Genomic DNA, 57,671 nt, shown 5'->3' on the forward strand with positions numbered 1-57,671 from the left:
GGGGCGCTGCGACACCGGGACAGTATGGGGTATGTGCAGGAGTTGCGGCCGGGCGGGATACAGGTGATGTCGGCCGGTACGGGAATCACGCACAGCGAATTCAACGCCAGCGACACCGAGCCGGTGAAGTTCCTGCAAATATGGGTGCTGCCCGATGCCCGCGGGCACAGGCCCCGGTACGATCAACTGACGCTGGCCCCCGCCGTGCGCAATGAGCTGCGGCTGATCGTGGCGCCCGAGGGTTTCGGGAACGAGCATGTGGGATGGATTCACCAGCGGGCCTGGTTTCATACGCTCGACCTCGATGCGGGACGCGGGGCGGATTATCGCCTGCGGCTCTTCGGCGACGGCGTTTACCTGTTCGTGCTGGAGGGGTGCGTCGAAACGGCCGGAGAGACCCTGTCGCGGCGCGACGGGCTCGGGATCTGCGGCGCGGGGGAACTGCGCATTGACGCTGCGGCCGATGCCTCCGTGCTGCTGATCGAAGTGCCGATGTGATTCGTCCCGGCCGGTTCCGGCCGATTCGTCCGGGTTCTACCGCATGCCGTTTCCCGGTGGGGAGGGTGTATTCGATCGGGAAGGCGGTTTTCCGTAGTGCCGGAGAGGCGGACGCATCGCACCGCTTTTGTTCCGGGACCGGCCTTCATGTCAGACGAATGGGCTTTTCATCGGATCAGAACTCCGAGGTGAAGTGGAAGCGGATCTCCTTGAAATTCTCCTGCGCCAGGGCGAGCGCATAGCTCGTGTCGGCGAGGAAGACGTCGCGGCCGTGCTTGTCCACGGCCATGTTGGTGTGCTTGCGGCGTTTGAAGTCGGCCAGTTGCGCGGCGTTGTCGCTCTCGATCCAGCAGGCTTTGTAGATCGAGATCGGCTCCCAGCGGCAGGAGGCGTTGTATTCGTGCTCGAGGCGGTACTGGATCACCTCGAACTGTAGCGCGCCCACCGTGCCGATGATCTTGCGGCCGTTGAGCGACGAGGTGAAGAGCTGCGCCACGCCCTCGTCCATGAGTTGGTCGATGCCCTTGGCCAGTTGCTTGAACTTCAGCGGGTCGGCGTTCTCGATGTAGCGGAACTGTTCGGGGGCGAACGACGGGATGCCCGTGAAGCGGAGCTTTTCGCCTTCGGTGAACGTGTCGCCGATCTTGAAGTTGCCCGTGTCGTGCAGGCCCACGATGTCGCCTGGGTAGGCGAAGTCGATCACCGACTTCTTTTCGGCCATGAAGGCCGTCGGCGAGGAGAATTTCATCTGCTTGCCGCTGCGGACGTGCAGGTAGTTCCGGTTGCGTTCGAACGTGCCCGAGCAGATTTTCAGGAAGGCGATGCGGTCGCGGTGGTTGGGGTCCATGTTGGCGTGTATCTTGAATACGAAGCCGGTCATTTTCGGCTCCCCGGGCTCCACCGTGCGCGTCTCGGTTGGGGCCGGACGCGGCGAGGGGGCGATGCGCACGAAGCATTCGAGCAGTTCGCGGACGCCGAAGTTGTTCACGGCCGATCCGAAGAATACGGGCGCCAGCTCGCCCCGGAGGTAGGCGTCGCGGTCGAATGCGTCGTAAACCCCTTCGACCAGCTCGACGTCCTGCCGCAACTGGTCGGCGAATTTCGCGCCGATGCGCTCGTCGAGTTCCGCCGATGCGAGGTCTTCGATCTCGACCGTCGAGGCGTCGGCCGTCAGTTTCTCGTCCGAGGTGAAGAGCGACAGTCGCCGTTCGTAGAGGTTATAGACTCCCTTGAACGTCGGGCCGTTCGAAATGGGGAAGGCCAGCGGACGCACGCGGATGTGCAGCTCCTTCTCCACCTCGTCCAGCAGGTCGAACGGCTCCTTCGAGGGGCGGTCCAGCTTGTTGATGAAGACGATCACGGGCGTCTGCCGCATCCGGCAGACCTCCATCAGCTTGCGCGTCTGCGCCTCGACGCCCTTCGCTCCGTCGATGACGATGATGACCGAATCGACGGCCGTGAGCGTGCGGTAGGTGTCCTCTGCAAAGTCCTCGTGGCCGGGGGTGTCGAGAATATTGATCTTGCATCCCGCGTATTCGAAGCCCATCACGGCCGTGGCCACCGAAATGCCTCGCTGGCGCTCGATCTCCATGAAGTCGGACGTGGCGCCCTTCTTGATCTTGTTGCTCTTGACGGCTCCGGCCACGTGGATCGCGCCGCCGAAGAGCAGCAGTTTCTCCGTGAGGGTGGTCTTGCCCGCGTCGGGGTGGGCGATGACGGCGAAGGTTCGCCGGCGTGTGATCTCTTCCTGTTGTGTCATAGTCGTATGGCGAATTGGCTCCGGGACCGATCCCGGATTGCGGGACGCTGTTTCGCGGCGGGCCGCCGCACCTGCGGGGCCCTTTCGTCCGGCCCTTTCGGCAAGGACCCGCCGCATTGCGTCCGGGATGCGGGCGGGGGCGTTCCGGGCGGGGCTACTCCTTGGGGTAGTCCATGTTGTAGTGGCAGCCCACCGACTCCTTGATCTCGCGCCCCTGCTTGATTACGAGGTACGCCACGGCGATCATGTTCCGCAGCTCGCACAGCTCGCGGTTGGGCTTGGTCTTGCCGTAGAGCTCTTCGGTCTCTTCGAAGAGGATCGACAGCCGCCGCATGGCGCGTTTGAGCGAGAGGTTCGAGCGCACGATGCCCACGTAGTTGGACATGATCTGCTGCACCTCGCGTTTGGACTGGATGAGCATGAGCATCTCCTCGGTGTGCTGCGTGCCTTCGAAATCCCAGTCGGGAATGCCCTCCTGGAAATCGACCGTGCCGACGAGCGACGCCGTGCGGCGTGCGGCCTGGTCGGCATAGACGACCGCCTCGATGAGCGAGTTCGAAGCCAGCCGGTTCGCGCCGTGCAGCCCCGTGCAGGAGGTTTCGCCCAGCGCGTAGAGGCGGCGGATGGAGGTTTCGCCGTTGGTGTCCACCTTCACGCCGCCGCAGCAGTAGTGCGCCGCGGGGGTCACGGGAATCCAGTCCTTCGTGATGTCGATGCCGATCGAGCGGCACTTCTCGTAGATGTTGGGGAAGTGGCTGCGCACGGCCGCGGGATCCTTGTGCGTCACGTCGAGGTAAACGAAATCCTCGCCCCGGCGGGTCATTTCGCGGTAGATGGCGCGGGCCACGACGTCGCGCGGCGCCAGCGAGCGCATCGGATGGTACTTGTCCATGAACTCCTCGCCCGACTGCAGGCGCAGGATGGCCCCGAAGCCGCGCATGGCCTCGGTGATGAGAAAGTTGGGCTTCTCGCCCGGGTTGTAGAGCGTCGTGGGGTGGAACTGGATGAACTCCATGTTCTCGGTGATGGCCTTGGCGCGGTGGCACATGGCGATTCCGTCGCCCGTGGCCACGACCGGATTGGAGGTCGAGGAGTAAATGTTGCCGCAGCCGCCCGTGGCGACGACGGTGAATTTCGAAAGCATGGTCTCGATCTCGTTGGTCCGCTCGTTGAGCACGTAGGCGCCGAAACACGTCAGCCCCCGCGTGTGGCGCGTGACGAACTCGCCCAGGTGGTGCTGCGTCAGCAGGTCGATGGCGAAGTGCCTCTCGAGCACCGTGATGTTCGGGTGGCGGCGCACCGACTCGACGAGGGCCCGTTCGATCTCGGCGCCCGTGAGGTCCTCGTGGTGGAGGATGCGGTGCTCCGAGTGGCCGCCCTCGCGGTTGAGCTCGAAGCGTCCGTCGGGGGTCGTGTCGAAGCGCGTGCCCCAGGCGATCAGGTCGCCGATCAGCTCGGGAGCGCGCCGCACGACCAGCTCCACGGCCTTCCCGTCGCATTTGCCCGCGCCGCATACGAGCGTGTCGGCGATGTGCTTCTCGAAGGTGTCGGGGGCGTAGGTGACCGAGCAGATGCCGCCTTGTGCGTAATTGGTGTTGCACTCCGCGATCTCGCCCTTGGTCACGACCGTGACATGGCCGTGGGCGGCGGCCTTCAGCGCGAACGAGAGGCCCGCCGCGCCGGAACCGATAACCAGAAAGTCGGTTTTCATTGTTTTCTGACCATTAAGCGCCGCAAAGTTACAAAAAATAGTAACTTTGCCGCACAAATTCCGGCAAATATGGAGCGACATATAGACATAAACAGTTTCGACTACGCGCTTCCGGACGAGCGGATCGCCCGGTTCCCGCTCGCCGAGCGCAGCGCCTCGAGGCTGCTCGTCTGGCGCCGTGGACGGATCGCCGAGACGCGTTTTTCCGACATCGGCGACGTGCTGCCCGCGGGCGAGCTGCTCGTGTTCAACAACACGAAGGTCATCCGCGCGCGGATCATCATGCACAAGCCCTCGGGGGCGCGCATCGAGGTGTTCTGCCTCGAACCGCACGCACCGGCCGACTACGAGCGGGCGTTCGCCGTGCGGGGCGCGTGCGAGTGGTCGTGCATCGTGGGCAACCGCAAGAAGTGGAAGGAGGGGTATGTCGCCGTCGGCTTCGACTGCGCGGGGCGGGCCGAGCACCTTCGGGCGCGGATGGTCGAGGACCGCGGGCGCGAATGCGTCGTGCGCTTCGAATGGACGGCCCCGATGACTTTCGGGCAGTTGCTCGAGCACCTGGGGCGGATTCCGATTCCGCCCTACCTGAACCGCGAGAGCGAGGAGATCGACAACACGCGCTACCAGACCGTCTATTCGAAAGTGGAGGGGTCGGTGGCGGCCCCTACGGCGGGGCTGCATTTCACGCCGGAGCTGATCGGGGCGATGGAAGCCCGCGGATTCGGTTTCGAGGAGGTGACGCTCCACGTCGGGGCGGGCACGTTCCTGCCCGTGAAGGACGAGGACGCCGCGAAGCATCCGATGCACACCGAGCATTTCGAGGTGCGGCGCGCGACGGTGGCCCGCCTGCTGGAGCGGTGGGGGCATATCACCGCCGTCGGGACCACCTCGGTGCGCACGCTCGAATCGCTCGCGGCCCTGGCGTGGCGCATCCGCACGGGCGGAACGCCCGACGCGGAGCGGGTGATCGGGCAGTGGGAGCCGTACGACATTCCTTCCGGTTATACGGGGCGCGAGGCGCTGGAGGAGCTGCTCGCGTGGATGGATGCGCACGGCTGCGACCGGCTGAAGGCCGCTACGCGGATCATGATTACGCCGCTCGGTTACGAGTTCCGCATCGTAAGGAATATCGTCACGAATTTCCACCAGCCCAAATCGACCCTGCTGCTGCTCGTCTCGGCCTTCGTGGGCGAGGAGTGGCGGAACATCTACGACTATGCGCTGGACCACGGGTTCCGCTTCCTGAGCTACGGCGATTCGTCGGTGCTGCTGCGGGAGTAGCGGCCGGATGGCCTGCCGGACCGGCAAAACGAAAGGACGCCCCGCGGGGCGTCCTTTCGTCTTTCCGCAGCGGTTCAGAAGCGGTAGCCGATGCCGACGGAAAGGTTGCGGCTGCGGAATCCGTCGAATCGGAACTTCGTCAGGTCCCCGTCGGGGTCGGAGGGAAGGGTGTACTCTTCGGAAAGGGTGTTCAGACATCCCACGTCGCAGCCTGCGCGGAGCTGGATCCGCCGCCACTCCACGCCGAGAGCCAGCCGGATGCCGAAATCCGACCGGCGGAGCGCGCCGTGCGGCCCGAACAGGTCGTACCATGCCCCGCTGCTGCGGATCTTGCCGCCCAGCCCCACGGCATACCACGCTCCGGCCGCCGGGATGAGATCGAGCCGCCGCCCGAGGCGGATGCGGACGTTCAGCAGCAGGGGAACCTGCAGATACATGGGACGTATGGCGAGCCCCCGGTATGCGCCGCCGGCGCTCGTGAAACCGATGCCCGTTTCGACGTAGAGGGGCAGACTGCGGTGGAGCAGCACCTCGTCCGCCACTTCGATATGGTAACCCGTGCGTGTTTCCGTGGCGGCCCGAAGCGAGCCGAGCGTGACCTGCAGGTGGGCGAAGGTCGCGCCGCCGCGCACGGACAGCATGTTCTTCGCGCGTTCCTGCGCCGCGGCAGGCGCGATCAGCAGCACGGCGGCGACGAGCGGCAGCAGACGTCTCATACGGTTTTTCCGTTGGCCGTCTCCGGCGTGTAACTTTTGAGCGCCAGTTGCTTGACCCATACGACGAAGCCGCCCGTGAGCACCAGATTCAGCACCAGCGTCAGCACCGAGACGACGAGCGCCGGGCCGCCCAGGTTGTACCCCAGGGCGATGAAGATGACCCCGGCCCCCACTTCGCCGCGGGTGAACATGCCCACCGAGAGGGCCAGCCGTTCGCTCAGTTTCCGGTCGCGGTAGAAGAACAGGGGGACGAGTTTGCCGAGGTTCGAAAGCAGCGATACGGCCACCACGTGCAGGGCCACGACGCCCCACGGCATCATCGGCTGCGACGCCGTGACGGAGGAGGCCGCGGCTGCGGCGTCGGCGGCTCCGGAGCCGGTCATCAGCGGCATGCTTATTCCCACGAGCAGCATGAAGAGGAACGAGATGCCCGTGGCGATGCGGCGTTCGGCGGGCGTGTCGATATGCCGGTGGCGCATCAGCATCCCGACGACGAAGGCCGGGAGCAGCACCTCGATATGGATGCTGTTCTCGGGGCCGTACCAGTGTTTCGTGGCGAGGTAGATCGCCTGCGTCAGCGCGCAGACCGCGACCGAGAGCCCGAGGATGCGTTTCCAGTCCTGCCGCACGTCCCACGTGCCCTGCCGGCGCCAGCCGACGGCGAGCAGCACGACGACGATGGCCACGATGGCGAACATCTGCCACCGCAGGCCGATCATCAGGATCTGCAGGGGGATCATCAGCAGGATGGTGTCCAGGTCGTCGAAGATGGCGAGCACCTGGATTTTGCGGTAGATCCAGCTCTCCTTGAGCTTCAGCGCCGCCAGCATCGTGAAGAGGATGCCCGCCGAGGTCGGGGCGGCGAAGCGGCTCAGCAGCAGGTTCTCCTTCCAGGCTGCCGGGTCGCTCCAGAGATCGGAGGGAAGCAGCACGAAGACGTAGTAGAGTACGATGAGCAGCCAGGGCAGCGCCGCCGTGGCCATGGCGATGAAGTAGTCGGCCGTGTAGGAGCGCCAGCGCGTCTTGTCGATTTCGAACTCGCGGCCCACGTTGATCATGATGAATCCCAGGCAGACGTACAGCAGCGTGTCGGCCGCGGCCTTGAACGGGCCGTAACCCGCGCCGAGCGCGCCGGGAAGCAGTTGGGAGGCCACGAGTCCCGCCATGAGGAAGAGAGAGAAGGAGAGTACTTTGCGCATGGAAGCGAATCTTTGTTTGGACGGTCCTATTCCTTCGGGCGCATCCGGCCGCGGGGGCGCCGGTGCATTCGAAAGTATATGAACGCGTTCGGTTGTCGTGTGCGGACGCCGTTCCGCGGAACGGCGTCCGGGTTCACGGGACAAAGATACGATTTTGCGGCGGATTCCCAAACCGGCGGGGAAGCTGTCGCGGCCTTCGGCGGGGGATTCCGCGGCGTGAAAAAAATAACAGCCGGCGAATCCGCAATTCACAATTATTTTGTAACTTTGCGGTGCAAAACGGACAGAAAGTTTTAAGACCGTATAATTCAAATTATTACAACTATGCAGATTGTAGAGATTCACGCAAGGGAGATCCTCGATTCGAGAGGCAATCCGACCGTCGAGGTCGAAGTTCGTACCGTATCCGGCGCATTCGGCCGTGCCGCCGTTCCGAGCGGCGCATCGACGGGTGAGCACGAGGCCCTCGAGCTTCGTGACGGCGACAAGAGCCGTTATCTGGGCAAGGGTGTGCTGAACGCCGTGAAGAACGTCAACGAGGTGATCGCTCCGGCCATTATCGGCATGAACGTGGCCGATCAGGTGGGCATCGACAAGGCGATGATCGCCCTCGACGGCACGCCTACGAAGTCGAAGCTGGGCGCCAACGCCATTCTCGGCGTGTCGCTGGCCGTGGCCCGCGCCGCCGCCGACTACTTCGGCATGCCGCTCTATCGCTATATCGGCGGTTCGAACGCCAAGACGCTGCCCGTGCCGATGATGAACATCATCAACGGCGGTTCGCACTCGGACGCTCCGATCGCGTTCCAGGAGTTCATGATCCGTCCCGTGGGCGCTCCGTCGCTCAAGGAGGGTCTGCGCATGGGCGCCGAGGTGTTCCACAACCTGAAGAAGGTGCTCCACGAGCGCGGCCTCTCGACCGCCGTGGGCGACGAGGGCGGTTTCGCTCCCGCGCTGAACGGTACGGAGGATGCGCTGGATTCGATCATCAAGGCCATCGAGAAGGCCGGCTACGTTCCCGGAAAGGACGTGATGATCGGCATGGACTGCGCTTCGTCGGAATTCTATAAGGACGGCGTGTACGACTATACGATCTTCGAGGGCGAGAAGGGCGCCAAGCGCACTTCGAAGGAGCAGGTGGAGTACCTGAAGGGCCTCGTGGAGAAGTACCCGATCGACTCGATCGAGGACGGTATGTCGGAGAACGACTGGGAAGGCTGGCAGATGCTGACCGCCGAGATCGGCGGCAAGTGCCAGCTCGTCGGCGACGACCTGTTCGTCACCAACGTCGAGTTCCTGAAGAAGGGCATCGAGATGGGCTGCGCCAACTCGATCCTCATCAAGGTGAACCAGATCGGCTCGCTGACGGAGACGCTCGACGCGATCGAAATGGCGCACCGCGCCGGCTATACGTCGGTTACGTCGCACCGCTCGGGCGAGACCGAGGATTCGACGATCGCCGATATCGCCGTGGCTACGAACTCGGGTCAGATCAAGACCGGTTCGATGTCGCGTTCGGACCGTATGGCCAAATACAACCAGTTGCTCCGCATCGAGGAAGAGCTGGGCGACGAGGCCATCTACGGCTATAAGAAGGTTTACCGCAAGTAAAATTTCCGGCGGCTTCGGCTGCGGATATTCCGAGGGTCCGGCCTGTGAAGGCCGGGCCTTTTTTCGTATCCGGATTTTTGCATCCGGGTTCCGTGCGGGCGGGGGCGTGGTCAGGGATAGGCCGGAGAGTATGCGTCGGCCGGACGTATCCGGCTGAACCGGGGTCCGGGGATTCTGCCTCCCCGGGGTTTCCGGCTCCTCCGGTTTCCGCCTGTTTTTGTTCGGGCTTTTTCCGGTGCGTCTTCCGGACGGACGGGCCGGAGATGCGGAAGAAGGGGGGCTGCGATCCGGAACGATCGCAGCCCCCCCCCTTCTTCGGTCTGTCCGTCCGGTTGGTTCCGCGGACGCTGCGGGCGCCTGACAGGCAGAAATATATTTCGAAAGTTTCGAATGCGGCCGGTTACGGATGCACTTCGGCCGCGTAGACTTTGATCTGCATGGACCGTAGCTGGTTCCGGATATTGGCCGGCAGGTTGCTGTCCGACACCACGACGTCTATTTTGTCCACCGGGGCGATGAAGGCGAAACTGCGCTTGTTGCACTTGCTCGAGTCGAACACCGCGATCACCCGTTTCGACATCGAGAGCATCATCTGGTTGATATTCGCCTCTTCGATATTCGGGGTGGACAGTCCGCATTCGATATTGAAGCTGTCCACGCCCAAAAACAGTTTGTCGCAATAGAAAACCTTGAGGTTCATTTCGGCGATGGGTCCCACCGTGGACTGCGACGCTCCGCGCAGATTGCCTCCCAGCAGAATGATATTGAACCGTTTGTAGCCCAGCAGCTCGGCCGCGATGTTGATTGAGTTGGTGATGATCGTGAGCCGCTGGAACTTGTGGAGGTTGCGCGCTATTTCGAGTGTCGTGGTGCCCGAGTCCAGCAGGATCGTGTCGTTTTCCTCGATCAGCGTGGCCGCGACGCGGCCGATCGCCTGTTTTTCGCGCGTGTTGAAAAACCGCTTGTTGTGGATCGGCGTGTCCTCCTTGCTCTCGGCCTCGGTGTTGGGGAGGCCGATCGCTCCGCCGCGGGTCCGAATCAGCAGATTCCGTTCGTCGAGTGCGTTGAGGTCTTTGCGGATCGTAACTTCCGATACGCCGAATTCCCGGTGGAGTTCTTCGACCGAGATCGCCGACTGGCTTTTCAGTCGTTGCAGAATCATTGATCTTCTGCCTTTTGTCGTTTTTAGCGTGTTGTCCATCGTACTGCCCGGTGTAAGATTGGGTTAGAGGTCGTGTTACGGATGCAAAGATATGAAAAATTTCCGTCATAAACTGAAATGTGAGTTTCGAAACTTTGTGAAATTAAATTTCGGGCCGGATTGTTGAGGGCTATTTCATTGTTTTATAGTTTATTATGCGCTATTTTCCTCTCTGCGTCGGTCGTGGTGTCTGAAAAAATATCGTATTCGAAACATTGCGAAATTTTCGGTTTGCGTATTTTTGCCTTCGTCGAATTAAAAGTCCTGATTATGCAAAGTAAAGGCCAATATACCTATGCCGAGATCATGCAGCAACCCCGTGTCTGGAAACAGCAGTACGACCGGATCGCGGCGCGGCGGCAGGAGATCGAAACGTTCGTGCGCTCGCACATCGAGCGGGGCTACCGGGTGCTTTTCACCGGAGCGGGCACTTCGGCCTATATCGGCGATGCGCTGGTTCCGGCCGTCGCGGGTTCGCTCTTCGAGGGGGCGGCGGCAGTTCCCACGACCGACATCATCACCCATCCGGCCTCCTGGTTCACTCCGGGGCGCAACGTGCTGCTCGTGTCGTTCGCCCGTTCGGGCAACAGTCCCGAGAGCCTCGGCGCTATCAAGCTGGCCGACAGGCTGGGAGGAGAGCGGGTCGCGCATATCTTCATTACCTGCAACGCCGAAGGGCGGCTGGCCCGGATCGCTGCGGCGCACCGCGATTCGCTGCTGCTGCTCCTGCCCGCCGAGACGGACGACAGAAGTCTGGCCATGACCAGCAGTTTCTCGACCATGCTGCTTACGGCGTTGCTGGTTTCGCGCATCGACCGGATCGGCGGGGACGCCGCGGCGGTCGAATGCCTGGCGAACCAGACCGCCCGTGCGCTGGAGACTTACGACAGCCGGATCGCGGCGGTCGCACGGCGGAACTTCTCGCGGGCGGTCTTCCTCGGATCGGGCGCGCTGAAGGGTATCGCCGAGGAGTCGCATCTCAAGTTGCAGGAGCTGACCGACGGGGGCGTCATGTGCGGCTTCGATTCGTTTCTCGGATTCCGCCACGGTCCGAAGGCCGTCGTGAAGGAGGATTCGCTGCTGGTTTACCTCGTTTCGCGCGATCCCGCCGTACGTCGTTACGAGGAGGACCTGATCCGGCAGATTGATGCGAACAACCGGACGGCCGCCGTGGTGGCCGTTTCGGCGGAGCCTTACGCCGTCGGGGGCGTCTCCTTCGATCTGAACGTGGTGCTCGGCGGCGGCGATACGGGTGTCTATGGCTGCATCCCCTATGTCTTTACGGCCCAACTGCTGGGTTATTACAAATCCCTCGACCGGGGGCTGAATCCCGATTCGCCCTCCGTGTCGGGCAATATCCACCGTGTCGTGGAGGGGGTCACGATCTATCCTTACGAACGATAATACAACCGACTTTCCGGAATCGCTATGAAAAAAACCGAACAACTGCTCGAATCCATCGGCCGGATCACCCGCGAGACGGGGATTCCCCGCACCATCTTCGCTGTGTGCCCCAATTCGGTGGCCGTGACGAAGGCCGCATTCCGCGCCGCACGCCGCAACAACGCCCCGATCTATTTCGCCGCGACCCTGAACCAGATCGACGTGGACGGAGGCTATACGGGGATGACGCCGGCCGACTTCGTACGCATGGCGCGTCTCGAGGCCGAGGCCATCCATTATACGGGTACGACCGTCATCGCCATCGACCACGGCGGTCCGTGGCTCAAGGACCGGCAGGCCGTCGAGCGCTGGTCGCCCGAGGAGGCCATGAACGGCGTGAAGAAGTCGTTCGAAGCCGCCGTGCTGGCCGGTTACGACCTGATCCACGTCGATCCCACGGTGGATATTTTCGTGCCGAAGGGGGAGATCATCAGCATCCATCTGGTGGTCGCCCGCACCGTCGAGCTGATCGCCCATGTCGAGCGGTTCCGCCGCGAACGCGGACTGCCGCCCGTCTCCTACGAGGTGGGAACCGAGGAGGTGCACGGCGGACTGGCCGACGAGAAGACCTTCGACACGTTCCTCGCGGAGCTGAAAACCGCTCTGAAGGAGGCCGGGCTGGAGGACGTATGGCCCTGCTTCGTCGTGGGCAAGGTGGGGACCGACCTGCATACCGCGACGTTCGATCCCGGGGTGGCGCGTGTGCTGACGGACAAGGTACGCCCCTACGGCAGTTTCATCAAGGGCCACTATACCGACGGGGTGAGCAATCCCGAGCAGTATCCCCTCTGCGGCATGGGCGCCGCCAATGTGGGCCCGGAGTTCACGATGAGCGAATACGACGCGCTGGCCGAGCTGGAGCTGCTCGAAAGCCGCGAGCTGGAGAAAGGTACGGTGGCGATGGCCTCGCGCATGACCGGGGTGCTGGAGCGGCTGGTCCGCGAGTCGGGGCGCTGGCGCAAATGGCTGCATGAGGAGGAGGCCGGACTGGAGTTCGATCAGCTCGGCGCGGAACGCCGGATGTGGCTCGTCAAGACGGGCTGCCGCTATATCTGGCAGCGGCCCGAGGCGCTGGCCGCCCGCTACATGCTCTGCGACAACCTGCGTCGTGCGGGATACGATCCCGAGGAGATGGTGCTGGGGCGTATCGAGCGCGACATGGACAAGTATTTCACGGCTTTCAACCTGGTCAATCTGAACGACCTGCTCTAACCGAGACGCGCTATGAAAACTTTCGATGTCATCGCGCTGGGCGAACTGAACGTGGACCTGATCCTGAACCGGATCGCCGGGTTTCCCGAGGTGGGCAAGGAGATTTTCGCCCGGGACATGATCTGCACGCTGGGCAGCTCGACGGCCATTTTCGCCGCCAACGTCTCGGCGCTGGGCGCCCGCACGGCGTTCGCGGGCATGATCGGCCGCGACGCCTTCGGGGAGCTGGTGCGCGGAAGTCTCGAGGCGCGCGGCGTGGATACGCGCTATGTGATCGAGGCGGCGGACCGCGCCACCGGCGTCACGGTCGTCATGAGTTACGGCGAGGACCGGGCCAACGTCACTTATCCGGGAGCCATGGAGGCCCTGCGCTTCGCCGACCTCGATCCGGAGATTTTCCTGTCGGCCCGGCATATTCACCTCTCGTCGCTTTTCATGCAGCCCGGGCTGCTGGCCGATATCGTGCCGATCCTGCGGGCGGCGCACGACGGCGGCGCGACCGTCTCGCTCGATACGCAGTGGGACCCCGCCGAGGAGTGGCGGATCGACTGCCGCGAGGTGCTGCCGCTCATCGACATCTTTATGCCCAACGAGGCGGAACTGACGGCGCTCGCGCATGCGGCGTCGCTCGACGAGGCGATCGGGAGCGTGCGGCCGTGGCTGCGGCGCGCCATGATCGTCAAGCGCGGCAGCCGGGGCTCGGTGCTCGTCACGGCCGGCGGGGAATGCCGCGAGGTCGGGGCGCTGCTCAACCGCGAGGCGGTCGATACCATCGGTGCGGGCGACAGCTTCAATGCCGGGTTCATCCGGTGCTTCGTCCGCGGCGGTTCGCTCGGGGAGTGCCAGGATGCGGGCAACCTCACCGGAGCGATCTCTACGACGGCGGCCGGAGGCACGGGGGCGTTCGCCGACCGGGAGGCGGCCGTCCGTACGGCGCGCGAGCGGTTCGGAAAACAACTGAATCTGGATTGATTATGCACATACGGGAACGACTCAAGGCGTGTCAGGCCGCCGGAACGGCGGTCCTCGCCACCAATTTCTACAATTTCGAGACGCTGACGGCCGTCCTGAAGGCCGCCCGGGCGGTCGATGCTCCGGTCTTGCTGCAACTCACGCGCAGCTCGATCGACTACATGGGGCTCGAACAGGCCGTCCGCATGGGGCGTCAGGGACTGGCCGACTACGGTCTCGAGGGGTGGATACATCTCGACCACGGACCGAGCGTCGAGCTGGCGCAGCGTTGCCTGGAGGCCGGATTCGACTCGGTGATGATCGACGCCAGCGAGCGGCCTTTCGGGGAGAATGTGACCGTGACGCGCCGTGTCGTCGAGCTGGCGCGTCCCTACGGGGCCAATGTGGAGGCCGAGCTGGGTTACGTGGCCAAGCTGGGGCAGCGGCAGGGCGGCGGGTTCACGACTCCGGAGGAAGCCGCGCGCTTCGTGCGGGAGACGGGCGTCGATGCGCTGGCCGTGGCCATCGGTTCGGCGCACGGCTTCTACCGGGAAACGCCGCATCTGGATATGGAGCGGCTGAAGGCGATCCGTGCGGCCACCGACGCGGTGCTGGTGCTGCACGGCAGTTCGGGCATTCCGCATCCGATGGTCCGCGAGGCGATCGCGGCCGGCATTTCGAAGGTGAACCTGGCCACCGAGATCAAGGATACCTTCATGCGCTCGCTCAAGGGCGTCCTGACCGCCTCGGACGAGATCGACCTGCGCAAGGTCTTTCCGAAGGCCGTGGAGCCTGTGACGGCGCTGCTCGAAGAAAAATACCGGATGACGGGCACGGCCCGTCGCTGACCGGAACCGAAGATACTGACCTGAAAACCATGATCCGATGAAACCTGTTTGTCTGATGACCATCGCCCTGCTCGGGATTCCGGCCGCCGGCTCCGTGTCGGCGCAGAGCCTCGAAGAACGGAAAGCCGCCGTGCAGGAACTCCGGCTGAAGGATTACGAACCGCGGTCCGTATTCCGCATTCCCCGGACCGATGTCCGGCGGGCCAAATTCCCCGTCGTGGACATGCATTCGCACGACTACGCCGCCGACGATGCCGGAGTGGCCGCATGGGTGCGTACGCTTGACTCGTGCAACATACGCTATTCGAGCGTCATGCACTGCGAGTGGATCGGTGCGCCCTTCGAGGAGTATATACGCAAATACCGGCCCTACGGCGACCGTTTCCTGTTCTGGTGCTGTTTCGACTACACGGGATTCGGCGAACCCGGATGGGCCGAACGGGCCGTTCGCGAGCTGGAGCGCTGTCATGCGCTGGGAGCCCGCGGCGTCGGCGAGATGGTGGACAAGGGGCTGGGCGACACCTATGCCCGTCCCGTGCCCGGACGGGGCATCCACCTCGACGATCCGCGCCTGCGCCCGCTTATCGAACGGTGCGGCGAGCTGGGAATGCCCGTTAGCATCCATATCGCCGAACCGATCTGGATGTACGAGCCGCTGGACCGGCACAATGACGGACTGATGAACGGTGCAGACTGGGCCGTGGACACCTCCGCGGAGGGCTGCCGCGGTTACGAGGAGCTGATGGCGACCTTCGAACGCGCGCTGGCCGCCTATCCCGGGACGACCTTCATCGCCTGCCACTACCTGAACATGAATCAGGACCTGGAGCGGCTCGGGAGGCTGCTCGACAGGTATCCGAACCTCTATGTGGACATTGCCGGCCGGGCGGGCGAGTCGGCCGCCACGCCGCGCGCCACGCGCCGTTTCCTCGTCCGGTATGCGGACCGCGTCCTCTTCGGCACGGACAACGGTACGGACCCCGGCATGTACCGCATGGTCTTCCGGATTCTGGAGACCGACGACGAACACTTCTACAACCCCGACTACGGGTATCACTGGGCTTACAGCGGCTTCCGTCTTCCCGACGACGTGCTGCGGAAAATCTACTACGGCAATGCCGCCCGGCTCCTTCACCTCGACTAACACCCGAACGAACATGAAAAAACTGCTGATCATCGCCTTTCTGCTCTCGGCGGCCGCGTGCTCGTCGCCGCAGCGCATCTCGAACGGCGGAATTGAAATGGAAGTGGACGGCCGCATGCATGTGCGCATCCGTTCGCTGCACGGGGGGACGGCCCCCTTCTGCGACGACTTCAGACCCTTCGACCGGCTGGTGTGCGACGAGGCCGAAATCGTCGATTTCAGGCTCGGACGCGTCGAACGCTGCGAGGGAGGCTATTGCCTGACCGGGCTTGCGGAGGGCGACGGCATCGCGGTCGAAAAACGGATGACGGTCACGGTCCCCGAAGGGGATTGCGACGGAATGCTGCTCGTAAGCACGCGCTATATCAATCGGGGCGGCGACCTGCACGTGCGCCGTCTGGTGGCGAACGAACTGCGCATCGGGGCCGACTCGCTGTTGTGGTCGTTCCAGCCCACCTCCACCTCGGCCCGGGCGGACTGGGTGCTTCCGGTGCGTCCGGGATTCCGGCAGGAGAACTACCTCGGCATGAACAACACGGATTACGGCGGCGGCATTCCGATGGTTTCGCTCTGGCGGCGCGACGGCGGCGTGAGCGTCGGACTGACCGAACCCTGTCTGCGTACGGTCTCCATGCCCGTCGTCTGGAGCCGCAGCAGCGACGCGGCGACGATGTCCCTCGTGCGCGGATTCGACGAGGAACTGCTCTTCGCCCGGGGCGACACGCTGGCGGCTTACGACAGCTTCGTGGCCGTGCAGCAGGGCGATTTCTTCGATCCGCTGCGCAGCTTTTCGACCTACATGCAGCGCTACCGCGGCATCCGCATGGCCGCTTCCGAACCCGGGGCCTTCGAGCCGGTCTGGTGCGCTTGGGGATACGAACGGCAGTTCACCGTCGGCGAGGTGATCGGAACGCTGCCCAAAGTGGCCGAACTGGGCTTCAGGTGGGTGGACGTGGACGACGGCTACCAGATCGCCGAGGGCGATTGGGAGACGAACTCCCGTTTTCCGGGAGGCGGCCGCGACATGCGCCGTATGACCGATGCCATTCACGCGCTGGGCATGAAGGCCAAGCTGTGGTGGGCGCCGATGGCGGCCGATCCCGGCACGCGCATCCTGCGCGAACACCCCGAGATGCTGTTGCAGACGGCCGAAGGGACGCCCGAATACATCACCTGGTGGGACAGTTACTACCTCTCGCCGGTCAATCCCGCCACGGAGCGCTACACGCTGGGATTGGTGGACCGTTTCATGCGCGAGTGGAATTTCGACGGTCTGAAACTCGACGGACAGCATCTGAACCTCTGCCTGCCGGATCACAACCCGGCGAGCGGGCTGGACGATCCGGAGCAGGCCGTGGAGCGCTTCCCCTCCTTCTTCCGCGCGATCTTCGACCGGGCGCGCGCCATCAAGCCCGATGCCGTGGTGCAGCTCTGCCCGTGCGGATGCGCGGTAAACTTCTTCAACATCCCCTATATGAATCAGGCCGTGGCCTCCGATCCCACGTCGAGCTGGCAGGTGCGGCTGAAGGGCAAGAGTTACAAGGCGATCAATCCCGGGCTGGCCTATTACGGCGATCACGTGGAGCTGACGGACGGAGGCGACGATTTTGCCTCGCAGATCGGGATCGGCGCCGTGATCGGTTCGAAATTCACCTGGCCCGAGAACAACCCGGCCGTCGAGGCGGATTACCGGCTCACGCCGGAGAAGGAGCGGCTGTATAAGAAATGGGTGAAGATCTACACCGACAGAATGCTCTCGCTCGGCGACTACCTGAATCTTTACGACATCGGTTTCGACCGGCCCGAAGGACACGTCATCCGCAAGGACGGGGCGCTCTACTACGCCTTCTATGCCGACCGCTGGGACGGCGGTCGCATCGAGCTGCGCGGTCTGGAGCGCGGCCGGACCTATGTGGTCACGGAGTATGCGGCCGACTATCCGCGCAGCTACGAGGTCAGCGGCGACGACCCCTTCATCGTTCCGTCGTTCGATCGCAGCTATCTGATCGAAGTCCGTGAAAAATAGCAAGCATAAACCAAACCATCAAAACCTAATTCGTATGAATCTTAAATCATTCCTCAGAACTCAACTGCCGGCTTTCCTCCTCTTGGCGGGGAGCGCCCATGCGCAGACCGCCGTTCAGGGTACGGTGCTCTCGGCAGAGGACAAATCGCCCCTCCCGGGTGCGACGGTCGTCGTCGAGGGCACGACGCGGGGGACATCGGCCGGTGCGGACGGTCGCTATGCGCTGGAAGCCGTCCCGGGCGAAGTGCTCGTCTTCTCGTTCGTGGGATTCGAGGACCGGAAGGTGACCTACAGCAACCAGACGACGATCGACGTGGAGCTCGAACCGCAGTCGAACAGCCTCGACGAGGTGGTCGTGATGGGTTATTCGTCGCAGCGCAAGACGGAGCTTTCGAGCGCCGTGGTTTCGCTCGACGCGGAGCAGCTCACCGACGTCACCTCGCCCGACATCGGGAACATGCTCCAGGGCAAGGCCGCCGGCGTGCTGGTCTATAATACTTCGGGGCAGCCCGGTTCGCAGGCTACGATCCGTATCCGCGGCACGGGCTCCATCACCGCAGCCAGCGACCCGCTCTACGTGGTGGACGGCATCATCGGCGGTACGTTCAACCCCAACGACGTGGAGACGCTCACCGTGCTCAAGGATGCCGGAGCGACGGCCATCTACGGTTCGGAGGGTGCGGGCGGCGTCATCGTCGTCACGACCAAGTCGGCGAAGCAGGGGCAGAAGACGACGGTCAATTTCAAGTTCTCGGCCGGCGTGAAGTCGGTGTTGCAGGGCCGCCTGAAGATGATGGATTCGGAGGAGCTCTACTATACGCAGAAGAGCTACATGCCCGAGGTGCTTTTTCAGGCGCAGCGTCCCGAATCGCTGCTCGGACAGGATTTCGACTGGGTGGACGCCATCTTCCGCACGGGCGTCGTGCAGAATTACTACGCTTCGGTATCCGGCAGCTCGGGCAAGACCAATTACTATGTCAGCCTCGATCATTACAGCGAGGACGGAACGCTCATCAATACCGACTTCCACCGCACGACGGCCCGCATCAACCTTTCGACCGAACTGGCGCGTTCGCTGCGCATGACCACGCGCGTCGCCTACACCAATTCGCGCGATTACAGCTCCTCGTCGTATCAGACGCTCGAGTGGGCCTACTGCATGGTGCCGTGGGACAGCCCCTATTATGCCGACGGCTCGCTCATCGACCTGAACAAGGACACCGAACACGCCTGGCTGTCGCAGTACCGCTACAATCCGCTCTTCGCCGAGAAGTACAACTACGCCAAGTCGCATTCGGACGATCTGGTGGGCGACCTGCAACTGGTGTGGAATCCTACCGACTGGCTGACGGTCTCCTCGTCGAACCGGTTCAACCGCAGCGGTTCGAAGTACATCACCTGCATCGACCCCCGCACGGTGGGCGAGTCGGAGCACGGCAGCCTTGCGAACAGCCTGTCGGAGGGATGGGGCATCTCCTCGTCGAACCTCGTCAAGGCGGCGCACTCGTTCGGCGACCACAACCTCGGCGGACTGGTGGGCTACGAGTACGGAATCAACAAGGAGGAGTACCTCGACGTGACGGGACAGGACATGCCCGAGGGGATGGGTTCGATGAATTCGACGATTCCCTTCGAGAACGGCGGGTACGACCTCTGGGGCGAGGGCTGGTCGGTCTTCGCGCAGGTGCAGTACAGCTACCGGAACAAGTACACGCTCACGGCGTCGTTCCGCGCCGACGCCAGCTCGAAGTTCGCGCCCAGGAACCGGGTGGGTTACTTCCCGTCGGTGGCCGCTTCGTGGGTCGTCAGCCACGAGAACTGGCTCAGGGACGCCGCATGGCTCGATCTGCTCAAGCTGCGCGCCAGCTACGGCGAAACGGGTAACTCGTCGATCGGGTCGTACCTCTACCTCGACTCCTATTCGTTCGCCTCGAAATACCACAACAAGGTGACGGCCATTCCCGTCCGCAAGGCCAATCCCTATCTGGGCTGGGAGACGGCCAACATGACCGGCGTGGGTCTCGACGCTTCGTTCCTCGGCCGGATCGACCTCACTCTCGACTTCTACAACATCATCAACTCCGAGCTGCTGCTCAACGTGCCGCTGTCGCCTTCGACGGGCTTCTTCGACCAGACGGCCAATGCGGGCAAGGTCCGCAACCGCGGTTTCGAGATCGCGCTCAATACGACCAACGTGAAGACCCGCGACGTGACGTGGACCACGGGATTCAACATCGGGTTCAACCGCAACCGCGTGCTGACTACGCCGACTCCCGAGGGATTCCTCCAGTCGAGCGGCGGCAACGGAACCGTCTCGCAGCAGGTGAAGGTGGGGCAGGATATTTACAGTTGGTACATGCCCAAATGGCTGGGCGTCGATCCGGGCAACGGCGATCCCGTATGGGAGAAGGTCGTCTATGACGAACACGGCCGGGTGACCGGACGCATTCCGACCAACGATTACAGCGAGGCGACCAATCAGGTCGTGGGCGTCGCCACGCCCAAGTTCAGCGGCGGCGTCTCGACCTCTCTGCGCGTCTTCAACTTCACGCTGAGCGGCGTGGCCAATTTCGTGTACGGCAACAAGATCTTCAACAACGACCGCCTGACGATGGACGCCGACGGCGCGTTCCTGACGCACAACAGCGTCTCGCTGGACAACGGACTGAAGTGGAAGCGCTGGGAGAAGCCCGGCGACGTGGCCACGCACCCCAAGGCCGTCGCGTTCGGCAACAAGAACTCGAACGCCGTGTCGTCGCGGTTCCTCGAGGACGGCAGCTTCTTCCGCATCAAGAACGTCACGCTGGCTTACGACCTGCCCGAAAAGTGGGTCAGGAAGATGCGGATGCAGGCCATGCGCATCTACGTTTCGGGCGACAACCTGGCCACCTTCACCCGCTTCTCGGGCATGGACCCCGAGGTCGATCTGCAAGGTACGGAGTACACGCTGGCCGGTATGTACAGCACGCCCTATCCCGTGGGCCGGACCTTCATGTTCGGCGTCGATCTGACCTTCTAATTCCAACCGTAAAACCGACAAGACATGAAAAAGATACTTTTGGGCGCAGTCGCCTCGCTGACCCTCTCGGCCTGCGACCTGGACTATTTCCCCAACGATTCGATGACCTCGGACCAGATGGCCGGGAACCCCTCTTCGACGGAGTATTCGACCGACGGCAACTACTCGATGTTCAAGGACGTGCTGGAGTACAAGGGTTCGGAGTATTCGGGCAGCACCTATGTCCGCTACTTCTTCCAGATGTCGGAGTTCCGCGGCGATAACGTCTGCCTGGCCAACAAGACCGAGGACCCGCTCTACAACGAGATCTGCTACAACGACCTGGAGACCGATCTGCCCACTTCCTACTTCTGGTGGTGCGCCTACCATATCATCTACGGCGCCAACGCCGTGATCGAATCGCAGCCCGAAGGGGCGAGCGACGAGGGCGACCGGATGCTGGGCGAGAACTATTTCCTGCGCGCCATCTGTCACCTGCACCTCTCGATGCTCTACTCGCGGCCCTATACCTTCGGCCGCGACAACATGGGCGTCGTGCTGCGCACCTCGACCGACACGCCGACCACCGAGCGCTCGACCGTGGGCGCCGTGTATGATCAGATCCGCGACGACCTCGTAAAGGCCGCCGGACTGCTCAAGGACAAGGCGCGCCGCGGCGATGCCGGATATGTCTCCTACGATGCGGCCATGGGCCTGCTTTCGCGGGTTTACCTCTACCGCGGCGAGGACGACAAGGTGATCGAGACCGTGAACGGCCTGCTCGGAGGCGCTTCGGCCGAAAGCAAGCTCGATCCCGACTATGCCCGCTATTTCGAAAATGCGCTCTCTTCGTCCGAAACCCTCTGGGCCGTCGCGCACGAGGATTACGAGGACCGCGGACGCGAGTCGGTCGGTTCGATGTACTGGACGCCCGACCAGCGCGGTGTGGGCGGCTGGGCCGAAATGTACTACTCCGATCCGCTGATCGCCCTCTACGAACGCCATCCCGAAGACATCCGCTTCACGGCCTACTGCGAGCGGCTGAATCCCGACGAGACGGGACAGTTGCAGGTCCGCTGGGCGGTCGCCTCGGAGGGAACGGATTTCCGCGTCAATCAACTCTACGACTGCTTCCGCGACGACAACGGCTATTATTACGAGGAAAACGGCTCCCGGCATTATTTGCAGGCCGAACAGGAGTACGGCCGCACGCAGTTCTACGTGACGGTCGGCGGCGAGAAGACGCGCGCCTACGTGGACGTGAAGACCGAGAGCTTCAACACCTGTCCTGCCTTCATGTGCAAGAAATTCGCCAGCCCGACCAACGCCGCCCATCCGCTGCTCTCGTCTCCCGTGATGCTGCGCTGGGGCGAGGTGATTCTCAACCGTGCCGAAGCCTATGCCAAGACAGGCAACGAGCAGGGGGCGCTGGATGACGTCAATGCGCTGCGCCGCCGCGCCGGACTGTCCGAGGAGGCCCTCTATACGCTGGACAATTACCGTGAGGCAGGGTATTCGTCGGTGCTCGACGTGGTGCTCGACGAGCGTCGTCTGGAGCTCTGCTTCGAGGGACAGCGCGCATTCGACGTTTTCCGCAACGGGCGGTCGCTGGACCGCCGTTTCGCAGGCGTCCAGCCCTGGGAGGTGGTCGATTGCGACGATCCGCGCATCCTCTACCGCATTCCCTACGACGAAATCTCGGTCAGCGGCATTCCGCAGAACGACTAACCCGATTCCCTGACGACTAAAACGTGAACCGATTATGAAAAGACAACTCTTTGCGCGAATGGCGCTGATGCTGGCGCTGCCGCTCTTCGCCGCCGGCTGCATCATCGACGATCCCGAACCGGGTCCCAACCTCTCGGGCGACTGGACGGAGCCCGAAGAGCCGGCGGGGCCCGAGACCTTCATCACCGTGGACGGCGACTTCTCGGACTGGGACGCGATTCCCGCCGACGAGCTGGTGACGGCCACGGTTCCCGACGACGCCTTCTATTCGGCCGGCCGCCGGCTGAAGGTCTATGCCGGAGCCACCTATATCAATATCTACCTCGAATATTCGGAAGCGGAGCAGCCCGTGCAGATCATGCACCTCTATCTGGATTCCGACATGGCCTTCGACGGCGAGGGCCGTCCGACGACGGGCATGGGCAATGCGGCGTGGACGAACGACGGCGCGGACATCCTGTTCGAGGGAATGCTCAGGGACGATACGGGCGCTCCGACGGCCTACGCTCCGACGATCTTCACCTGGTCGGGCGAACCGCTCTCCGGCGGCTGGGACTGGACGGAGGCGGTGGCCGCGGGGGCGGGCATCTGCTCGAACTGCGAGCCGGTCGAACTGCCCAACGGCAACATGGCGATCGAGATGACCATTGCCCGGAGCGCCGTTCCCGGCCTGGGACAGAGCTTCCGGCTGGGCGTCGGACTGCAATACGACTGGAACGACATCGCCTACCTGCCCGCCGGGAGTGCGGTCGAGGAGAACGGCGAACCGAAACACGGCGCCGTGGAGAATCTGCTGATCGGAGCGAAGTCCGGACCGGCCCCCGAGGTGCTGATTACCGCCGACGGCGATTTCTCGGACTGGGAAAAGGTTCCGGCGAGCGAAATGACCGTCGCCACGGTTCCCGACGACGCCTACTACAAGGCGGGGAAGGTGGCCAAGGTCTATGCGGGCGAAACCTACGTGAATTTCTATGTGGAGTACGAGGATTCGGCGGAGCAGCCCGTGCAGATCATGCACCTCTATCTGGATTCCGACATGGCCTTCGACGGCGAGGGCCGTCCGACGACGGGCATGGGCAATGCGGCGTGGACGAACGACGGCGCGGACATCCTGTTCGAGGGGATGGTCGTGGACGACGCGGGCGCTCCGGCGGCCTACGATCCCACGATCTTCAACTGGACGGGCGAGAACCTTTCGGGCGGCTGGGACTGGACCGAGCTGCTGGCCGCGGGATCGGGCGTCTGCTCCGCATCGAAACCCGTGGAGCTGGAGAACGGACGCAAGGCCGTCGAGGTGGTCGTGGTGCGCTCCTCGATCCCGAATCTGGGCAGTCGTTTCCGGGTCGGAATCGGGTTGCAGTACGATTGGAACGATATCGCTTACATCCCCGCCGGCAGTGCGGTCGAGGAGAACGGCGTCGTCGGACACGGGGCGGTCGAGAACATGCTCGTCGGCCGCTGACGAACGGCAAGGCGAACGCCCGCCTTTCGGTTCAAACCGATCGAATCAACTGTTTCGGCCGGCGTCGCGGCGTTGCGGCGCCGGCTTTTTTACGGATTACCGACTACGATGACGATACCTGTTTTTTTCGGGGCGGCCGCGCTGCTCTCTTTCTGCGCGGCGGCCTGTTCGGACGGCGGCGCGGCCTCCGGCGGCGACGGATTGCGCCGGGTGGCGTACGTGTCTTCGGACGAGGCGTTTCCCAATCCCGAACGGGGATTCTACTACCCCTATGATTTCCGGTTCGCCGGGGGCGGAACGCCGGAACCGCTCTCTCCGGAGACCCTGCGGGGACAGCGGCGCCTGAACCGCTCGCTGGTCCTGCTGGAGTATTTTCTCCGCGACTTCATCGACCGCCCGCTGTCGGAGGAGTGTCTGGAGCTGGTGGAACGAAATTTCGAAGCCCTGCACGAGGGCGGCTGCAAGGCGATCGTGCGTTTTGCGTACAGCGATTCCGAGCGGGAGAAGCCCTGGGATGCGGCCGAGCCGGTCGTGCTGGGGCATATCGCCCAGCTCAGGCCGCTGCTGCAACGGTACGGGGCGGTGATTTGTGTCCTGCAGGCGGGGTTCGTCGGCGTGTGGGGCGAGTGGTATTACACGGACCATTTCGGGTTCGAACCCGTGACGGAGACCGATTACGCGCCCCGCCGCCGGGTCCTCGACGCCTTGCTCGACGCCCTGCCGGCCGACCGCATGGTGGCCGTGCGCACGCCCGCGGCCAAGATGCGGTGCTGCGGGCTCTCTCCGGCGGATACGGTCTCCTTCCAGACGGCCTGGGACGGATCGGCGCGCTCGCGCGTGGCGGCGCACAACGACTGTTTCCTGGCGAGCCGCGACGATGTGGGGACCTTCGTCGGGGAGGCCGACCGGGAGTTCTGGCGGACGGAGAGCCGCTATGTGAGCATGGGCGGCGAGACATGCAGCGTGTCGGAGTACTGCGACTGCACCGACGGGGTGGCGGACATGGAGGAGTACCATTGGAGCTATCTGAACAGCGCCTACCATCCCGGAGTGATCGCCCGGTGGCGGCAGGAGGGATGCCTCGGGGAGATCGAACGGCGGCTGGGATACCGGTTCGTTCTCGAGACGGGACGTTTCACGCGGCGGCCCGTTGCCGGCGGGGAGTTCGTCGTCGGGCTGGAGCTGCGCAACGAGGGGTTCGCCTCGCCGTTCAACCCCCGTCCGGCGAAGCTGGTGCTGACCGACGCTTCGGGTCGGAAACGGCAGGTTTTCGACATGCCGTGGGATCCGCGCCGCTGGTTCGCGGGGAAGACGCATACGCTGACGGCCGGGTTCGCCGTGCCGCCGCAGTTCGTCGCGGGCGACGTCTGCACGTTGTGGTTGTGGCTGCCCGATGCGGACGAACGCCTGGCCGAAAGTCCGTGTTTCAGCATCCGGCTGGCCAACGAAGGAATATGGGATGCGGCGAGCGGATACAACCGCCTGCTGGATTTCGAACTCGAATAGAGAGCATGTTATGAAGGATTGGATCGGAAAACACCGCTGGCTCTTTTTCGGGCTGGTGACCATGCTGACCTGGGGCGTTTGGGGCGAATTGAGCGAACTGATCGAGCGGGCGGGATTCCCGTCGGGACATGTTTACGTCGTGTGGGCCTTTTCGATGGTCCCGTGTGCGGCGGCGGCCCTGCGGATCGCCCGGTGGCGGTTGGACCGTTCGCCGCGGGCGTTGCTGCTGGGGCTGAGCGCCGGACTGCTCGGGGCCGGCGGTCAGCTCGTGCTGTTCGAGGCGCTGCGCTTCGGGCCCGCCTATATCGTATTTCCGTTCGTGTCGATGTCGCCGGTCGTCACCATCGCGCTGTCGCTCGCGCTGCTGCACGAACGGGCCAGCCGCATCCAGATCTTCGGGATCGTTGTGGCGCTGGCGGCGATTTTCTTTCTCTCGTGGCAGGAGGGGGCGCACGACGGAACTGCGGAGGGCGGTCTGTGGCCGGTGCTGGCGGTCGTCGTCTTCGTGGCGTGGGGCGTGCAGGGCTATGTCATGAAGTTCGCCAACGCCTCGATGAGCGCCGAGAGCATCTTCTTCTACATGGCGCTGACGGGACTGATGCTGGTTCCCGTGGCGCTGCGTATGGCCGGACCGCAATCCGGGCGGATCGGTGCGGGACTCTGGATCGGAGGATTTCTGACCCAGTTGCTCAACGCGGTGGGCGCTCTGACGCTGGTGTACGCCTATCGCTACGGCAAGGCGATCATCATTTCCCCGATGCAGGGGCTGGCTCCGCTCATCACGATGGTGCTGTCGCTGGTGATCTTCGCCGTGGTTCCCGGACCGATGCTGACCGTCGGACTGGTGCTGGCGGTCGTGGCGCTGGTGGCGCTGTCGGTCGAGCGGGACGGATGACATCCGCCGGGAGCGGTTTCCGGGGAAGCTCTGCGGCCGCCCGTTTCCGGGCTGTCGCAGGGCTTTTCGCGTCGGGCCCCCGGAGAGACCTTCGTGACGCGGCTCGCCGGACTTCTGGCAAAGATGGCGGAACGGCAGTCCGTGCGGCCGGTCAATGTCCCGGTCCGGCCTGTCGGCCCGCATTGCGGGTTATGACTTCCGCAAGGCCGACTCCCGTGAGCCGCGATTCGATCCAGGCGGCGAAATCGAAATATTTGAGCAGCGGGCGTTCGTACTCGGCCCGGACGATCGTTTCGACCCGTGGCCGGAACCGGCTCCACAACCGGTTGCGTTCGTGCCGGCTTCGGCGTTACGGACAATCAGGAGCTGCGTTGGAAGCGCACGAAGGACCTGCTTTATACGTACAGCGTTCCCGTGCCGCCCAATCTCTACTCCTCGACCTTCGCCAACGTGGGAACCATCGACAACTCGGGTATCGAACTGACGATCGCTTCGACGCCGGTCACGACCCGGAACTTCTGATGGGACCTGGGAGCTACGGTCAGTTATAACCGGAACGAACTGGTGCGATTCTCGAACGATCAGTACGAAATGGTTGAGATCAAAATCGGATATTTCGCCGACGATCTGAAGATGTACACGATGCGGATTGTCGAAGGCGAACCGCTGGGCAACTTCTGGGGACCGAAATTCCTCGGATTCGACGCTGCGGGCGGAGCCGTTTACGAAGACCTCGACGGTGCGTCGTTGAGGTTCGTGGGGGAATACCCAGAAACTTGCCGCAAAGACGTGGCGCTACGAACTTTTCTATTGTGACTATGTGATAGGTCTGCTGCTTTTCTCGACTTTTCTCGGCGGGGTCGTTTTCAATGCGTCGAACATCCTGCTTGCGGCGGCCGTGGCGCTTTGCGGCATGTCCGTGGCTTTTCCCGTCGGAGTGGGATTGGCGCTGGTTCTGGGCGTATTGATCAATTATTTCGGTGCGGCCAAAGGCGATCCGCTGTTCATTTTCCTTGGCGTGGCGCTCATCGCTGCGGCGATCGTCATGAACGGTCTGGCATACAGGATGGCCCGGACAGGAAAACGGAAACTTGCGGCGAAAGGGCTTCTGATCTCGGTCGCGGCGGACACGATCATGGCCTTTTTCTACCGGTTTGTCGCTTCTTCGATGGACCTCGACAGTTTCACGGCCCCCGCAGCCGGAAAGATGATTCCCTACATAGTCCCTTTCCGTGCCATACTTTCCGGAGACATCCGGAAAAACGAAAAGCCTTACGTATTCCAATACGTAAGGCTTTTCGTTCCGTTACACTCTTTTCGGTTGCTTTTCGGTCGGAAACGGGATTTGGGCCTGCTTCTTGTCTTCTCTATGTATCAATATGTTGCGATGTATCTTCTTTTTTATTCTGTTCCCAGATTATCCGATTTTGATTTCTGGTTATATCCGATCATATATATCCTTCAGTTTTTCCGAGAAAATCTGAGATGTAAACAATTCATCTACCCGCCGATGACCGGCTTCAGCCATCTTCAAGCGAAGCGTATCTTCGGAAAGCAACCTGTCTATGGCCCGTGCAAATTCCACTGCATCCGAATTAGGTGCCTCCAAACCCGTTTCACCGTTTAGCGAAACATAATTGACTCCCGATGCGGGAATGGAGAATGTTACCGGAGGCGTATAGCAATACATACTTTCGAGAAGCGTTACTCCGAATGCCTCGGCCCTTGTTATGGAGGGGAATGCGAATACGTCCGCAGCGTGAAGATAATATTTGAGTTGATTGTCCGGAATCCGACCGAGGAAATGAATTCGAGGAGATTTTGCCTGCATCCGAAGCCGGGGTGTTAAAGGTCCGTCGCCTCCGATCAGCAGCACGCATTCTTCTTTTATGTATTTTTCCGCTTCAATGAGATAGCGCAGACCCTTGTATGGAACATGGCGGCCGTAAGAGAATACGATCTTTCGATCGCCATAACAAGTTCGTATTTCCCGAATATGCGTGCGGTCCTTTTCTGCTTTTACGAGATCGAATCGCCGGGTATCTATGACATTGGCCAAAACCACACATTTGTTATGGTATGGAGCCAAAGGCTTTGCCTCATCTCGTAATTTGGGACTCGTTGTAAGAATCAGATCGGCACGGCGGAACAACAGACTTTCGAAAGGACGATAACAAGTGTATAAAAACGCTGATGTTAATATTTCAGCATGGTAGTGTACGATCAATCGGACCCGCCGAGGTAATACGCATAAAAGATAGAATCCGACCAAAGGATTCGGAGCATGAAAATGAATAATATCAGGGTTGAAAGACCGGATTTCAGCACGCAGCCGCCACATATAGCCGAAGGATAGTGCCTGACTTGCGATTTTTGCAAAAGTCCCCACCCGAATGACCTTAATTCCTTCGTAAGATGAGATTCGGGTATTCCGACAATCGTTGAAACAAATCACCTCATGTTCGTATTCGGATAACGAAGAAACGGCCATGTGACAAACCTGTTCGATTCCGCCCGTATGCGGTGGATAATAATTGGGGATGTGCAAAATCTTTTTCATCTAACAGAAATTCTTTTCAGAAAAGCAGTCAGACAATGTACGCGATAGCGGATTTTAAACCAAAAAGGGAAAAAACTTTTGTCGCACGAGGCGGATACGGTCGCTTCATGTCTGCGATAAATCATCAATGGAACCGGCAGATAAGAAACTTTACCGTAATAAGATGCCAACAAACCCAACCATATATCATGCGGCACGGAGTGGCGTGGACATGGTAATGCTTTATCGAGTAACTCTCTCCTGAAAGCCATGCAGGACCCCAAAAACGAATTTCGGATCAGATTCCGCAAAATACCTGTTCGTAGTCCGTTCAACTTGAAGTAGGAATCATGAATAATGTGCAAAGAGGCATCGGCCACTTTGCAGTCAGATAAAACCAGCAAATGATTTTGCAGCTCCTTTTGCATCGTATCGACCTTACCCGGTAACCAGACATCGTCCTGATCCGAAAGAAAAATAAATTCACCGGAGGCATGACGAAGCGCATTTTCGAAATTGTGTGTGACATAATCAAAACGGCGAGGATAAACCGTTGTCTTGATATGTTTTATAATTCGGATGCGGGAATCATTTAGCTCTGAGATAATTGCAAAAGTACGATCGGTCGATCCGTCATCTGAGATTATTATCTCATCTCGAGGTCCGAGTTGCGAAAGAATAGAAAGGAGTTGCTCCCGTATAAATTTCGCGCCATTATAGGTCGCCAAACAAACTGAAATCATATTTTAATTTGCGTATTCTTCCCGTTGTGTTTTTGACCGAACTTTATCGCCATCAGTTATCTAAGGATTATCCTCGGTTTGCTCAGGACACAAGTTGAATTATCGGGCAGATCTTCCACAACGACACAGTTCGCTCCGATTTTGACATTATTGCCGATTCTGACATGCCCCAGAATTTTAGCTCCAGCCCCGATCAGCACATTGTCTCCTATCGTGCACCCCCCCCCGTGACTTATGGTAACCTGCTGAGCTATGGTGCAGTTTTTCCCAATACTTACATCATGGCCGATAATTATCCCGTTGGGGCCATGTAGCAGGATCGGAGGGGTTTTAAAGAATGCTCCGGCTCCTAAATTTGTGCCGAAAGAGCAATTATGGTAAGCGTCGCATTTTTTTATATAGTATAGATAGTACAATTTTAAAAGAGTAGGAGTTTTGTTGTTCGGATCGGTCACTATAGCTCTTCTTTTCCAATACTTTTCATGATTATAGTGCTGAATAAATCCCAAGATCCATTTACCTAATTTATTGTCGTTGGAGAATGGTTTCATATGTCGTCTTAAGCAGCATTTTCAGATGTTGTCCGTGGAATCCTCATCTTATAGCATATTGGATTGAATTCCCTATTCAACTATATCAGTGAATAATTTTTTATCTTCGCATCCAATATTTCGTTATGCTTTTTGTCAGAAACGATATTTTCCGAGTTCGTATCGTCAAAGATAAGGTATGCGAAATAACACAATATTGCCGGAATGCCCAATCGGGGAAATCCAAAAATTTACAATTTTTTCCGCACTCCAGATAAATTTCGAAGCGACTTTGCAGCTTTTCAATATCCGTTTGTTCATTCGAAAAATTTTGAAAGCATTTACACGGAAGCAGATAGAAATATCTTTCACCCGAATGCCACAGTTTCCGGACAAATTGCGTGTCTGCGAAATCGAGCCATATCCGTTCGTCGTATCCGCCGCTACGCTCGAACAATGATAACTTTACACATAATCCGCTATTTATGAGTAAGTAATGTTTTATCGGATAAATTCTGCCAGGGGACAACGGATTTTTCTGTGCTTTCCAGCGTCTGAAAGGAGAAAACTCCGTACCTTTCGGGAGAAAGACCTGTGGAACGAAAAGTTGCAGATCCGGATGAGCAGAAATTGCATCGATGTAACTATCGAAAAAACCATCCGGTAAAATCGTATCTTGATCCAAAAGCAGCAACCAGTCCAGTTTTTCCTTGCTCGCATACCGGGCGGCTGCATTATAAGCATAACCTAACCCTTTGTTATCGGGGCAATGATCGTATCGAATATCCGGATAGTTCCGATGATTGCTGTCGGCATCCGGAGAATTGTCAAAAATAAAAAGACGAATCTTATGATGCGTACCGATTTGTGCATAGGCGCTTTGGAAAGCCGGAGATTCGCTCAATTGCATTTTATACAAAACAATCGCGCAACAGATTGAAATCATTTTTGCCGTAATTTTTCAATGACAGGATATAATACATGTTCCCACGATAATTCCACCGGCATCCCGATCGTGGTGTTTATTGGAGTTTGCAGATCAATGATTCGCTGTAATGCTTGTTGTAGTCCCACTGCATCTTCCTGTTTTATATATTCTCCGCACTCATTATTCCCGATCAAATCGCGGGCTGCCCCGACGTCCGTTGAAACGAGATAGCAACCGAAACGTCTTGCTTCTACCAAAACAAGGCCGTAGCTTTCCCACCGGGACGTCAGCACGAAGACCTTGGCCGAATTGTAATGTTCCCACAATTTTTGCTTGTCATGAATAGGTCCGGTAAATATGATCGAACTGAGCTTATCGGGGAAATTCTTGTAGAATCTATCTATTTTGGATTGAAATGCCGGTTCGATCGGGCCTATGAAATAAAATTTCCATCCTGCCGGATTGATATGCGCCAAAGACTCAAGCAGCATGTCCGTGTTTTTCTGTTTTGTTCCTAACCGGCCGACTGTTATTATTTTGTTCTCTTTTTCATCGAACGACTTTATCTTGATCGGCGTTTTCCGGAGGCTTGTTTCGTCAAAACCGTTCGGTACGTAAACCAGTTTGTCACCGAATGCGAAATAGGGAGAATCGGATTTTGTCATTAATGCGTATGCTTTCGACGTCTCACAAGAGATAACATCAATAGCAGCGATCCCTTTTTTATACAGCAATTGTCGAATTCCTTCCTTTATGCCTTTCCGCTGCGGAAATTTCTCGGCAATATGATGATCTGTGTCGCATTTGACATAAACTTTGCCGTCCGGATTGAATATTTTGTATATAATAGCCTCGATAATGGTAGGTATCGAATAATGAAACCGCATCAGGATATCGATTTTCCGGGCATTGCATACAAGGTACCACCAGAAAAAGACAAGTTTATACCATCCGTTTTTTCTGTCGCCCCGGCGGAAAAGAAATTTGTACCGTATTCCGTCGTTTTCAACCGGGAAATTCCGGTTCGTTGCACTTGTCAGCGAAACGATTTCGACATCATAGCCGAGCGCTTGTCCAAGATAATATGGAACACAGGAGACATCCTTGCCGATATGTTCGCGCTCCATATAGAGAAAGGTCAATGTCAATTTAGGCATATATGCTGTGCAAATAAATTATTTGAGCAACTCTTCCACGAACAGCCTGCCGTACATGATTGCAGCGCTGTAACCTACAACGAGCCATTTGCCCAATGCTTTCGGTGAAAAAAGATTGATTACCATGGGAAAAAGCAGGATATCCACACATGTAAGGAATTCCGTAATGCGCAGTCCGGCCGTAAGATTATTGCGGAATAAAGGCAGGGCGGTCAGCCCGCATGCCATGATTTTTAATAACAGGACCGAGTAGCGATTGTGCGGTTGGATTTTATGAATATTCCAAAGCAGAAACAGGAATATTCCGATTCGGGTTATTTGGAAAAGACCTAAGATATTGGCTCCGCCATTGCCGTCATCGGTTATTTCCACACTATATATCAAGAATTTTTCCTGGATGAATTCAATCGGAACAAACGAAATCAAAGATGTCAGATAAATTCCATTTAGCGAAAGCAGGTATCCTGTTAAAATGACACCTGTCCAAATTCCCCGATTGATTCTGTCGCTTGATAAAAACCAGAGCGGAAGCATCAGTAACGCTGACGCATGGAACATTGTAGCCAATAGTACCCAGCCGAAATAATGCAGCCAATTCCGATGATAAAGAGCTCCGATTGACAACAGCAGGATACCGCAAGCCGCAGCCGCCCGGATTTGTGTCATATCCTGCAAGATCATCAGGTTTCCGATCCAAATGATAAGACTAGGAAAAATGAATTCCGAATATCGTTTGATGGCGACGAATTTGATCGTAACGCTGATTATGGCATAAACGAACATCAGTCCGGTAATTCCACCTCCGCAAATGTCTCGTATTAAAAACCGGATCAATAAGAAAGCCGGTTCGACCAAAATCGAGTTGTCGGAAAACATTGCGGTATAAGCCGCATAGTCATTATCGATCGCTCCGCGAAAACCTATAAAAAAGATCGCAAGGACACAAAATGCCCAATAAATCGTTTGAATCTGCCGATTTTTATACGATGGATTCCATATACAAAAAAGTATATTGATGGTAAAAAAAATTAAAACAAAAAACATTCTCTATCCGAAATAATCCGCAAGAAATCAACGTGTCTTTTTATAAACGGAAAGAAGCGGTTGCAATACAGGCGCTGTCCATCGGCTAATCATTCCCCGATAAACAATTTTTTTCCATCGGGGAATTTGGATATTCGATAAGGATGCCATTATTTCTGGCCAAAGGTTGCGCCATCGTGATAAATTATCTTTGTCCATTGTCCACCAACTCAATAAAGTCCATTTTACTTTGAATAAGAAACCATATAAATCGGGCGTCAGTCGAGTTCGATCATCCGAAGGCATATTCGCTATAAACTGAATTATTTTTTCGGAATTATGAATAATATCATCGGCTCGTCGTAACATAATCGATGAATCCATTGTCCTGCAAACACTTTCCTGATGTACGATATAATGATAATACGCTTCAGGAACATGTATGATGGATTTGGCCAGATAAAATAAATTGATGGAAGCGACAGTATCCTCGTACATCGGACGAATATCCGAAAAAGAAACGGCTTTCTGATATAAGGCTCTTCGTACTAATTTTATCCATACTCCAGGATTAATATTGGCTCGCAGAATTTGCTGAACAGCGTTTACTCCTCCAAGTGTATCAAGCTGATTGACATGTTTCTCTATATTATCGACAACAAACATCAGATCGCAATATGCAATGTCGGCATGATTGGATACCGCTGTCCGATATAATGTTTCATACATATCCGGTTCGACCCAGTCGTCACTGTCGCACATGATTACATATTCTCCGGAAGCAATGTTTATTGCCGTTTGACGGGCGGCTGTTATATTCAAATTACATTTATGCCGAACAATTTTGACACTATTCTGACGCTGTGGATATTCCGTTAAAACCCGATGTAAGATATTCAGACTTTGATCCTGCGAACAATCATCGACAAAAATATACTCGATGTCTTCAAGTGTTTGTTCGAAGAGCGAGCGGACACATTTTTCAATATATTTTTCAACATTATATACTGGTACGCAGACGGATACTTTGGGCATATTGAAAGATGTATTTAATGGTTATCTTATGATTCTTTGGCAGCGGCGCACAAAGATTCGCATTCCTTTGATTGCAATGTAGAGGGCCCCGAAAAGCAGCGAGAAGAAAATACCGATTACCAGGACTCCGTACATCAACCAAGCCCCGATTCCCGCCGTCGGGTCGAATGGCAATACGCCAAGAATCAGATACATGACGGCCGACACCGCCGATACGAGCAGTATATGTTTCGCATACATTCTGACATATATCCACAGATTCTCTTTGAGGCCTCTCCGGAACAGGAAATAGGGTTTCCAGCAGAATACTACGATCAGCAGGCTCAGCAGCACGCCCGCAAGAATTCCGTGCAGGCCGAAGAACCATCCCAGCAGCACCGACATTCCGATATTGATCGACGCTTCGACCACCGGAGCCCAGATGTCGCTGAACAGACCGTAAGCATTCAAATAGGCTTCGACCGTCGTCCTCGTCAGTCCGATATACAGCGTTGCGACCATCAGGCCCAGCGTCAGGTCGTCCAATACGTATTCGGGACCTATCCACAACGTAATGAAGGCCGGCGTGAGCATATAGACTCCGAAGCATACCGTGCAGCTCAGCAGAAACCGCACCGAGAACAGCTCCTCGAATACCGACATGATGCGCTCCTTATTCCCTTCTGCCACCAGATTTCCCACTCCGGCATTCATGCCGTTGAACACGGCTCCCATCAACGAAGTAATCCCCAGAACAATGAGCATGTAGTTGCCATAGAGCGCCACCAGAGTCAGCGAAGCATAGGCATAAATGATGATCGGACTGGTCTGTGTCAGAGCGAATCCTGCCACTTTATGAAAGAACAGTTGCTTGATCTTGGTGATGACGTCGGGATATTTCCGGCTCAGCGCCTTTCCTGCCGACAGGTCGGTCCGCAGATAGGGATACGTCCGCCGGATCACCGCGTTCAGCGCCACCGACGCCACCACGGCAAAGCCCACTTCAAGCGCCAGCCACCAGACATACCCATCGTCGAAGTATTTGATCGCTACGATCTGGCACAGCGTCTTCGCCAGCATCGACGCTTTGTAGCTGTACTGTATCCTGTACTCCTTCTGGTCGGCCGAGAGGACGATTTGTTTGTAATTGACGAAATAGCTCAGCAGGGCACTTACGAGCAGCGCGCCGAACGAGGCATAGGCGTACCACAACGGCAGCGGCATCTTCTCGAAAATCCACGGGAAGAAGCACATAAGCACCGCAGCGCCGGCTATCACCACCCAGGCGATGCGGCGATACATCCAACCTTGCAGCGATACGATCTCGTTGATCGCAGCCGTATCCCGGTCGAACAGCGGCTTGTAGAGCGTGCAGGCGATGGCGGCGCCGATTCCCAGCTCCGCGAGGTTCAGGAACTGCAGAAGGTTCGTCGCCGTGGTGTTCAGGCCCAGCACCTCCGCGCCTAGATGGTCGAGGAAGATCTTCCGGGAGAAGAACTGCAGAATCAGGTTCACGAAGTAGAACCCGAGCGCCACAACGCTGTTCTTCAGACTTTTTGCCGTACGCGATTCCGCTGCCATCGACAATCGACGAATCAAATGCAAGTTTCGAAAACCCTACGACCGGCTTCCGTACATACTCTCGTAATAGTTCTGGTACTTTCCGGAGGAGATATTTTCGAGCCACGCTTGGTTTTCGAGGTACCAGCGGACCGTTTTCTCGATTCCTTCCTCGAACTGCAGCGAAGGCTCCCACCCCAGTTCTCTCTGGAGTTTTCGCGAGTCGATGGCATATCGCAGGTCGTGCCCCTTTCGGTCGGAGACATACGTGATCAGGTCGTCCGAATATCCTTCTGGGTTTCCCAGCAGACGGTCCGCCGTGCGGATGAGCACCCTTACGATGTCGATGTTCTTCCACTCGTTGAATCCCCCGATGTTGTACGTCTCTGCGACCTTTCCCCTGTGGAATATGGTGTCGATAGCCCGTGCGTGGTCCTCGACATAGAGCCAGTCGCGGACGTTCTCTCCTTTTCCATATACGGGCAGCGGTTTCCGATTTCGGATATTGTTGATAAATAGCGGAATCAGCTTTTCCGGGAACTGGTAGGGGCCGTAGTTGTTGGAGCAGTTGGTGACGATCACGGGCATGCCGTAGGTGTCGTGGTAGGCCCTTACGAAGTGGTCGGACGAGGCCTTCGAGGCCGAATAGGGCGAGTGAGGGTTGTATCTGGTAGTCTCGGAGAAGAACTCCTCGCCGTAGGCCGAATGATGTTCTCCGCTCGATGCCGAGGTCGAGAAGGGCGGTTCGATGCCCTGGGGCCGTGTCATCTCCAAAGCCCCGTACACCTCGTCGGTCGAGATGTGGTAGAAGAGTTTGCCGTGGTATCCCTCCCCGCGGGATTCCCAGTACACCCGCGCGGCCTCGAGCAGCGCGAGCGTGCCCAATACGTTCGTCCGCGCGAAGGTGAAGGGGTCGCGTATCGAGCGGTCCACGTGGCTTTCGGCAGCCAGATGGATCACTCCGTCCGCCCGGTATTCCCGCATCAGGTGCGACATGCGTTCGTAATCGCAGATATCGGCCCTGACGAAAACGTAGTTCGGTTCCCGTTCCACGTCCCGGAGGTTCTCGAGGTTGCCCGCGTAGGTGAGCTTATCGACGTTGACGATCCGGTAATCGGGGTATTTCGAGACGAAAAGACGCACCACGTGGCTTCCGATGAAGCCGGCGCCTCCCGTGATGATGATGTTGCGTTTGAAATCCATCTTCTATTTCTCTTTTTCGATGTTTCCGATACATTTGCGGAGGCTGTCCGTCCAGTGGGGAATCACGATACCGAATGTCTCCTTGATTTTCGTCTTGTCCAGCACCGAGTAGGCCGGGCGTACGGCTTTCGAGGGGAACTCGTCGCTGTGGCAGGGGCGGATGTCGCAGGCGGAGTTTCCGGCGTATTCGGCGATGGTCCGGGCGAAGTCGTACCACGAGCAGACGCCCTCGTCCGAGAAGTGGTAGATGCCTTCGCGGCCTTCGTATTTGCGGTGTTCCACGATGTCGAAGATCGCTTCGGCGAGGTCCCCGGCGTAGGTCGGGGTCCCCGTCTGGTCGAATACCACGCGCAGCACCTCCTTTTCTTCCGTCAGACGCAGCATCGTCCTGAGGAAGTTCCTCCCGATCTCCGAATAGAGCCACGCCGTGCGGAGAATCACATAGCGGCAGCCCGAAGCCAGTACCTCCTCCTCACCGTGCAGTTTCGTCGCTCCGTAAACGCTTCGCGGCGCCGTCGGGGCTTCCTCCGTGCAGGGTCTGTTCGCTGTGCCGTCGAAGACGTAGTCCGTGGAGACGTGCACGAGCAGTCCGCCGACTCCTTTCATCGCGCGTGCCAGGTGTCCGGCGGCGGTGGCGTTCAGCAGCTCGGCACGCTCCACGTCCTCCTCGGCACGCTCCACGTCCGTATAGGCCGCGCAGTTCACGACAGCGCCGATGGCGTGTTCGTGGACGAAGCGTTCCACGGCCTCACGGTCCGTGATGTCGAGCCGCAGGGTATCGTCGCCCGCGACGTCCGTGAAGAAGTAGCGGTCCGCCGAGGCGGCCGAAGCACGCCGGAGGGCATGTCCCAACTGCCCTCCGGAGCCCGTGACAAGAATGTTCATGACTTGTAAAGGTTTTCGTTATACTCGAACGGCGATACGAAATCCCGCAGAAGCGGATGCCGTGTATCTTTCTCGCTCAGGATGATCTTCTCCTCCGGAATACGCCAGTCGATGCCCAGCGACGCATCCCGTATCGAGATGCCACCGTCCGCTTCCGGAGCGTAGTAGTCGTCGCACTTGTACTGGAAGACCGCCTCCTCGCTCAGCACGGCGAACCCGTGCGCGAAGCCCCGCGGGATGAACAACTGAAGGTGGTTATCCTCCGTAAGCTCCACGGCGACATGACGCCCGTAGGTCGGACTCCCCCGGCGGATGTCCACCGCGACGTCCAACACCGCTCCGCGCACGCACCGAACCAGCTTCGACTGAGCATGGGGAGGACGCTGGAAATGAAGCCCCCGCAGCACCCCGCAGGTCGAGCGTGACTCGTTGTCCTGGACGAAATTCACCGCACGAACCTTCTCGCCGAACTCCCGCTGCGAGAAACTCTCGAAAAAGTACCCCCGCGCGTCCCGGAAAAGGCGCGGCTCGACGATGACCACGCCTTCGATGGATGTCTGTATAATATTCATAGTGTATTATTCTGCGAATTAAAGGTTCGCCTCGCCCGTGCGTTCGACTTCCCCGATGACTTTCAGCAGGTATTGCCCATACTGATTCTTGAGCATCGGCTGCGCGAGCTCGCGCATACGCTCTTCCGTAATCCAGCCCTGACGGTAGGCGATGCCCTCCAGGCAGGCGATCTTCAGACCTTGGCGCTTCTCGATAACCTCGATGAACGTCGAGGCTTCGCTCAGCGAGTCGTGCGTACCCGTGTCCAGCCACGCGAAACCCCGTCCCAAGGTCTGCACCTTTAACTTGCCGTCCGAAAGAAAACACTGGTTAACCGTCGTGATCTCCAACTCCCCGCGGGACGAAGGCCTGATGCTTTTGGCCTCTTCCACGACCTCGTTCGGATAGAAATAGAGGCCCACCACCGCGTAGTTCGATTTCGGATGCTGCGGCTTCTCTTCGATCGAAAGGCAGTTGCCTGCCGCATCGAACTCGGCGACCCCATAGCGTTCCGGATCGTTCACCCAGTAGCCGAACACCGTAGCGTTGCCATCCTCCTCGGCCGTGCGGACCGCCTCCCGAAGCATGCCAGAGAAGCCCGCGCCGTGGAAGATGTTGTCGCCCAGAACGAGGCACACCGAGTCTTCGCCGATGAATTCCTCGCCGATCAAAAATGCCTGGGCCAGGCCGTCCGGGGACGGCTGTTCCGCGTACTCCAGGCGGATTCCATAATCCGAGCCGTCGCCAAGCAGGCGACGGAAGCCCGGAAGGTCCTGCGGTGTCGAGATCAAAAGAATATCCCGGATCCCCGCCAACATCAGAACCGACAGCGGATAATAGACCATCGGCTTGTCGTAAACGGGCAGAAGCTGTTTGCTTACTCCCTTCGTGATCGGGTACAGACGTGTGCCCGATCCTCCGGCCAGTACGATACCTTTCATGATCGTGTCTTATTATTTGAATCGTTTATCTTTCCTGTTTTCTGAACGTTTCAGCTATTTCCTCTCCGAAAAGTGTCCACGCCGCGGCAGCGGCTCCTGCGAGGAACACGCATCCGACGAGAATCATGATCTTCGAAGGTTTCGAGGGTTTGAGCGGGACAGTCGCGGGCTGCACGACGGCATAGACCGGGGTCGATTCCTGGACCTTCGCACGCGCCAGTTGCAACTGCTGGGCCGTCTGGTTGTAGAGGCTGTACGCCAGCGACATCTCGTTTTGCAGCCGCTCCTGCTCCGTTCGGAAGCTCTTCCGCGAGAGCGCCTGATTCTGGTCCACGTACTGCGCGTAACGCTGCTGCGCCGCATAATACTTTCCCTGCGCCTCGTCGAAGAGCCGCTGCGTGAACTCCAGGTCGTGCCGCGCCTTGTCCGTGCGGTACTGCGTGATGTGGTTCTGCAGGTTGCGCATCACCGTGTCGGTCAGCGTCGCCGCGACGAGCGGGTCCTGCATCGTCACCGCCAGCGAGACGACCATCGTCTTCTTGTCCACGCTGGCCGCGATACGCTCCTGGAGGCTTCCGACCGTCTCGTTCTCCTCACGTGTCAGGCGGAAGGGGTCCGTCACGCCCGTTCCGCGGCGTTCGTCGTCCTCCGCGCGGAACAGCCCCGTGAACCATCCCAGCGCCTTGAACGGCGCTGCGGCGACAGCGCTCCACCAGGGTGAGCGCAGCTCTTCGGAGACATACTCCGAGACGGGCATCCGGCGCTCGTCCCGCGCCAGGCGGACCTCCACGCCGAACAGCTCGGTCATAAACGGCACCGACTGCACGATATCGGGGTACAGCTCCGGAGACATCGCATCCGCCGAGTTCATGCTCCCCATGTTGATCCCGGCCATCGAGGCCAGGGAGCCCAGTCCTCCCAGCGACGGCTTCCCGCCCTGCACCTCCGGGGCCAGCTTCACCGTAACCGTGTACTCCTTGGGGATGCTGAAGCCGATGACGAGTCCCGCCAACGCCCCCGCGACGCACCATCTGACGATCCTCCGGCGTCCGGCCCACAGCTTGCGCGCCAGCTCCGCCAGGTCGATCTCACCATCCCCCGCAGGGGCGGTCGCTCTGTTCATCTCTTCCATCGTCCTTTCCGCTTATTTCGACAGGTTCGCGATCGACGCCGCCATCGTTCCGATCGACGCCGCCGACGTGGCCAGGCTCATGATCGCCGGGAGGCTCATGCCCTTGCGCTCGCGCTTCGAGGGGATGACGATCTCGCACCCCGGCTCTATGCGCGCCTTGCGAAGGCTCTTCACGCGGGACACCGTGCCGTTCATGTAGATCACGTACGCCTTGCTGCGCTTCGCACGGAGCCCGTAGCCGCCCGCCTGGCCGATATAGTATTTCAGATGCTTGCCCGCCATGTAGAGCACCGTATTGGGATACATCACCTCTCCCGAGATGCTCACCGTGGAGACGTATTCCGGGATCACCAGACGGTCTCCCTCGCGCAGCACCATGTCGTAGTCCGAGCCGGGATTCGACAGCGCCTTGTCCAGCTCGATGCCCACCGTGTAGTAGTCGTCCAGTTGCAGCTTGTCCAGCGCCAGGGAATCTCCGCCCCGGCTGTTCTGGCGGGCCATGCGCAGCGTCGTCTCGCGCACTGCGCGCTCCTCGTCGTTCAGACGGCGGATCAGACGCGCCCCGTGCGCGTAAGCGTCCGGCGTGAGGCCCCCGGCGCGGCGCACAAGGTCCGACAGGCGCTCGTTCTTCTTCACCAGCGTATAGCCTCCCGAGAACACCACCTCGCCATCCAGCGTAACGCGACGCTGCTCCCGGTAGCCCGGGCTGCGGCGGACCTCCACGATGTCGTAGGGCGCCAGCTCGAAGTCCGCGCCGCCGTCCGTCACCAGTCCGTCCTTGAGCGAGAACGTGTAGATACGGCCCAGCTCGCTCGTCGGCTCCAGGCTCTTCGGGTCCTTCATGCGCCGCGAGACGTCCACCTTCACCGTAGAGGCCCCGTCCAGAAGACCTCCGGCCTGAACCACGAGGTCCTCGATCGTCGTATGCGCGGCATAGGGGTACACCCCCGGGCGAGCCACCTCGCCGCCGATGGTGAAGGACCCGCGCTCCTCCAGTTCGTGGATGCTCGGAACGATAAGCACGTCGTTGCGCCGCAGCTCCACGTCCGCGGAACGCCCCGACATGATGCCCCCGAGGTCCAGCGACAGAAGCTCCAGCGACAGGTCCTCGCGCTCACGAAGAAGCTGCGCGCGGCCCGTGAAGGCGTCGCCCTCCAGGCCCTCGGCGCGCTCGATCAGGGCCCGCACCGTGTGCATCGCGTCGCTCAGCTCGTACATCCCCTCCCGGTACACCGAGCCGCGGACCTCCACGCGGTTGGCGAAGCGGTCCAGAACGGACCCCACAGTCACCGCGTCTCCGTCCTCCAGCGTCCATCCGCCGAAATCGCCCTCCCGGACGTTGTAGAGCCGGTATTCGCGCCCCGTCTCGCGGATCACCCGGAGCTCCTTCGAGTAGGCGTCCCCCGTGAAGCCGCCCGCGTAGTCCAGCAGACGACCCAGCGTCTCGCCTCGTTTCATCTCGTAGTGCATCGGACGCTTCACCTTCCCCGAGACGTTGACCAGCAGCTCGTAGGGGCGCACGATCACCACGTCGCCCTCTTCCAGACGCACGTCGTCGTCCTGACGACCCTCCAGCAGGTAGGCGTACACGTCCACGCGCGCCACCTCACGGCCCCCGCGCATCACGCCGATATCGCGAAGCCCGCCGATCGGAGTAACTCCTCCCGCGCGGTACAGCGCATGGAAGACCGTCGAAAACGACGACAGACGGTAAGTCCCGGGCGTCTCGACCTCTCCCATCACGTTCACCTGGATCGTGCGTAAACGCCCCAGCGTAACCCGCACTTCCGATGCGGGACTGTCGCCCGAGACCCCCGCGTAGATCTGTCCGAAGACCTCTCGAAGCTTCGCGTTCGCCTCGCCGATGGTCAGCCCGTTCAGATACACAGGACCCACCTGTTCGACCATGATATTGCCCTCGGGGGAGATCTCCTCTCGGAGGCTCCGCTCGTTCTCCCCCCAGATGTCGATGATGACCTCGTCGCCCGGACCCAGACGGTAGTTCGACGGCGTCGCCTGGTTCTCGTTCGGCTCGAAGGTCAGCGTGCGGCTCCGGAACACGTCGCGCCCGAAGACCTCGCGCGGGTCCGAGCGATCCGCCGCGGGGTCCGTGGCTGCCGAACTCACCACATCGAGACTCCCCGCGGTGAGCCGTTCCGAGGAGGACTGGACCCGTTCCCGTTGCTGACCCGAGATACCGCGGTCCGCAACGCGTACTTCGCTGCCCTGGCTCTCTTCGTACTTCCGCTTCAGACGTTCAGCCTGCTCCGCCGTAACCCCTCGAGCCAAAAGCTCCCTGCCGATCTGATGCTCGCTCTTGCCGTTCCGGCGACCTTCCAAAGCATACTCGAGCACCGCTTCGTCGCTCAACTGGGCGTAGGAATAAATACCCGATAATAAAAATCCCGATAATAAGAAAATACTGAAAATCCTATTCATGAATTGTCTTGTTGTTGGCTGATCTGTATTTTGTCCGGATGTGACCGTCAGAACTTTTTCCCGAACACGATCGAGCCGAACGTATTCGCGAGAACCTTGAAGTCGAGCCACCAGGAACGATGGCCCAGATAATAGAGGTCGTATTCCAGACGGCGCAACATCTTCTCCATCGTATCCGTATATCCGTTGTATAGCGTCGCATAGGAGGTTACGCCCGGACGGATCTGGTATAGATAGACATAACGCATGTCGTGTTCGAGAATCTGGTCGATATAGAACTTCCGTTCGGGCCGGGGGCCGATGAAGGCCATGTCGCCGCAGAAGACATTCCATAATTGCGGCAGTTCGTCCAAATGGTGCGCACGCAGGAAACGTCCCACTTTCGTCAGACGCGGATCGTCGTCGCCTCCGCTATGGCTCAGCTGGGGGCGAATTTTTCGGCATCGAGCCGCATCGAACGGAATTTGTAGATGTTGAACGGCCGTCCGAACCGCCCGATTCGCTCCTGTTTGAAGATCGCGGGACCGCCGTCCTCCTGTTTGACCGCGATGTAGCAGATCAGAAACAGCGGTGAGAATACGATCAGTGTCACAAACGCCAGAATGCAATCGCCGATGCGTTTCACCTGCCGCGAGAACGACGACATGCCGTCCGGAATGAACCGGTCTTTGGGAACGTACCGGCTTACGGGGGTTGAAATTTCGATGTCTTCATCGAATTTCGGATGCTCCCCCCCCCTCAGTTTGTCGGTCCACCGCGCATAGGCGCTCCGATCCACCGCATCCGGCATCCGGACCAGCAGATACGATGCGGAAATATGTCGTACGACGATCGCCCGCTGCAACAACAACGGCACGGTATCCTCCCCGACCTGCGTGCAGGGCATTTGCAGTTTTTTCGAAAATCCACGCAAGCTCATACAGCCCTCGGATTTCACGAACAGCCGCAGCCCGAAAGCCGACAGACCGTATGCGATCCACGTGCTCGCCGAATCCAAAAAGTAGAGATGCAGATAGCTGCCGTCGTTTTTGCACTCGTTGATCGTAATGATTCCCGTATCCATATTTTCCCAAGACTTGATAGAGGCGTTTGATTCTTGAGCCGGAAAGATTCACGGTCTGTATTCCCCGACCTTCTTCCGGTACCAGCGTCGGTATTCGTCGAATGAGAGCTCCGGAACGGCGAGGATTGTGTATTCGGGTCCCGGGGAGCGGAGGATATGGCGCCGGGCGTATTCGCGCAGTCTGTCGTCCTCCACGGAGGCCATCACCACGGGAAATGGGAACTCCCGGAACCGGAACACGGCCGTCTCGCTCTGCGGAAACAGCCGGCACATCTGGCAGGCGGAGCGTTCGAATGCCACCCAATAGGCTCCTGCCCCGTAAAGGTGCACAGACGCCGTGTTGTCCTTTTCCCGGTCGAGGATCTCTCTCCCGTGCGCCGCCAGAAAGGACATCAGCCTCAGTCCCGCCGGCTCCGCAGATCGTCTTTCGCGCGTGTCGTACATGATTGTCGTCCTGAATGGTTCGGGGGAATCAGCGGACCTCCGGCCGTGCGTCTTCACCCAGCCAGCGGTCGAAGTCCTCCAGCCAGCGCATGAGCCGCCGTTTGCTTTTCCGCGGCGCCGGCTCCTTCCGCCAGCCGTCGATGATGGCGTGCGCCCGGTCGCAGCAGTCCCGACTGCCCGTACAGCCGTAGAGGGTGACGAGCAGCAGGGCGCGGGACTGCTCCGCCTTCACGTGCGAAAGCTGCTCCCGGACCGTTCCGAGCAGGCGCTCCAGCGCCTCTTTCTCCACAAGGATCGTATAGGCCGGCAGCAGCAGCGCCTGGAGCTTGCTGCGCAGCACGTCGCTCTCCGTCCGCAGCCCTCCGCAGAGCCGCAGCGCCTCGCCGGCCAGCGCCCTGTCGTCGTCCGTCGCTCCCTCCGGGCCGTGGTGGCGTCCCAGCGCCCCGTGCAGCCCTTCGAGCAGGCGGTCGTTGTCCAGACTCTCATAGACGCGCTTGCCCGCTTCGTGCAGTCCGATGAGTTCGTACTCTCCGGGGCGGACGTGCAGCAGGGGAACCCACATCCAGTTCTCCACGCATACCACGATCTCCCTGCGTCCGCCCCCGGGCCGGACGGCCACACGCGCCTCGACGCCCTTGAAACGCCCCGACGTGATACGCACCCGGTCGCCCTTCACGGGCAGCGGCGCTTCCGGAACATAGACGGGAAGTTCGTCGGAATAGGCCCGCGCCACCCATTGAAGATTCCGCATCGCCTCGTCGGACAGATAGGGGTAGTATTCCTCCCTGCCGTCACGCACGCGGGGCAGGAAGTTGTATTGGGGCAACTGACGCTTCAGCCGGAACAGCTCGTTTTCCGACGAGCGGATGAAGACGTAGTTGTAGAGCAGGGGACGGCGCGTATTGACCGGACGGCCGTTTTCGTGACGCACCTCCACATAGGAGGGGGCGAAGAACTCGAACGGCGGTTCGCCGCTCCGCAGGCGCCGTTCCTGTTCCTGCCGGAGCCCCGGAGCGGGCCCCCGGTGACACACCGGAAGCGTCAGCACGTACCACCGGACGACCCGGCTGTTCTTCCGCGCTGCGAGCTGTCCGGAAAGCGGGGCGGGAAAGCTCCCGTCGCAATGCCCGGACAAAAGGTCCGTTCCGCTCTTGTCACACATCTCTTTCTCTCGGATTCAGATACTTCGAAGCCATATCCGCATACGGTCGTTGTATGCTGATAATTAATTATTTACAAGAATTCGTGATGACATTCCCGAAAATTTGTGTCCTGCACTGACCCGTCTCCTCCGGAATACGGCTCTCAGAAGCCGCATACCGTCTCTATATAAGAAACGGTACTTTTCCACGGCGAAAGTAGGTACTTTTTTATAAATAACCAAATATTGCGGCTCGTTTTTCAGGCGAAAATCCCCCCCCCCTCAAAAGAATATATTTGAAAATCAGAATATTATATACACAGGCCGACCGGAGGCATCCGACAGTTCCGATCCGGTCACGAATCGGTCCCGATCTGCTCTGCGATCGGGATTTTTTACGCCGTATTTACCGGGAACAGACCGCCTCATGAATCCGTAATATATTGGTTGTAAGTGCGTTGTTCCCTCCGTACCGTTTCTTATATAGAGACGGTACTTTTTTCGGTATCCGTATTTCGATAACGACGACGTATTTACGACGAGGGAAACGGGCGTTTTTTCCGGTATTCTCGCGGGAGAACCGACGTATCCGGGGCGATATTATCCCGGCAGGGTGTTATCGCAACCTCTTCGCAACTTGCCGGGTAAAGTCAGGAATCCCGATGTCCGGCGAACGTCCGAGACGCTCCGGTTCCAACGCTCCGGCCCGATTTGGCAGTGGGTGTGGATTTCGGCCGGAGGGAGAGGGCGAAGCGGTGATACGGGCACTTGGCCCTTCCTGGAAATCGGGGGCTTCCGGCAAAAAAAACGGAAATTATCGTTCGGCGCAGGGCTGCAACGACTCGGAATGGTCGAACGTATGCAGCATGGAGACTGTTGAACGCACAACGATGGAATCCAACGCATCGTCCGCAATTCGCGTCCTCTTCCCGGACCGGGACGAACGGGGCCGGATCGGGGCTCGGACAACCCGATTCCGAATACACTATGCCCCGAAAACAAAAAACCTTACGTATCATTGATACATAAGGCTTTGCTCTCTGCGGCGTTATTTTCTTACGTCTCGAGGGTGGAAGAAGGGGCTCGAACCCTCGACCTTCGGAACCACAATCCGACGCTCTAACCAACTGAGCTACATCCACCGTGTGACCTTTTGCGGTCTTTCGGAGTGCAAATGTAATACTCTTTTTCGGTACGTGCAAAAATTTCGGGCGAAAAATCGCGGGGAAATTGCGGCGGATGACAAAATGTCAGACTGTCCTGCTCGTTTGTCATGCAAAATCTGCCAAAAAGGAGTTGGCACATCTCTTGTTGAAGTGAAGGGTGCGAAAGCGAAACAACATTACGATAAACTTAAAAACGCAGAACTATGAACGTAAAACCGTTATCGGACCGTGTGCTGATTCTCCCGAATCCCGCGGAGGAGAAGACGGCCGGAGGATTGATCATCCCCGACACGGCAAAGGAAAAACCGCTGGCAGGCAAGGTGGTGGCCGTAGGCCCCGGAACCTCGGAGGTGAAGATGGAGGTCAAGGTCGGCGACCAGGTTCTCTACGGCAAGTACGCCGGGCAGGAGATTCAGATCGAGGGCGAAAGCTACCTCATCATGAAGCAGAACGACATTCTGGCGATTATCTAATCAACGTTTAATTCGGAAAAATCATGGCAAAGGATATCAAATACAATGTCGAGGCGCGCGAGCTGCTCAAGGAGGGTGTCGATGCGCTGTCGAACGCAGTGAAGGTGACGCTGGGTCCCAAGGGCCGCAACGTGATTATCGACAAGAAGTTCGGTGCGCCGCAGATCACCAAGGACGGTGTGACGGTGGCCAAGGAGGTGGAGCTCGAGGACGCTTTCGCCAACATGGGCGCGCAGATGGTCAAGGAGGTCGCTTCGAAGACCAACGACGACGCCGGCGACGGCACGACGACCGCCACGGTGCTGGCCCAGTCGATTATCGGCGTGGGACTGAAGAACGTGACCGCCGGAGCGAACCCGATGGACCTCAAGCGCGGTATCGACAAGGCCGTTTCGGCGGTCGTGGAGTCGTTGCGCAAGCAGAGCCAGGAGGTCGGTTCGGACATCTCGAAGATCGAGCAGGTGGCTACCATTTCGGCCAACAACGACGGCAATATCGGCAAGCTGATCGCCGAGGCGATGGCCAAGGTCAATAACGAAGGGGTGATCACCGTCGAGGAGGCCAAGGGAACCGAGACGCACGTGGAGGTGGTCGAGGGCATGCAGTTCGACCGCGGCTATATCTCGGCCTACTTCATCACCGATCCCGAGAAGATGGAGGCGCAGCTCGAGAAGCCGTACATCCTGCTGACGGACAAGAAGATCTCGACGATGAAGGAGCTGATGGGCGTGCTCGAGCCGGTGGCTCAGAGCGGACGTTCGCTGCTGATTATCGCCGAGGACGTCGATGGCGAGGCTCTCTCGGCGCTGGTTGTCAATAAGCTGCGCGGCACGCTGAAGATCGCCGCCTGCAAGGCTCCGGGCTTCGGCGACCGCCGCAAGGAGATGCTGGAGGATATCGCCGTCCTGACGGGCGCCACGGTCATTTCGACCGACAAGGGCATGAAGATCGAGGACACCGATCTTTCGCTGCTGGGTTCGGCCGACAAGGTGACGCTCAACAAGGAGAACACCACCATCGTGGACGGCGCGGGCGCCAAGGACGCCATCGCGGCACGTGTGGCGCAGATCCGCGCTTCGATCGAGAAGGCTACGTCGGATTACGACAAGGAGAAGTTGCAGGAGCGTCTGGCCAAGTTGTCGGGCGGTGTGGCCGTGCTCTATGTCGGCGCCGCTACGGAGGTCGAGATGAAGGAGAAGAAGGATCGTGTGGACGATGCGCTGGCCGCAACGCGCGCAGCCGTCGAAGAGGGTATCGTTCCGGGCGGCGGCGTGGCCTATATCCGCGCCACGTCGGCTCTCGAAGGCATGAAGGGCGAGAACGAGGACCAGACGACGGGTATCCAGATCGTGAAGCGTGCGATCGAGGAGCCGCTGCGCCAGATCGTTGCCAATGCCGGCGGCGAAGGTTCGGTGGTCGTCAATAAGGTGCGCGAGGGCAAGGACGCCTTCGGTTACAACGCCCGCGACGACAAGTACGAGGACATGCTCAAGGCGGGCATCATCGACCCGACGAAGGTATCGCGCGTCGCACTGGAGAACGCCGCTTCGATCGCTTCGATGTTCCTCACGACGGAGTGCGTGCTGGCCGAGAAGAAGTCCGAGCAGCCGGCCGTTCCGGCGATGCCGGGCGGCGGCATGGGCGGCATGATGTAATGACGCACGGGTGACGCACCTCTGTTCGCAGAGTTCCCCGGAAGTTTCGGCTTCCGGGGATTTTTTGTGCCGGTCCGGTTCGTCGGCCGCTTGCCGGCCTCCGTACCATCGGTCCGGCTTGTCGCGCAGGTCGCTGCGGAGACGGGGCCCTGCGATCTGTCGCATTTCAACCGGATGTTCCGGGAGGTGACGGCCCGTCGCCGGGAGATGCCGCGGTGCTGAGCTACTCCGGCATCCACTCCGCGATGCCCGTCAGCGGATGGGCGGCGCGCCATGCCTCGAACTCGCTGCGGGTGCGCACGCCGTCGCGCAGGACGGCCATGCAGTAGGCGATGCCCGGAACATGCTCCGTCGCGGGCGTCTCGAATTTGAGCCGGAGGATCGCTAGGCGCGTCTCGTCGGTCAGGGCCGCGGAGATGCGGTCGGCCACCCGTTCGAAATACCCCTCCCAGGGCGATCCGACGGACATGTGGATCATGTCGATCTGCCAGAGGTCGCCCTCCGTGTCGGCGTATTGCGCATGCCACTCGATACACCGGTCCTCGGCGTCGAGCAGATTGGCGTATTCGATGCGTCGGATACGCGGGTTGCGGGCGATGCGTGCCATGGCGGCGAAGCTCCCCTCCGGACTGAGGACCGGGGAGTAGATGTGGAGGTCGATGTCGCGGTGGGTCATCAGCAGACCCGTGCGGAGCGATCCCACGAGGTGCGTGGTAGCCCCGGCCGATCGCCAGGCGGCTTCGGCTTGCAGTTCGGCGAGGACGGCGCGGGCCCGCCGCTGGTTTTCGGCGGCGAGCGCCAGGAGCGATTCGGAATCCATGTCTTTCGGAAGGTCGTTACGATGCCGGGATTTTCGTCCCGGCCGTTGGGGGCGCGGAAGACTCAGAAGAGCGATCCGGGAGCCGGGGTGTCGGAACAGCCGGGAGCTGCGGGGTGCGGCTCTCCGTTGCGGCCCAGCAGAATGCGGGCCTGCGCGATGGCTGCGTCGGTGATCTCCGATCCGGAGAGCATCTTGGCGATCTCGGTGATGCGTTCGTCGTCCGAGAGGCGGGTGATCGAGGTGCGGCCGTCGCGTTTATAGACGACGAAGTGCGCCGCACCTTTCGAGGCTACCTGCGGCAGGTGGGTGATGTCCACGACCTGCATCGAGGCGGCCAGCGAAGCGATGATTTCGCCCATGGCATCGGCGATGCGGCCCGACACGCCCGTGTCGATCTCGTCGAAGATGATCGTGGGCAGTTGCATCCGTTCGGCGAGCAGCGCCTTGAGCGCCAGCATGACGCGCGACAGCTCGCCGCCCGAGGCGATCCGTTCGACGCTCTGCGGCGCCCGGCCGCGGTTGGCCGAGAAGAGGAAACGCACGCTGTCGCCGCCCGTGCGGGTCAGCTCCCCGAGGTCGTCTATCGCCGCCTCGAAAACCGTGTCGGGCATTCCCAGCCGGGCGAGCGTTCCGCGGATGTGTCCGGCGAAGGCCGGGGCGGCCTTCTCGCGGGCCTTGCGGAGCCGGTCGGCCAGCTTGCGGGCCTTTTCCGCCGCCTTTTGCAGGGCGGCTTCCGCTTCGGCGATCCGTTCGTCGCCGTGGACGACGGCCGCCAGACGGGCCGTGCAGCGGTCGCGCAGGCCGATCAGCTCCGCCTCGTCCGCCGCATGGTGTTTCTGTTGCAGGGCGAGCAGCGTGTCGAGCCGTGCGGAGAGCTTCGCCAGCCGTTCGGGGTCCGCGTCGATCCGCTCGCTGTCGGCTGCGGCCGATGCGCCGATGTCCTTCAGCTCTTCGAGCGTCGAACGCAGCCGGGCGGCATACTCCGCGGCGGCGGGGTAGTGTTCGCCGATATGGGCCAGGGAGGTCTCCGAGTTTTTCAACTGCACCAACACGCCCGTCTCGTCGGCGTCGAGGGCGTTGCGCAGCGTCGTGAAGGCCTCGCCGATACGGTCGGCGTTCTCCAGCATGGCCAGCTCCTCCTCGATTTCGGCCAGCTCTCCGGCGCGGAGGTTCGCCGCCGTCAGCTCCTCGGTCTGGAAACGGAGCCACTCCTCGTCGCGCCGCCCCTGTTCGGCGGCTTCGCGCAGGGCGGCCGTCTCGCGGCGCAGCTCCTGCAGGCGGGCGTACTGCGCCGCGTATTCGCGCAGCAGCTCCCCGTTGCCGGCCACGGTGTCGAGCGCCGAGGTGCGGAACTCCTCCGACGAGAGGATGAGGTTCTGGTGCTGCGAGTGGATGTCCAGCAGGCGGGTCCCGACCTCGCGCAGTTGCGCGAGCGATACGGGTACGTCATTGACGAACGCCCGGCTCTTGCCCGCCGGGGTGATGATGCGTGTCAGGGTGGTTTCTGCGGCGTATTCGAGGTCGTTCTCAGCGAAGAACTCCTCCAGCTCCGGCCCTGCGAGGGCGAATGTCCCTTCGACCGTGCAACTGCGTGCGGTGTCCTTCATGGCCGAGCCGTCGTTCTTGGCGCCCAGCAGCAGCCCGAGGGCGCCGAGCAGAATCGACTTTCCGGCGCCGGTCTCGCCCGTGATGATGTTCAGGTGCGGGTCCAGTTCCAGTTCGAGCTTGTCGATAAGCGCGTAGTTTTCGACCGACAGACGACGTAGCATGGCGGAGGTTATTTCAGGATCGTTTCGATTTTATCGACGATGCGCGCCGCGACTTCGCGTTTGGAGAGCAGCGGCAGCTCCTCGCGGCCCGCGCGGTCGATCAGCGTCACTTTGTTCGTGTCGCCGCGGAAGCCCGCGCCGGGGTCTCGCAGCGAGTTGAGCACGATGAAGTCGAAGTTCTTTTTCGTGAGTTTGGCCTCGGCGTGGGCCTGTTCGTCGTGGGTTTCGAGCGCGAAGCCCACCAGCAGGCGTCCTCCCTTGCGCGCTCCCAGTTCGGCGGCGATGTCGCGCGTGCGGCGCAGGGTGAGCGTCATCTCGCCGTCGCCTTTCCGGAGTTTGGTCTCCGACGCGCGTTCGGGCGTGTAGTCGGCCACGGCGGCGCACATCACGGCGCCGTCCGCCTCCTCGAAGGCGCGGGTCGCGGCGTCGTACATTTCCGCCGCCGAAAGCACGTCCACGCGTTCGACGCCCGGCGGCGTCGGCAGCGACGTGCGTCCCGTGACGAGGGTGACTTCCGCACCCCGGGCGGCCAGCTCGCCGGCGAGGGCGTATCCCATTTTGCCCGACGAGTGGTTCGAGATGAACCGCACGGGGTCGATGGCTTCGATCGTGGCCCCGGCCGTGACGATCATGCGTTTACCCGCGAGGCTCTTTTTTTTTTCTCCGGACGGGCCGCCGAGCAGGTCGCCGACGAATGCGGCGATTTCGGCCGGTTCGGCCATGCGGCCCTTGCCGCGAAGACCGCTGGCCAGCTCGCCTTCGCCCGGCTCCGCGATCCGCACGCCGCGCTCCGCGAGCGTCCGCAGGTTCCGCTGCGTCGCCTCGTGGGCGTACATGTCGAGGTCCATGGCCGGGGCCACGACGACCGGACAGCGTGCCGAAAGATAGGTCGTGAGCAGCAGGTTGTCCGCGATGCCCGCTGCCATTTTGGCCAGCGTGTTGGCCGTGGCCGGGGCGATCAGGTAGCAGTCGGCCCATTCGCCCAGCGAGACGTGGGAGTTCCATGCGCCGTTCTCCGGGTCGAAGAACTCCACCAGAATCGGATTTTTCGAGAGCGTGGCCATCGTCAGCGGCGTGATGAACTGCTTGGCCAGCGGCGTCATCACGACGCGCACTTCGGCGCCCGCCGTCTTCAATAAACGACACAGCACAGCCGCCTTGTAGGCCGCTATGCTGCCCGTGATGCCCAGCAATATGCGGCGTCCCTCCAGCGGGAGCCGCGCCGTCGAGTCGGATGCCATCGCGCTGCGGGTCAGATTTCCTTCATCTCGCCGTCCTTGCCCTCCTTGAAGAGCAGCTCGTGGTCGAGGAACTCCTCGGTGGCGATGATGACCGGCTTGGGAAGACGCTCGTAGTAGCGCGAAATCTCGATCTGTTCGCGGTTCTCGAAGGTCTCCTCCATCGTGTCCGTGGGCGACGAGAAGTCGGCGAGCTTGCGGTTGAGCTCGGCTTTCAGCTCGGTGGAGATCTGGTTGGCGCGGCGCGCGATGATGTTCACGCTTTCGTAGATGTTGCCGGTCTCCTTGTCCAGATCCACCAGCTTGCGCGTGATGGTGTTGTTGGGGATGTTCTTCTTGATTTCCATCTCTATTCGTTGTTGTCCTTGTTGTTGCGGTCCAGGTAGTCGCGGGCGTGCTGCGCCATGCGTTCCAGCTCCTTGTTGTATTTCGACTCGGGGAATTCCTCGCGGAACGAGAGGTAGGAGTCCAGCATGTCCAGATAGCGGTCCGTCTGCTTGTCGTGCACCGAGTTGCTGGCGAAACGGTAGCTCGCATCGACGATCAGGTACATGATCTCCTCGCGGTGTCCGCTCTCGGGATACTGTTTCAGCGCGTTCTTGAGCGCGACGATCGCCGACTTGTAACGGCCGATCTTATAATAGGTGTAGGCGTTGATGTAGGCCTTCTCGTGCAGGCGTCCCGTCAGCTCCTCGTTGATTTTGCGGAAGTCCTCGATTCTGTCGCTTTCGGGGTAGCGCGACATGAACTCGTTGATGGCCATGATGGCCTGTCCGGTCATCGTCTGGTCGCGCGTCGGGCCGGGCGAGAGGTAGTAGAAGCAGAGGGCGTACATGCCTTCGGCGTCCTCGATGAAGGCACTGCGGCCAAACTTGCGGCGGAAGTCGTCGAGCAGAGTCGAGGCCGTGTCGAAATCGCGGTTCTTGAATTTGCAGTAGGCGTTGTAGAACGAGATGCTGTCTTCGCGCGACGTGCCGGTGTAGTAGGGCTGCGCGCTTTCGAAAAGGGTCGAGGCGCGCTGCCATTTGCCGATCTTGTAGTATTCCAGCGCCTTGCTGTAAATCAGTTCGGGTTGTCCGCTCTTGATCAGGGCGTTGATTCCGGAACACCCGGCGAGAAGGGCTGCCAGGGCCGCTCCGCACACGGCGTATGAGAAAGTCTGCTTCATTTAAGAATCTTTTACGGCGCTTTATCGCGCAAAGTTACGCATAAATTAACGATTTGCAAAAAAAAATATTGCCCCTCCGGAGGCGGCGTTCCGGCGTCCGGCATCCGGGGACTGTTCCCGTTTTCTGCGGGTGCATCCGTTTCCGCCGGGACTCCGTCTGCCGCGGGACGTTTCCGGATACGGCGGGCCGGGGCGGACGGTCTGTGTCGCAGCGGGCGGCTTCGCGGTCCGGCGGATCGGACCGTCGCGGGCCCCGGATGGGGAGGAATCCCGTTTCGCTGCCGGACGGCGTGCGGGGACTGCTGCCGGAAAAAAGATTTGGAAATATGGATTTTACTTCCTATCTTTGCTTATACGAATGCAACGGGGTTCTGACCTTTCCGGGTCAGGATTCTTTATTTTTTATGTTTTTTTAGTATGGCAAAAGAGATTATTTATCTGACAGCGGAGGGTTACAAGAAACTCAAGGACGAACTCGACCACATGCGTTCCGTCGAGCGTCCGGCGATTTCGGCGGCTATCGCCGAGGCGCGTGACAAGGGTGACCTTTCGGAGAACGCGGAGTACGACGCCGCCCGTGAGGCGCAGGGTCTGCTGGAGATGCGTATCGCCAAGCTGGAGGATACGATCGCCAATGCGCGCGTCATCGACGAATCGAAGATAGACAGGAGCAAGGTGCAGATTCTGAGCAAAGTGACGCTGCTGAACCACAATACCAAAAAGCAGATGGTCTATACGATCGTCGCCGAACACGAGGCCAACCTGCGCGAAGGCAAGCTGGCCATCGGCACGCCGATCGCGAAGGCGCTGCTGGGTCACAAGAAGGGCGATCGCGTGGATGTGGAGGTTCCGGCCGGCACGATCCATTTCGAGATTCTCGACATCAATATCTGACGCCGCGCGCCGCGGGCCGGGCCGTTTCCGCAGCGGACCGCCGGCGGACGATACATACGGGGCCGGGGACGGCTTTTTCCGAACCGGGATCGCATGGCGGTCCCGGTCTTTTCGTCTCTTTTCCGTTCTCCGGGGGCCTCCGAAAGCGATGAAAAAGCCGTCACTCCGCGCGGAGTGACGGCTTTTCGTTGTTTTTCTCGAGAGCCGGAGCCTCTTCGGGCCGCCCCTCTCCTCTTTCGCGCGCCGGCCCGATGGGCCTTGCGGAACGGACGGGGCGTGCCGCGGATCAGAGCGCCTTGATCTCGTGCAGGACGTTGTTGGTCTTGCGTACGGCGTCGGCCGAAGCGGCGAACTTCTCGGCCTCCTCCTTCGTCAGCTCGATCTTCACGATCTTCTCGATGCCCTTGCGGCCGATGATCGCGGGAACGCCGATGCAGATGTCCTCCTGACCGTACTCGCCCTCGAGGTAGCACGAGCAGGGGATGAGTTTCTTCTGGTCGTTGAGGATGGCCTCGACCATCATCGCGGCCGCTGCGCCGGGGGCGTACCAGGCCGACGTGCCGATGAGTTTGGTGAGCGTCGCGCCGCCGACCATCGTGTTCTGCACGGCCTCCTGCAACTTCTTTTTCGAAGCGAACTGCGAAACGGGCACGCCGTTCACGGTGGCCTTCGACACGAGCGGGATCATCGTCGTATCGCCGTGTCCGCCGATCACCATGCCGTCCACATTGTTGATGTTGGCGCCGGTGGCCTTCGCCAGGTAGCATTTGAAGCGCGACGAGTCGAGTGCGCCGCCCATGCCGATGATGCGGCTCTTGGGCAGTCCCGAAGCCTTGAGCGCGAGGTAGGTCAGCGTATCCATCGGGTTGGCCACCACGATGATGATGGCGCGGGGCGAATACTTGATGACGTTCTCCACGACGCCCTTCATGATCGAGGCGTTCGTGCCGATCAGCTCCTCGCGCGTCATGCCCGGCTTGCGGGGAATGCCCGAAGTGATGACCACCACGTCCGAATTCGCGCTTTTCTTGTAGTCGTTGGTGGCGCCCGTGAGCTTCGTGTCGAAGTCCATCAGCGTCGAGGTCTGGTACATGTCGAGCATCTTGCCCTCCGAGAGACCCTCCTTGATGTCGATGAGAACCACTTCGCTCGCCACTTCGCGGCAAGCCATCACATTCGCACAGGTCGCGCCTACGGCGCCTGCACCTACGACGGTAACTTTTGACATAGCGTTTATGCTTTTTAACGTTGTTTGGGTTTCGTTTTTCGCCGGATCCCGGCCGGAACGGCAGCTTCTGCGGGGCGTCAGCCGATCAGTTGTTCGTAGGCGGCCGCGTCGAGCAGGGCGTCGTATTCCGCCGGATCGGTCATCCGGACCTTGACGAGCCAGCCTTCGCCGTAGGCGTCCTTGTTCACGACGGCCGGATCGGCGTCCACGGCCTCGTTGAACTCCAGGATTTCGCCGCCCACCGGGAGGAATGCGTCGCTCACGGTCTTCACGGCCTCGATCGAGCCGAACACCTCGCCGGCGGCGAGCGTCTCGCCCACGGTCGGCACGTCCACGAAGACGATGTCGCCCAACTGGCTCTGCGCGAAGTCGGTAATGCCGATTACGGCTACGTCTCCCTCGATGCGACACCACTCGTGGTCGTTCGAGTATTTCAGATTTGCAGGTACGTTCATGGTACTTTCCGTTTTTTTGATTTCCGTAATGCAAATATAACTGTTATTTCCGTAACAGCAAGAGATTCCGCCCCTTTTTTACACTTCCCGGCCGGATATTCCGGGCTTCGGTTTTCCGGAGATTTTTCTGCGGCTCTCCGCTCCGTTCCGAACGGTCTCGGATGCGAAGACGGTCTTCCGGGTTTGGACCGTGAGGTCGGTCGGCGGTTGCGGCCGGAAGAGAAGTGTGGGCGCGGTCGTATCCGTATGCGGATTCCGGAGTGCCGGCGATCTGTCGCGGGCCTGATGTGTGCCGGGAAGCCGAACCCGGCGAACGCTCCGCCCCGGCGAGGGATACGGGCGGAAGAAAAAAACGAATCAGCGCACCGGGCGGTCGATGACGAACTCCACCTCGCGGAAGAGGTAGGCGCGGAGCGTGCCGTCGGCGTGGCGCAGGAGCAATTCCCCCGACGGGCGGACTCCTTCGATCGCGGCGGTGAAGAGGCTGCCGTCCGGCAGGCGGTACGGATGCGGCGTTCCCAGCCGGTACATGCGGGCGCGGTAGTCGCGTTGCAGCGTGTCGGCATCGCCCCGTTCGAGCAGTGCGTACCGGGCCGCGCAGTGCGTGCGGAACCGTTCGAGCACCTCCTCCCGGTCGAACGTGCGGCCGGCGGCCAGCGCCATCGACACGGGGTTGGGCAGCGCGGGGTCGAACACGCGCTGATTGACGTTGATCCCGATGCCCGCGACCGAGCGACCGAGCGTGGGGCCCGTGTAGCTGTGTTCGATGAGGATGCCGACCAGCTTGCGGTCGCCGACGTAGATGTCGTTCGTCCACTTGATGCGGGTGTCGATGCCGAAGTCGGCGAAGGTGTCCGTGAGGGCCAGCGCCACGGCCTCGGAGAGCAGGAACTGTTCGCCGACGGGCAGGAAACGGGGTTCGAGCACCAGCGAGAAGGTGAGGTTCTCGCCCTCGGCGCTCGTCCATGAATGGCCCCGCTGGCCGCGTCCGGCGGTCTGGCGTTCGGCCCAGACGATGTCGCCGTGGCGGTATTCGGGGCGCCGGGCGTCGTCGTTGGTCGAGGTGGTCTCCGTGATGCGGCGGATCATGCTGCCTGCGGTCATACCGGAACCCCGAAGTCGCGCAGGGCGTCGTTGAGCGAGGTCTTCTTGTCGGTGGACTCCTTGCGGCGGCCGATGATGAGGGCGCACGAGACGCTGTATTCGCCCGCCGGGAACTGCTTGCGGTAGCTGCCCGGCACGACTACCGAACGGGCCGGCACGTACCCTTTGTAGGTGACGGGTTCGGGCCCCGTGACGTCGATGATGTGCGTCGAACCGGT

General features: G+C 60.1%; 49 protein-coding genes, 1 tRNA gene and 2 pseudogenes (2 of these 52 cut by a window edge). 20 read left to right on the plus strand and 32 right to left on the minus strand.

Going from position 1 to position 57,671, the window contains the following annotated elements; genetic code table 11:
- Nucleotides 1-498, plus strand: the 3' portion of a protein-coding gene (locus FME97_RS08025; RefSeq protein ID WP_141428816.1) for a pirin family protein. 213 nt of this gene lie to the left of the window's left edge; the window shows 498 of its 711 coding nt (coding positions 214-711); its start codon lies beyond the left edge, outside the window; it ends in the stop codon at nt 496-498.
- A 175-nt stretch (nt 499-673) separates the two neighbouring features.
- On the opposite strand, the gene FME97_RS08030 is transcribed toward FME97_RS08025, so the two are convergent.
- Nucleotides 674-2,257 carry a peptide chain release factor 3 gene (locus FME97_RS08030; protein ID WP_141428818.1) on the minus strand — a complete coding sequence of 528 codons (1,584 nt, stop codon included), beginning with the start codon at nt 2,255-2,257 and terminating at the stop codon, nt 674-676.
- Between the two features lie 154 nt (nt 2,258-2,411).
- A complete protein-coding gene (gene nadB / locus FME97_RS08035) occupies nt 2,412-3,968 on the minus strand; it encodes an L-aspartate oxidase (RefSeq protein WP_141428820.1) in 1,557 nt (518 codons plus the stop codon).
- Between the two features lie 69 nt (nt 3,969-4,037).
- On the opposite strand from nadB, the gene FME97_RS08040 reads away from it, so the two are divergent.
- On the plus strand, nt 4,038-5,249 hold the full coding sequence (locus FME97_RS08040; protein WP_141428821.1) for an S-adenosylmethionine:tRNA ribosyltransferase-isomerase: 1,212 nt from the start codon (nt 4,038-4,040) through the stop codon (nt 5,247-5,249).
- A 74-nt stretch (nt 5,250-5,323) separates the two neighbouring features.
- Here the strand turns inward: FME97_RS08040 and FME97_RS08045 are convergent, their stop codons facing one another.
- Complete coding sequence (locus FME97_RS08045; protein WP_141428823.1) at nt 5,324-5,965, minus strand: outer membrane beta-barrel protein; 642 nt, start codon at nt 5,963-5,965, stop codon at nt 5,324-5,326.
- Nucleotides 5,962-7,164 carry a sodium:proton antiporter gene (locus FME97_RS08050; protein WP_141428825.1) on the minus strand — a complete coding sequence of 401 codons (1,203 nt, stop codon included), beginning with the start codon at nt 7,162-7,164 and terminating at the stop codon, nt 5,962-5,964. The genes FME97_RS08045 and FME97_RS08050 overlap by 4 nt, the downstream gene beginning before the upstream one ends.
- 324 nt (nt 7,165-7,488) lie before the next feature.
- Between FME97_RS08050 and eno the strand changes: the two genes are divergently transcribed.
- Nucleotides 7,489-8,775 (plus strand): phosphopyruvate hydratase, encoded by a 1,287-nt coding sequence (eno, locus tag FME97_RS08055; RefSeq protein WP_141428826.1) that lies wholly within the window; start codon nt 7,489-7,491, stop codon nt 8,773-8,775.
- Between the two features lie 400 nt (nt 8,776-9,175).
- Here eno and FME97_RS08060 read toward each other — a convergent pair whose 3' ends face one another.
- A complete protein-coding gene (locus FME97_RS08060; RefSeq protein WP_232522855.1) occupies nt 9,176-9,937 on the minus strand; it encodes a DeoR/GlpR family DNA-binding transcription regulator in 762 nt (253 codons plus the stop codon).
- A 309-nt stretch (nt 9,938-10,246) separates the two neighbouring features.
- Here FME97_RS08060 and FME97_RS08065 point away from each other — a divergent pair, with 309 nt between their 5' ends.
- The 14 genes and pseudogenes from FME97_RS08065 to FME97_RS12570 all read left to right on the plus strand — a co-directional run.
- On the plus strand, nt 10,247-11,380 hold the full coding sequence (locus tag FME97_RS08065) for an SIS domain-containing protein (RefSeq protein WP_141428830.1): 1,134 nt from the start codon (nt 10,247-10,249) through the stop codon (nt 11,378-11,380).
- 24 nt (nt 11,381-11,404) lie between these two features.
- Nucleotides 11,405-12,631 (plus strand): class II D-tagatose-bisphosphate aldolase non-catalytic subunit, encoded by a 1,227-nt coding sequence (locus FME97_RS08070; protein WP_141428831.1) that lies wholly within the window; start codon nt 11,405-11,407, stop codon nt 12,629-12,631.
- A gap of 12 nt (nt 12,632-12,643) precedes the next feature.
- Complete coding sequence (locus tag FME97_RS08075) at nt 12,644-13,603, plus strand: carbohydrate kinase family protein (protein WP_141428833.1); 960 nt, start codon at nt 12,644-12,646, stop codon at nt 13,601-13,603.
- 2 nt (nt 13,604-13,605) lie between these two features.
- On the plus strand, nt 13,606-14,430 hold the full coding sequence (locus tag FME97_RS08080; protein ID WP_141428835.1) for a class II fructose-bisphosphate aldolase: 825 nt from the start codon (nt 13,606-13,608) through the stop codon (nt 14,428-14,430).
- A gap of 37 nt (nt 14,431-14,467) precedes the next feature.
- Nucleotides 14,468-15,574, plus strand: a complete 1,107-nt coding sequence (locus tag FME97_RS08085; protein WP_141428837.1) for an amidohydrolase family protein — start codon at nt 14,468-14,470, stop codon at nt 15,572-15,574.
- A gap of 13 nt (nt 15,575-15,587) precedes the next feature.
- Complete coding sequence (locus FME97_RS08090; RefSeq protein ID WP_141428839.1) at nt 15,588-17,600, plus strand: glycoside hydrolase family 36 protein; 2,013 nt, start codon at nt 15,588-15,590, stop codon at nt 17,598-17,600.
- A gap of 34 nt (nt 17,601-17,634) precedes the next feature.
- Entirely contained in the window at nt 17,635-20,619 is a 2,985-nt protein-coding gene (locus tag FME97_RS08095; RefSeq protein ID WP_141428841.1) for a SusC/RagA family TonB-linked outer membrane protein, read from the plus strand.
- Nucleotides 20,620-20,643: 24 nt separating this feature from the next.
- Nucleotides 20,644-22,326, plus strand: a complete 1,683-nt coding sequence (locus FME97_RS08100; RefSeq protein WP_141428843.1) for a RagB/SusD family nutrient uptake outer membrane protein — start codon at nt 20,644-20,646, stop codon at nt 22,324-22,326.
- 34 nt (nt 22,327-22,360) lie between these two features.
- A complete protein-coding gene (locus FME97_RS08105) occupies nt 22,361-23,788 on the plus strand; it encodes a hypothetical protein (RefSeq protein ID WP_141428844.1) in 1,428 nt (475 codons plus the stop codon).
- A 108-nt stretch (nt 23,789-23,896) separates the two neighbouring features.
- Nucleotides 23,897-25,294, plus strand: a complete 1,398-nt coding sequence (locus tag FME97_RS08110; protein ID WP_141428846.1) for a DUF4832 domain-containing protein — start codon at nt 23,897-23,899, stop codon at nt 25,292-25,294.
- Between the two features lie 10 nt (nt 25,295-25,304).
- Entirely contained in the window at nt 25,305-26,189 is an 885-nt protein-coding gene (locus FME97_RS08115; RefSeq protein WP_141428848.1) for a DMT family transporter, read from the plus strand.
- A 300-nt stretch (nt 26,190-26,489) separates the two neighbouring features.
- On the plus strand, nt 26,490-26,711 hold the full coding sequence (locus tag FME97_RS08120; RefSeq protein ID WP_141428850.1) for a hypothetical protein: 222 nt from the start codon (nt 26,490-26,492) through the stop codon (nt 26,709-26,711).
- A gap of 69 nt (nt 26,712-26,780) precedes the next feature.
- Nucleotides 26,781-27,005: a hypothetical protein gene (locus FME97_RS08125; protein WP_141428851.1), complete on the plus strand. Its 225-nt coding sequence runs from the start codon at nt 26,781-26,783 to the stop codon at nt 27,003-27,005.
- Nucleotides 26,941-27,420, plus strand: a pseudogene (locus tag FME97_RS12570) (multidrug DMT transporter permease); the annotation flags it as partial. The gene FME97_RS08125 and the pseudogene FME97_RS12570, both read left to right, overlap by 65 nt.
- A gap of 207 nt (nt 27,421-27,627) precedes the next feature.
- Here FME97_RS12570 and FME97_RS08135 read toward each other — a convergent pair.
- From FME97_RS08135 to FME97_RS08220, 18 genes and pseudogenes are all read right to left on the minus strand, one after another.
- The gene (locus tag FME97_RS08135) at nt 27,628-28,749 is read right to left on the minus strand and encodes a glycosyltransferase (RefSeq protein WP_141428852.1); all 1,122 of its coding nucleotides are present in this window, start codon (nt 28,747-28,749) and stop codon (nt 27,628-27,630) included.
- Nucleotides 28,746-29,471, minus strand: coding sequence for a glycosyltransferase family 2 protein (locus FME97_RS08140; RefSeq protein ID WP_141428854.1), 726 nt, complete (start codon nt 29,469-29,471; stop codon nt 28,746-28,748). Before FME97_RS08140 ends, FME97_RS08135 begins: the two co-directional genes overlap by 4 nt.
- 56 nt (nt 29,472-29,527) lie before the next feature.
- A complete protein-coding gene (locus FME97_RS08145; RefSeq protein ID WP_141428856.1) occupies nt 29,528-30,022 on the minus strand; it encodes a serine O-acetyltransferase in 495 nt (164 codons plus the stop codon).
- Nucleotides 30,023-30,122: 100 nt separating this feature from the next.
- Entirely contained in the window at nt 30,123-30,947 is an 825-nt protein-coding gene (locus FME97_RS08150) for a glycosyltransferase (RefSeq protein WP_141428858.1), read from the minus strand.
- Nucleotides 30,944-32,086 carry a glycosyltransferase gene (locus tag FME97_RS08155; RefSeq protein WP_141428860.1) on the minus strand — a complete coding sequence of 381 codons (1,143 nt, stop codon included), beginning with the start codon at nt 32,084-32,086 and terminating at the stop codon, nt 30,944-30,946. Before FME97_RS08155 ends, FME97_RS08150 begins: the two co-directional genes overlap by 4 nt.
- 18 nt (nt 32,087-32,104) lie before the next feature.
- Nucleotides 32,105-33,130, minus strand: a complete 1,026-nt coding sequence (locus FME97_RS08160) for an EpsG family protein (RefSeq protein WP_141428862.1) — start codon at nt 33,128-33,130, stop codon at nt 32,105-32,107.
- A gap of 27 nt (nt 33,131-33,157) precedes the next feature.
- Nucleotides 33,158-34,144 carry a glycosyltransferase family 2 protein gene (locus tag FME97_RS08165; RefSeq protein ID WP_141428864.1) on the minus strand — a complete coding sequence of 329 codons (987 nt, stop codon included), beginning with the start codon at nt 34,142-34,144 and terminating at the stop codon, nt 33,158-33,160.
- A gap of 21 nt (nt 34,145-34,165) precedes the next feature.
- A complete protein-coding gene (locus tag FME97_RS08170) occupies nt 34,166-35,704 on the minus strand; it encodes a lipopolysaccharide biosynthesis protein (RefSeq protein WP_141428866.1) in 1,539 nt (512 codons plus the stop codon).
- A 36-nt stretch (nt 35,705-35,740) separates the two neighbouring features.
- Nucleotides 35,741-36,886, minus strand: a complete 1,146-nt coding sequence (locus tag FME97_RS08175) for a dTDP-glucose 4,6-dehydratase (RefSeq protein ID WP_141428867.1) — start codon at nt 36,884-36,886, stop codon at nt 35,741-35,743.
- Between the two features lie 3 nt (nt 36,887-36,889).
- Nucleotides 36,890-37,771, minus strand: coding sequence for a dTDP-4-dehydrorhamnose reductase (rfbD, locus tag FME97_RS08180; RefSeq protein WP_141428870.1), 882 nt, complete (start codon nt 37,769-37,771; stop codon nt 36,890-36,892).
- Nucleotides 37,768-38,343, minus strand: a complete 576-nt coding sequence (gene rfbC / locus FME97_RS08185) for a dTDP-4-dehydrorhamnose 3,5-epimerase (protein WP_141428871.1) — start codon at nt 38,341-38,343, stop codon at nt 37,768-37,770. Before rfbC ends, rfbD begins: the two co-directional genes overlap by 4 nt.
- 18 nt (nt 38,344-38,361) lie before the next feature.
- Nucleotides 38,362-39,264 (minus strand): glucose-1-phosphate thymidylyltransferase RfbA, encoded by a 903-nt coding sequence (gene rfbA, locus FME97_RS08190; protein WP_141428873.1) that lies wholly within the window; start codon nt 39,262-39,264, stop codon nt 38,362-38,364.
- A 25-nt stretch (nt 39,265-39,289) separates the two neighbouring features.
- Complete coding sequence (locus FME97_RS08195; RefSeq protein WP_141428875.1) at nt 39,290-40,396, minus strand: Wzz/FepE/Etk N-terminal domain-containing protein; 1,107 nt, start codon at nt 40,394-40,396, stop codon at nt 39,290-39,292.
- Between the two features lie 12 nt (nt 40,397-40,408).
- Nucleotides 40,409-42,835 carry an SLBB domain-containing protein gene (locus tag FME97_RS08200; RefSeq protein WP_141428876.1) on the minus strand — a complete coding sequence of 809 codons (2,427 nt, stop codon included), beginning with the start codon at nt 42,833-42,835 and terminating at the stop codon, nt 40,409-40,411.
- Between the two features lie 47 nt (nt 42,836-42,882).
- A pseudogene (locus FME97_RS08205) lies at nt 42,883-43,481 on the minus strand (sugar transferase).
- Nucleotides 43,482-43,946: 465 nt separating this feature from the next.
- Nucleotides 43,947-44,342 (minus strand): hypothetical protein, encoded by a 396-nt coding sequence (locus FME97_RS08210; RefSeq protein ID WP_141428496.1) that lies wholly within the window; start codon nt 44,340-44,342, stop codon nt 43,947-43,949.
- A gap of 28 nt (nt 44,343-44,370) precedes the next feature.
- Nucleotides 44,371-45,504 carry a transcriptional regulator gene (locus tag FME97_RS08215; protein ID WP_232522846.1) on the minus strand — a complete coding sequence of 378 codons (1,134 nt, stop codon included), beginning with the start codon at nt 45,502-45,504 and terminating at the stop codon, nt 44,371-44,373.
- A 1,046-nt stretch (nt 45,505-46,550) separates the two neighbouring features.
- Nucleotides 46,551-46,626, minus strand: a tRNA-His gene (locus FME97_RS08220).
- 226 nt (nt 46,627-46,852) lie between these two features.
- Between FME97_RS08220 and FME97_RS08225 the strand changes: the two genes are divergently transcribed.
- Together FME97_RS08225 and groL are read left to right on the plus strand one after the other, a co-directional pair.
- Nucleotides 46,853-47,122 carry a co-chaperone GroES gene (locus FME97_RS08225; RefSeq protein WP_141428877.1) on the plus strand — a complete coding sequence of 90 codons (270 nt, stop codon included), beginning with the start codon at nt 46,853-46,855 and terminating at the stop codon, nt 47,120-47,122.
- 23 nt (nt 47,123-47,145) lie between these two features.
- Nucleotides 47,146-48,777, plus strand: coding sequence for a chaperonin GroEL (gene groL / locus FME97_RS08230; protein ID WP_141428879.1), 1,632 nt, complete (start codon nt 47,146-47,148; stop codon nt 48,775-48,777).
- A gap of 223 nt (nt 48,778-49,000) precedes the next feature.
- On the opposite strand, the gene FME97_RS08235 is transcribed toward groL, so the two are convergent.
- The 5 genes from FME97_RS08235 to FME97_RS08255 form a co-directional block, all read right to left on the minus strand.
- Entirely contained in the window at nt 49,001-49,597 is a 597-nt protein-coding gene (locus FME97_RS08235; protein WP_141428880.1) for a phosphoglycerate mutase family protein, read from the minus strand.
- A 62-nt stretch (nt 49,598-49,659) separates the two neighbouring features.
- Nucleotides 49,660-51,366 (minus strand): DNA repair protein RecN, encoded by a 1,707-nt coding sequence (gene recN, locus FME97_RS08240; protein WP_141428882.1) that lies wholly within the window; start codon nt 51,364-51,366, stop codon nt 49,660-49,662.
- 8 nt (nt 51,367-51,374) lie between these two features.
- Nucleotides 51,375-52,607, minus strand: a complete 1,233-nt coding sequence (gene coaBC, locus FME97_RS08245; protein ID WP_141428884.1) for a bifunctional phosphopantothenoylcysteine decarboxylase/phosphopantothenate--cysteine ligase CoaBC — start codon at nt 52,605-52,607, stop codon at nt 51,375-51,377.
- Nucleotides 52,608-52,618: 11 nt separating this feature from the next.
- Complete coding sequence (locus FME97_RS08250) at nt 52,619-52,951, minus strand: DNA-directed RNA polymerase subunit omega (protein ID WP_141428886.1); 333 nt, start codon at nt 52,949-52,951, stop codon at nt 52,619-52,621.
- Between the two features lie 2 nt (nt 52,952-52,953).
- Nucleotides 52,954-53,772 carry an outer membrane protein assembly factor BamD gene (locus FME97_RS08255; RefSeq protein WP_141428888.1) on the minus strand — a complete coding sequence of 273 codons (819 nt, stop codon included), beginning with the start codon at nt 53,770-53,772 and terminating at the stop codon, nt 52,954-52,956.
- 417 nt (nt 53,773-54,189) lie between these two features.
- Here FME97_RS08255 and greA point away from each other — a divergent pair, with 417 nt between their 5' ends.
- Nucleotides 54,190-54,666 carry a transcription elongation factor GreA gene (gene greA / locus FME97_RS08260; protein WP_141428890.1) on the plus strand — a complete coding sequence of 159 codons (477 nt, stop codon included), beginning with the start codon at nt 54,190-54,192 and terminating at the stop codon, nt 54,664-54,666.
- Between the two features lie 286 nt (nt 54,667-54,952).
- Here the strand turns inward: greA and mdh are convergent, their stop codons facing one another.
- The 4 genes from mdh to FME97_RS08280 all read right to left on the minus strand — a co-directional run.
- Entirely contained in the window at nt 54,953-55,894 is a 942-nt protein-coding gene (mdh, locus tag FME97_RS08265; RefSeq protein ID WP_141428891.1) for a malate dehydrogenase, read from the minus strand.
- Nucleotides 55,895-55,971: 77 nt separating this feature from the next.
- Nucleotides 55,972-56,349: a glycine cleavage system protein GcvH gene (gene gcvH, locus FME97_RS08270; protein ID WP_141428893.1), complete on the minus strand. Its 378-nt coding sequence runs from the start codon at nt 56,347-56,349 to the stop codon at nt 55,972-55,974.
- 357 nt (nt 56,350-56,706) lie between these two features.
- A complete protein-coding gene (locus FME97_RS08275) occupies nt 56,707-57,438 on the minus strand; it encodes a biotin--[acetyl-CoA-carboxylase] ligase (RefSeq protein WP_141429994.1) in 732 nt (243 codons plus the stop codon).
- A gap of 11 nt (nt 57,439-57,449) precedes the next feature.
- Nucleotides 57,450-57,671 carry the 3' end of a 2,3,4,5-tetrahydropyridine-2,6-dicarboxylate N-succinyltransferase gene (locus tag FME97_RS08280; protein ID WP_141428896.1) on the minus strand. 606 nt of this gene lie beyond the right edge of the window, so 222 of the gene's 828 nt are visible here — the last part of the coding sequence; the start codon falls outside the window, past its right edge — the gene reads right to left on this strand; it ends in the stop codon at nt 57,450-57,452.

The sequence above is a fragment of the Alistipes dispar genome (assembly GCF_006542685.1).
GTDB lineage: Bacteria > Bacteroidota > Bacteroidia > Bacteroidales > Rikenellaceae > Alistipes > Alistipes dispar.

What these genes read in the sequence shown, in the direction of transcription:
- FME97_RS08135 (WP_141428852.1), bottom strand. Translation starts at nt 28,749, where the DNA reads ATGAAAAAGATTTTGCACATCCCCAATTATTATCCACCGCATACGGGC.
- greA (WP_141428890.1), top strand. Translation starts at nt 54,190, where the DNA reads ATGGCAAAAGAGATTATTTATCTGACAGCGGAGGGTTACAAGAAACTC.
- mdh (WP_141428891.1), bottom strand. Translation starts at nt 55,894, where the DNA reads ATGTCAAAAGTTACCGTCGTAGGTGCAGGCGCCGTAGGCGCGACCTGT.
- FME97_RS08145 (WP_141428856.1), bottom strand. Translation starts at nt 30,022, where the DNA reads ATGAAACCATTCTCCAACGACAATAAATTAGGTAAATGGATCTTGGGA.
- groL (WP_141428879.1), top strand. Translation starts at nt 47,146, where the DNA reads ATGGCAAAGGATATCAAATACAATGTCGAGGCGCGCGAGCTGCTCAAG.
- FME97_RS08040 (WP_141428821.1), top strand. Translation starts at nt 4,038, where the DNA reads ATGGAGCGACATATAGACATAAACAGTTTCGACTACGCGCTTCCGGAC.
- nadB (WP_141428820.1), bottom strand. Translation starts at nt 3,968, where the DNA reads ATGAAAACCGACTTTCTGGTTATCGGTTCCGGCGCGGCGGGCCTCTCG.
- FME97_RS08165 (WP_141428864.1), bottom strand. Translation starts at nt 34,144, where the DNA reads ATGCCCAAAGTATCCGTCTGCGTACCAGTATATAATGTTGAAAAATAT.
- FME97_RS08255 (WP_141428888.1), bottom strand. Translation starts at nt 53,772, where the DNA reads ATGAAGCAGACTTTCTCATACGCCGTGTGCGGAGCGGCCCTGGCAGCC.
- FME97_RS08235 (WP_141428880.1), bottom strand. Translation starts at nt 49,597, where the DNA reads ATGGATTCCGAATCGCTCCTGGCGCTCGCCGCCGAAAACCAGCGGCGG.
- rfbA (WP_141428873.1), bottom strand. Translation starts at nt 39,264, where the DNA reads ATGAAAGGTATCGTACTGGCCGGAGGATCGGGCACACGTCTGTACCCG.
- rfbC (WP_141428871.1), bottom strand. Translation starts at nt 38,343, where the DNA reads ATGAATATTATACAGACATCCATCGAAGGCGTGGTCATCGTCGAGCCG.
- gcvH (WP_141428893.1), bottom strand. Translation starts at nt 56,349, where the DNA reads ATGAACGTACCTGCAAATCTGAAATACTCGAACGACCACGAGTGGTGT.
- FME97_RS08125 (WP_141428851.1), top strand. Translation starts at nt 26,781, where the DNA reads ATGGTTGAGATCAAAATCGGATATTTCGCCGACGATCTGAAGATGTAC.
- FME97_RS08110 (WP_141428846.1), top strand. Translation starts at nt 23,897, where the DNA reads ATGACGATACCTGTTTTTTTCGGGGCGGCCGCGCTGCTCTCTTTCTGC.
- FME97_RS08275 (WP_141429994.1), bottom strand. Translation starts at nt 57,438, where the DNA reads ATGATCCGCCGCATCACGGAGACCACCTCGACCAACGACGACGCCCGG.
- FME97_RS08140 (WP_141428854.1), bottom strand. Translation starts at nt 29,471, where the DNA reads ATGATTTCAGTTTGTTTGGCGACCTATAATGGCGCGAAATTTATACGG.
- FME97_RS08160 (WP_141428862.1), bottom strand. Translation starts at nt 33,130, where the DNA reads ATGTTTTTTGTTTTAATTTTTTTTACCATCAATATACTTTTTTGTATA.
- FME97_RS08215 (WP_232522846.1), bottom strand. Translation starts at nt 45,504, where the DNA reads ATGTGTGACAAGAGCGGAACGGACCTTTTGTCCGGGCATTGCGACGGG.
- FME97_RS08070 (WP_141428831.1), top strand. Translation starts at nt 11,405, where the DNA reads ATGAAAAAAACCGAACAACTGCTCGAATCCATCGGCCGGATCACCCGC.
- FME97_RS08105 (WP_141428844.1), top strand. Translation starts at nt 22,361, where the DNA reads ATGAAAAGACAACTCTTTGCGCGAATGGCGCTGATGCTGGCGCTGCCG.
- FME97_RS08115 (WP_141428848.1), top strand. Translation starts at nt 25,305, where the DNA reads ATGAAGGATTGGATCGGAAAACACCGCTGGCTCTTTTTCGGGCTGGTG.
- FME97_RS08085 (WP_141428837.1), top strand. Translation starts at nt 14,468, where the DNA reads ATGAAACCTGTTTGTCTGATGACCATCGCCCTGCTCGGGATTCCGGCC.
- eno (WP_141428826.1), top strand. Translation starts at nt 7,489, where the DNA reads ATGCAGATTGTAGAGATTCACGCAAGGGAGATCCTCGATTCGAGAGGC.
- FME97_RS08095 (WP_141428841.1), top strand. Translation starts at nt 17,635, where the DNA reads ATGAATCTTAAATCATTCCTCAGAACTCAACTGCCGGCTTTCCTCCTC.
- FME97_RS08170 (WP_141428866.1), bottom strand. Translation starts at nt 35,704, where the DNA reads ATGGCAGCGGAATCGCGTACGGCAAAAAGTCTGAAGAACAGCGTTGTG.
- FME97_RS08060 (WP_232522855.1), bottom strand. Translation starts at nt 9,937, where the DNA reads ATGATTCTGCAACGACTGAAAAGCCAGTCGGCGATCTCGGTCGAAGAA.
- FME97_RS08225 (WP_141428877.1), top strand. Translation starts at nt 46,853, where the DNA reads ATGAACGTAAAACCGTTATCGGACCGTGTGCTGATTCTCCCGAATCCC.
- coaBC (WP_141428884.1), bottom strand. Translation starts at nt 52,607, where the DNA reads ATGGCATCCGACTCGACGGCGCGGCTCCCGCTGGAGGGACGCCGCATA.
- FME97_RS08050 (WP_141428825.1), bottom strand. Translation starts at nt 7,164, where the DNA reads ATGCGCAAAGTACTCTCCTTCTCTCTCTTCCTCATGGCGGGACTCGTG.
- FME97_RS08045 (WP_141428823.1), bottom strand. Translation starts at nt 5,965, where the DNA reads ATGAGACGTCTGCTGCCGCTCGTCGCCGCCGTGCTGCTGATCGCGCCT.
- FME97_RS08150 (WP_141428858.1), bottom strand. Translation starts at nt 30,947, where the DNA reads ATGATTTCAATCTGTTGCGCGATTGTTTTGTATAAAATGCAATTGAGC.
- rfbD (WP_141428870.1), bottom strand. Translation starts at nt 37,771, where the DNA reads ATGAACATTCTTGTCACGGGCTCCGGAGGGCAGTTGGGACATGCCCTC.
- FME97_RS08100 (WP_141428843.1), top strand. Translation starts at nt 20,644, where the DNA reads ATGAAAAAGATACTTTTGGGCGCAGTCGCCTCGCTGACCCTCTCGGCC.
- FME97_RS08250 (WP_141428886.1), bottom strand. Translation starts at nt 52,951, where the DNA reads ATGGAAATCAAGAAGAACATCCCCAACAACACCATCACGCGCAAGCTG.
- FME97_RS08090 (WP_141428839.1), top strand. Translation starts at nt 15,588, where the DNA reads ATGAAAAAACTGCTGATCATCGCCTTTCTGCTCTCGGCGGCCGCGTGC.
- recN (WP_141428882.1), bottom strand. Translation starts at nt 51,366, where the DNA reads ATGCTACGTCGTCTGTCGGTCGAAAACTACGCGCTTATCGACAAGCTC.
- FME97_RS08195 (WP_141428875.1), bottom strand. Translation starts at nt 40,396, where the DNA reads ATGGAAGAGATGAACAGAGCGACCGCCCCTGCGGGGGATGGTGAGATC.
- FME97_RS08030 (WP_141428818.1), bottom strand. Translation starts at nt 2,257, where the DNA reads ATGACACAACAGGAAGAGATCACACGCCGGCGAACCTTCGCCGTCATC.
- FME97_RS08075 (WP_141428833.1), top strand. Translation starts at nt 12,644, where the DNA reads ATGAAAACTTTCGATGTCATCGCGCTGGGCGAACTGAACGTGGACCTG.
- FME97_RS08065 (WP_141428830.1), top strand. Translation starts at nt 10,247, where the DNA reads ATGCAAAGTAAAGGCCAATATACCTATGCCGAGATCATGCAGCAACCC.
- FME97_RS08210 (WP_141428496.1), bottom strand. Translation starts at nt 44,342, where the DNA reads ATGTACGACACGCGCGAAAGACGATCTGCGGAGCCGGCGGGACTGAGG.
- FME97_RS08155 (WP_141428860.1), bottom strand. Translation starts at nt 32,086, where the DNA reads ATGCCTAAATTGACATTGACCTTTCTCTATATGGAGCGCGAACATATC.
- FME97_RS08175 (WP_141428867.1), bottom strand. Translation starts at nt 36,886, where the DNA reads ATGGATTTCAAACGCAACATCATCATCACGGGAGGCGCCGGCTTCATC.
- FME97_RS08200 (WP_141428876.1), bottom strand. Translation starts at nt 42,835, where the DNA reads ATGAATAGGATTTTCAGTATTTTCTTATTATCGGGATTTTTATTATCG.
- FME97_RS08080 (WP_141428835.1), top strand. Translation starts at nt 13,606, where the DNA reads ATGCACATACGGGAACGACTCAAGGCGTGTCAGGCCGCCGGAACGGCG.